Source organism: Chitinivorax sp. B (assembly GCF_005503445.1).
Classification (GTDB): domain Bacteria; phylum Pseudomonadota; class Gammaproteobacteria; order Burkholderiales; family SCOH01; genus Chitinivorax.
Window position 1 is genome coordinate 1 of record NZ_SCOH01000027.1, and the last position, 57,671, is coordinate 57,671.

At 53.6% G+C, this 57,671-nt stretch carries 53 protein-coding genes and 2 tRNA genes (1 of these 55 running past the window's edge); 12 read left to right on the plus strand and 43 right to left on the minus strand.

Going from position 1 to position 57,671, the window contains the following annotated elements:
* Window positions 1–850 precede the first annotated feature (850 nt).
* The gene (locus FFS57_RS16050; RefSeq protein ID WP_137938827.1) at window positions 851–2,743 is read left to right on the plus strand and encodes an ATP-binding cassette domain-containing protein; all 1,893 of its coding nucleotides are present in this window, start codon (window positions 851–853) and stop codon (window positions 2,741–2,743) included.
* A 162-nt stretch (window positions 2,744–2,905) separates the two neighbouring features.
* Here FFS57_RS16050 and FFS57_RS16055 read toward each other — a convergent pair whose 3' ends face one another.
* Window positions 2,906–3,811 (minus strand): DMT family transporter, encoded by a 906-nt coding sequence (locus tag FFS57_RS16055; protein WP_137938828.1) that lies wholly within the window; start codon window positions 3,809–3,811, stop codon window positions 2,906–2,908.
* A gap of 153 nt (window positions 3,812–3,964) precedes the next feature.
* Here FFS57_RS16055 and FFS57_RS16060 point away from each other — a divergent pair, with 153 nt between their 5' ends.
* Window positions 3,965–5,209 carry a D-amino acid dehydrogenase gene (locus FFS57_RS16060; RefSeq protein ID WP_137938829.1) on the plus strand — a complete coding sequence of 415 codons (1,245 nt, stop codon included), beginning with the start codon at window positions 3,965–3,967 and terminating at the stop codon, window positions 5,207–5,209.
* Between the two features lie 345 nt (window positions 5,210–5,554).
* Here FFS57_RS16060 and FFS57_RS16065 read toward each other — a convergent pair whose 3' ends face one another.
* The 7 genes from FFS57_RS16065 to FFS57_RS16095 all read right to left on the minus strand — a co-directional run bounded on the left by FFS57_RS16065 (window position 5,555) and on the right by FFS57_RS16095 (window position 12,415).
* Window positions 5,555–6,139: a DJ-1/PfpI family protein gene (locus tag FFS57_RS16065; protein WP_137938830.1), complete on the minus strand. Its 585-nt coding sequence runs from the start codon at window positions 6,137–6,139 to the stop codon at window positions 5,555–5,557.
* Window positions 6,140–6,590: 451 nt separating this feature from the next.
* Window positions 6,591–7,301 (minus strand): 4'-phosphopantetheinyl transferase family protein, encoded by a 711-nt coding sequence (locus FFS57_RS16070; RefSeq protein ID WP_137938831.1) that lies wholly within the window; start codon window positions 7,299–7,301, stop codon window positions 6,591–6,593.
* A 140-nt stretch (window positions 7,302–7,441) separates the two neighbouring features.
* A complete protein-coding gene (locus tag FFS57_RS16075) occupies window positions 7,442–8,146 on the minus strand; it encodes a hypothetical protein (RefSeq protein ID WP_137938832.1) in 705 nt (234 codons plus the stop codon).
* 85 nt (window positions 8,147–8,231) lie between these two features.
* The gene (recN, locus tag FFS57_RS16080) at window positions 8,232–9,887 is read right to left on the minus strand and encodes a DNA repair protein RecN (RefSeq protein WP_137938833.1); all 1,656 of its coding nucleotides are present in this window, start codon (window positions 9,885–9,887) and stop codon (window positions 8,232–8,234) included.
* A gap of 10 nt (window positions 9,888–9,897) precedes the next feature.
* Window positions 9,898–10,773 (minus strand): NAD kinase, encoded by an 876-nt coding sequence (locus FFS57_RS16085; protein WP_137938834.1) that lies wholly within the window; start codon window positions 10,771–10,773, stop codon window positions 9,898–9,900.
* Window positions 10,774–10,789: 16 nt separating this feature from the next.
* A complete protein-coding gene (locus FFS57_RS16090; RefSeq protein ID WP_137938835.1) occupies window positions 10,790–11,560 on the minus strand; it encodes an SDR family NAD(P)-dependent oxidoreductase in 771 nt (256 codons plus the stop codon).
* Window positions 11,561–11,587: 27 nt separating this feature from the next.
* Window positions 11,588–12,415 (minus strand): squalene/phytoene synthase family protein, encoded by an 828-nt coding sequence (locus FFS57_RS16095; RefSeq protein WP_249384020.1) that lies wholly within the window; start codon window positions 12,413–12,415, stop codon window positions 11,588–11,590.
* 177 nt (window positions 12,416–12,592) lie between these two features.
* Here FFS57_RS16095 and FFS57_RS16100 point away from each other — a divergent pair.
* Window positions 12,593–12,668 (plus strand) — tRNA-Ala (locus tag FFS57_RS16100).
* Between the two features lie 50 nt (window positions 12,669–12,718).
* Window positions 12,719–12,794: transfer RNA gene (locus FFS57_RS16105), tRNA-Glu, on the plus strand.
* A 101-nt stretch (window positions 12,795–12,895) separates the two neighbouring features.
* Here the strand turns inward: FFS57_RS16105 and acpA are convergent.
* The 3 genes from acpA to ilvG all read right to left on the minus strand — a co-directional run bounded on the left by acpA (window position 12,896) and on the right by ilvG (window position 16,597).
* Window positions 12,896–14,551 carry an acid phosphatase gene (gene acpA / locus FFS57_RS16110; RefSeq protein WP_137938837.1) on the minus strand — a complete coding sequence of 552 codons (1,656 nt, stop codon included), beginning with the start codon at window positions 14,549–14,551 and terminating at the stop codon, window positions 12,896–12,898.
* 163 nt (window positions 14,552–14,714) lie between these two features.
* Window positions 14,715–14,951: an ACT domain-containing protein gene (locus FFS57_RS16115; RefSeq protein ID WP_137938838.1), complete on the minus strand. Its 237-nt coding sequence runs from the start codon at window positions 14,949–14,951 to the stop codon at window positions 14,715–14,717.
* Window positions 14,936–16,597, minus strand: a complete 1,662-nt coding sequence (gene ilvG, locus FFS57_RS16120; protein WP_137938839.1) for an acetolactate synthase 2 catalytic subunit — start codon at window positions 16,595–16,597, stop codon at window positions 14,936–14,938. Before ilvG ends, FFS57_RS16115 begins: the two co-directional genes overlap by 16 nt.
* 534 nt (window positions 16,598–17,131) lie before the next feature.
* On the opposite strand from ilvG, the gene FFS57_RS16125 reads away from it, so the two are divergent.
* Together FFS57_RS16125 and FFS57_RS16130 are read left to right on the plus strand one after the other, a co-directional pair.
* Window positions 17,132–19,567 (plus strand): DUF1631 family protein, encoded by a 2,436-nt coding sequence (locus FFS57_RS16125; protein ID WP_171013997.1) that lies wholly within the window; start codon window positions 17,132–17,134, stop codon window positions 19,565–19,567.
* A gap of 948 nt (window positions 19,568–20,515) precedes the next feature.
* Window positions 20,516–21,526: a sigma 54-interacting transcriptional regulator gene (locus FFS57_RS16130; RefSeq protein ID WP_137938841.1), complete on the plus strand. Its 1,011-nt coding sequence runs from the start codon at window positions 20,516–20,518 to the stop codon at window positions 21,524–21,526.
* 126 nt (window positions 21,527–21,652) lie between these two features.
* On the opposite strand, the gene sctU is transcribed toward FFS57_RS16130, so the two are convergent.
* From sctU to FFS57_RS16205, 15 genes are all read right to left on the minus strand, one after another.
* The gene (sctU, locus tag FFS57_RS16135) at window positions 21,653–22,780 is read right to left on the minus strand and encodes a type III secretion system export apparatus subunit SctU (RefSeq protein WP_171013998.1); all 1,128 of its coding nucleotides are present in this window, start codon (window positions 22,778–22,780) and stop codon (window positions 21,653–21,655) included.
* Window positions 22,777–23,571 (minus strand): type III secretion system export apparatus subunit SctT, encoded by a 795-nt coding sequence (gene sctT, locus FFS57_RS16140; protein ID WP_137938843.1) that lies wholly within the window; start codon window positions 23,569–23,571, stop codon window positions 22,777–22,779. Before sctT ends, sctU begins: the two co-directional genes overlap by 4 nt.
* Window positions 23,572–23,576: 5 nt before the next feature.
* On the minus strand, window positions 23,577–23,837 hold the full coding sequence (sctS, locus tag FFS57_RS16145) for a type III secretion system export apparatus subunit SctS (protein ID WP_137938844.1): 261 nt from the start codon (window positions 23,835–23,837) through the stop codon (window positions 23,577–23,579).
* 8 nt (window positions 23,838–23,845) lie between these two features.
* Window positions 23,846–24,502, minus strand: a complete 657-nt coding sequence (sctR, locus tag FFS57_RS16150; protein WP_137938845.1) for a type III secretion system export apparatus subunit SctR — start codon at window positions 24,500–24,502, stop codon at window positions 23,846–23,848.
* Window positions 24,499–25,509 carry a FliM/FliN family flagellar motor switch protein gene (locus tag FFS57_RS16155; RefSeq protein WP_137938846.1) on the minus strand — a complete coding sequence of 337 codons (1,011 nt, stop codon included), beginning with the start codon at window positions 25,507–25,509 and terminating at the stop codon, window positions 24,499–24,501. The genes sctR and FFS57_RS16155 overlap by 4 nt, the downstream gene beginning before the upstream one ends.
* Window positions 25,506–25,976, minus strand: a complete 471-nt coding sequence (locus FFS57_RS16160) for a hypothetical protein (RefSeq protein WP_137938847.1) — start codon at window positions 25,974–25,976, stop codon at window positions 25,506–25,508. The genes FFS57_RS16155 and FFS57_RS16160 overlap by 4 nt, the downstream gene beginning before the upstream one ends.
* Window positions 25,976–26,449, minus strand: coding sequence for a hypothetical protein (locus FFS57_RS16165; RefSeq protein WP_137938848.1), 474 nt, complete (start codon window positions 26,447–26,449; stop codon window positions 25,976–25,978). The genes FFS57_RS16160 and FFS57_RS16165 overlap by 1 nt, the downstream gene beginning before the upstream one ends.
* The gene (locus FFS57_RS16170; RefSeq protein WP_137938849.1) at window positions 26,449–27,789 is read right to left on the minus strand and encodes a FliI/YscN family ATPase; all 1,341 of its coding nucleotides are present in this window, start codon (window positions 27,787–27,789) and stop codon (window positions 26,449–26,451) included. The genes FFS57_RS16165 and FFS57_RS16170 overlap by 1 nt, the downstream gene beginning before the upstream one ends.
* Entirely contained in the window at window positions 27,789–28,718 is a 930-nt protein-coding gene (locus tag FFS57_RS16175) for an FHA domain-containing protein (protein WP_171013999.1), read from the minus strand. Before FFS57_RS16175 ends, FFS57_RS16170 begins: the two co-directional genes overlap by 1 nt.
* Before the next feature lie 63 nt (window positions 28,719–28,781).
* On the minus strand, window positions 28,782–29,234 hold the full coding sequence (locus FFS57_RS16180) for a CesT family type III secretion system chaperone (RefSeq protein WP_171014000.1): 453 nt from the start codon (window positions 29,232–29,234) through the stop codon (window positions 28,782–28,784).
* A 324-nt stretch (window positions 29,235–29,558) separates the two neighbouring features.
* The gene (locus FFS57_RS16185; RefSeq protein WP_137938852.1) at window positions 29,559–30,017 is read right to left on the minus strand and encodes a CesT family type III secretion system chaperone; all 459 of its coding nucleotides are present in this window, start codon (window positions 30,015–30,017) and stop codon (window positions 29,559–29,561) included.
* A gap of 39 nt (window positions 30,018–30,056) precedes the next feature.
* Window positions 30,057–32,093 carry a type III secretion system export apparatus subunit SctV gene (gene sctV, locus FFS57_RS16190; RefSeq protein ID WP_137938853.1) on the minus strand — a complete coding sequence of 679 codons (2,037 nt, stop codon included), beginning with the start codon at window positions 32,091–32,093 and terminating at the stop codon, window positions 30,057–30,059.
* A 21-nt stretch (window positions 32,094–32,114) separates the two neighbouring features.
* Complete coding sequence (locus tag FFS57_RS16195) at window positions 32,115–32,450, minus strand: hypothetical protein (protein WP_137938854.1); 336 nt, start codon at window positions 32,448–32,450, stop codon at window positions 32,115–32,117.
* Window positions 32,447–33,550, minus strand: a complete 1,104-nt coding sequence (locus FFS57_RS16200; RefSeq protein WP_137938855.1) for a hypothetical protein — start codon at window positions 33,548–33,550, stop codon at window positions 32,447–32,449. Before FFS57_RS16200 ends, FFS57_RS16195 begins: the two co-directional genes overlap by 4 nt.
* A gap of 2 nt (window positions 33,551–33,552) precedes the next feature.
* Complete coding sequence (locus tag FFS57_RS16205) at window positions 33,553–33,798, minus strand: hypothetical protein (protein WP_137938856.1); 246 nt, start codon at window positions 33,796–33,798, stop codon at window positions 33,553–33,555.
* Between the two features lie 68 nt (window positions 33,799–33,866).
* On the opposite strand from FFS57_RS16205, the gene FFS57_RS16210 reads away from it, so the two are divergent.
* Entirely contained in the window at window positions 33,867–34,391 is a 525-nt protein-coding gene (locus FFS57_RS16210; protein WP_137938857.1) for an RNA polymerase sigma factor, read from the plus strand.
* A 92-nt stretch (window positions 34,392–34,483) separates the two neighbouring features.
* Here FFS57_RS16210 and sctC read toward each other — a convergent pair whose 3' ends face one another.
* The 14 genes from sctC to pheA all read right to left on the minus strand — a co-directional run bounded on the left by sctC (window position 34,484) and on the right by pheA (window position 45,310).
* The gene (gene sctC, locus FFS57_RS16215; protein ID WP_171014001.1) at window positions 34,484–36,085 is read right to left on the minus strand and encodes a type III secretion system outer membrane ring subunit SctC; all 1,602 of its coding nucleotides are present in this window, start codon (window positions 36,083–36,085) and stop codon (window positions 34,484–34,486) included.
* A 108-nt stretch (window positions 36,086–36,193) separates the two neighbouring features.
* The gene (locus FFS57_RS16220) at window positions 36,194–36,568 is read right to left on the minus strand and encodes a hypothetical protein (RefSeq protein ID WP_137938859.1); all 375 of its coding nucleotides are present in this window, start codon (window positions 36,566–36,568) and stop codon (window positions 36,194–36,196) included.
* Window positions 36,568–36,789: a hypothetical protein gene (locus FFS57_RS16225; RefSeq protein WP_171014002.1), complete on the minus strand. Its 222-nt coding sequence runs from the start codon at window positions 36,787–36,789 to the stop codon at window positions 36,568–36,570. Before FFS57_RS16225 ends, FFS57_RS16220 begins: the two co-directional genes overlap by 1 nt.
* Window positions 36,782–37,495, minus strand: coding sequence for an HrpE/YscL family type III secretion apparatus protein (locus FFS57_RS16230; protein WP_171014003.1), 714 nt, complete (start codon window positions 37,493–37,495; stop codon window positions 36,782–36,784). The genes FFS57_RS16225 and FFS57_RS16230 overlap by 8 nt, the downstream gene beginning before the upstream one ends.
* A complete protein-coding gene (locus FFS57_RS16235) occupies window positions 37,482–38,117 on the minus strand; it encodes a hypothetical protein (protein ID WP_137938862.1) in 636 nt (211 codons plus the stop codon). Before FFS57_RS16235 ends, FFS57_RS16230 begins: the two co-directional genes overlap by 14 nt.
* Window positions 38,114–38,920 (minus strand): type III secretion system inner membrane ring lipoprotein SctJ, encoded by an 807-nt coding sequence (sctJ, locus tag FFS57_RS16240; RefSeq protein WP_137938863.1) that lies wholly within the window; start codon window positions 38,918–38,920, stop codon window positions 38,114–38,116. Before sctJ ends, FFS57_RS16235 begins: the two co-directional genes overlap by 4 nt.
* Window positions 38,917–39,273: an EscF/YscF/HrpA family type III secretion system needle major subunit gene (locus FFS57_RS16245; protein ID WP_137938864.1), complete on the minus strand. Its 357-nt coding sequence runs from the start codon at window positions 39,271–39,273 to the stop codon at window positions 38,917–38,919. Before FFS57_RS16245 ends, sctJ begins: the two co-directional genes overlap by 4 nt.
* Window positions 39,274–39,352: 79 nt before the next feature.
* Entirely contained in the window at window positions 39,353–40,150 is a 798-nt protein-coding gene (locus FFS57_RS16250; RefSeq protein ID WP_137938865.1) for a hypothetical protein, read from the minus strand.
* 102 nt (window positions 40,151–40,252) lie between these two features.
* The gene (locus tag FFS57_RS16255; RefSeq protein ID WP_137938866.1) at window positions 40,253–40,486 is read right to left on the minus strand and encodes a hypothetical protein; all 234 of its coding nucleotides are present in this window, start codon (window positions 40,484–40,486) and stop codon (window positions 40,253–40,255) included.
* 83 nt (window positions 40,487–40,569) lie between these two features.
* On the minus strand, window positions 40,570–41,067 hold the full coding sequence (locus FFS57_RS16260; protein ID WP_137938867.1) for a hypothetical protein: 498 nt from the start codon (window positions 41,065–41,067) through the stop codon (window positions 40,570–40,572).
* Window positions 41,046–41,924 (minus strand): prephenate dehydrogenase, encoded by an 879-nt coding sequence (locus FFS57_RS16265; protein WP_249384021.1) that lies wholly within the window; start codon window positions 41,922–41,924, stop codon window positions 41,046–41,048. Before FFS57_RS16265 ends, FFS57_RS16260 begins: the two co-directional genes overlap by 22 nt.
* A gap of 404 nt (window positions 41,925–42,328) precedes the next feature.
* The gene (gene aroF / locus FFS57_RS16270) at window positions 42,329–43,351 is read right to left on the minus strand and encodes a 3-deoxy-7-phosphoheptulonate synthase (protein ID WP_137938868.1); all 1,023 of its coding nucleotides are present in this window, start codon (window positions 43,349–43,351) and stop codon (window positions 42,329–42,331) included.
* Between the two features lie 306 nt (window positions 43,352–43,657).
* The gene (locus tag FFS57_RS16275) at window positions 43,658–44,239 is read right to left on the minus strand and encodes an LOG family protein (protein WP_137938869.1); all 582 of its coding nucleotides are present in this window, start codon (window positions 44,237–44,239) and stop codon (window positions 43,658–43,660) included.
* Window positions 44,240–45,310 carry a prephenate dehydratase gene (pheA, locus tag FFS57_RS16280; protein WP_137938870.1) on the minus strand — a complete coding sequence of 357 codons (1,071 nt, stop codon included), beginning with the start codon at window positions 45,308–45,310 and terminating at the stop codon, window positions 44,240–44,242. It lies immediately after the preceding gene.
* A gap of 179 nt (window positions 45,311–45,489) precedes the next feature.
* Here pheA and guaB point away from each other — a divergent pair, with 179 nt between their 5' ends.
* Window positions 45,490–46,950 carry an IMP dehydrogenase gene (gene guaB / locus FFS57_RS16285; RefSeq protein ID WP_137938871.1) on the plus strand — a complete coding sequence of 487 codons (1,461 nt, stop codon included), beginning with the start codon at window positions 45,490–45,492 and terminating at the stop codon, window positions 46,948–46,950.
* A gap of 111 nt (window positions 46,951–47,061) precedes the next feature.
* Here guaB and FFS57_RS16290 read toward each other — a convergent pair whose 3' ends face one another.
* The 3 genes from FFS57_RS16290 to uvrA form a co-directional block, all read right to left on the minus strand.
* Complete coding sequence (locus FFS57_RS16290; RefSeq protein ID WP_249384022.1) at window positions 47,062–48,828, minus strand: alkaline phosphatase family protein; 1,767 nt, start codon at window positions 48,826–48,828, stop codon at window positions 47,062–47,064.
* A 297-nt stretch (window positions 48,829–49,125) separates the two neighbouring features.
* Window positions 49,126–50,814, minus strand: coding sequence for a tetratricopeptide repeat-containing diguanylate cyclase (locus FFS57_RS16295; protein ID WP_137938872.1), 1,689 nt, complete (start codon window positions 50,812–50,814; stop codon window positions 49,126–49,128).
* A gap of 135 nt (window positions 50,815–50,949) precedes the next feature.
* A complete protein-coding gene (uvrA, locus tag FFS57_RS16300) occupies window positions 50,950–53,778 on the minus strand; it encodes an excinuclease ABC subunit UvrA (RefSeq protein WP_137938873.1) in 2,829 nt (942 codons plus the stop codon).
* Between the two features lie 295 nt (window positions 53,779–54,073).
* On the opposite strand from uvrA, the gene FFS57_RS16305 reads away from it, so the two are divergent.
* From FFS57_RS16305 to FFS57_RS16320, 4 genes are all read left to right on the plus strand, one after another.
* Window positions 54,074–55,408, plus strand: a complete 1,335-nt coding sequence (locus FFS57_RS16305) for an MFS transporter (protein WP_249384023.1) — start codon at window positions 54,074–54,076, stop codon at window positions 55,406–55,408.
* On the plus strand, window positions 55,409–55,918 hold the full coding sequence (locus FFS57_RS16310; protein WP_137938875.1) for a single-stranded DNA-binding protein: 510 nt from the start codon (window positions 55,409–55,411) through the stop codon (window positions 55,916–55,918). It begins immediately after the preceding gene.
* 522 nt (window positions 55,919–56,440) lie between these two features.
* Entirely contained in the window at window positions 56,441–57,148 is a 708-nt protein-coding gene (locus FFS57_RS16315) for an ABC transporter ATP-binding protein (RefSeq protein ID WP_137938876.1), read from the plus strand.
* On the plus strand, window positions 57,145–57,671 hold the 5' end (the start) of the coding sequence (locus tag FFS57_RS16320) for an ABC transporter permease (RefSeq protein WP_137938877.1). It continues 1,846 nt past the right edge of the window; the window shows 527 of its 2,373 coding nt (coding positions 1–527); its start codon is at window positions 57,145–57,147; the stop codon falls past the right edge of the window. The genes FFS57_RS16315 and FFS57_RS16320 overlap by 4 nt, the downstream gene beginning before the upstream one ends.

Consider the following 57,671-nt stretch of genomic DNA (forward strand, 5'->3'; position numbering starts at 1 on the left):
GCGTTCAATCTGAGCCAGGATCAAACTCTTTCGTTCAATCCTAATCTCACGCAAGATTTCAGAATTATCTGATTTCTAAACGTGAGCACTTTATTTCTTTGATTAACCAGACCCGAAGACCTGGCAACCAACCCATAAGCGCCCACGCTTATCGACTGTATTTTTTTGTTAAAGATCATTCAGTTGCGCAGTCAAAACATCTATTCGTTTCGCCGCGTCGCTGCGAGAGAGGCCGAACTATACTCACCCTCCCCCTACTCGTCAACCATTACATGCAACTTTTTTGAAAGCTCTTGGTAAGCCCTTGATTCATCTACACCACACATTTAGCAAAGATTGCAAGCCACTCCTAAATTCGCAAAAATGAAGTCTTGACCTTAGCAGGTTATTGAAGCATCTGAAGTGTCTTTTCGGCACAAACACGCCACCACCAAACATCGGACCACACGCACCCCAGCCTTTATATAGACGCAGCGTACGAGACCTAGGCCATCAGCTCCGCTGGCAATGTCAAAGGAAGTGATTGTTTTCTGCCTTCACCATGAACGCACCACGCCCTAACATCCTTGCACGACTTCTGATAACTCCAGTTCAAGATAATGAGCCAGATTGATCTTTGTAGGATCTGCTTTAAATAGAAGTCGATCAAGCACTCAGTATCAAAAATCGGTATCAAAAATAAGAATGCCGGGATGTTTCACATAATGATTCTTCTATTTATAAACGTTTTGAGACAGTGACAGTGCCTGAGCCAAAATTGGTAAAGGTCAGATTGGATGGTTTACCAGCTACCATGCATCTGCATCAACAGACGTGCGGTCACGCTTTCAACAGAGTAAACTTGCGCCCCATGATTACCTTACGCAACTTGAGTCTGCAACGCGGGCTAAAACCGATTTTTGAACAAGTTAACCTGACGATTCACGCCAGCCAGAAGATTGGCGTGGTGGGTGCCAATGGGGCCGGCAAGTCAACGTTGTTTGGCTTGTTAAGGGATGAACTGCATGCCGATGCCGGTGATGTCAACATACCTCCCCGGCTGACCATTGCCCATGTAGCGCAGGAAACACCAGCCCTGCCAACACCAGCGATTGAATATGTCATTGATGGTGACGCAGAATTACGAACACTACAAAACGCACTTGCCATTGCCGAAACGGCACATGATGGTCATCGTATTGCCGAACTGCACTCGCAGATCGAACACGCCGATGGCTATTCTGCACCTGCACGGGCCGCCAAACTGCTTGCTGGTCTTGGCTTTGATAGCGACCAGATGCAAACACCTGTTTCTGCATTTTCTGGTGGCTGGCGCATGCGCTTGAATCTGGCACAGGCGTTGATGTGTCGTTCCGAACTATTACTACTGGACGAACCAACCAACCATCTGGACTTGGAAACTGTGATGTGGCTGGAAAGCTGGCTGCGAAGCTATCCGGGCACCTTGTTGCTGATTTCTCATGATCGGGACTTTCTGGATGCCACCATCAATACCATTGCCCATGTCGACAACAGACAAATCACTCTTTACACCGGCAACTACGAATCCTTTGAAAAGCAAAAGGCTGAGCGACTAGCTCAACAGCAGTCGGCCCATGCCAAGCAACAGCGTGAAATCGCACACCTGCAGTCCTTTGTAGACCGGTTCAAGGCTAAAGCCACCAAGGCTAAACAGGCGCAAAGCCGGGTGAAGGCGCTGGAGCGGATGGAGCGTATTGCAGCAGCACATGTCGACTCTCCGTTCGAATTCAGTTTCCGAGAACCAGAATCCAGCCCCAACCCGCTCCTACGGATTGAGCAAGCCAAAGCAGGTTATGGCGACAAAGTTGTACTACAAAGCGTGAACTTGACTCTGATGGCAGGTAGCCGTTTGGGCTTGTTGGGCGTCAATGGCGCCGGTAAGTCCACACTGATCAAGCTGCTTTCTGGTGAGGCAGCTCCTTTGTCTGGGCACCGTATTGAAGGCAAGGGGCTGAAGATTGGCTACTTTGCACAACACCAGCTTGAGCAACTACGGCCAGATGAAAGCCCGTTACAGCACATGCAACGGCTTGATCCGCAAGCCAAAGAAAGTGAATTGAGAGCCTATCTTGGCGGCTTTGATTTTCGTGGTGACATGGCCTTGTCCCCCGTTGCACCATTCTCGGGGGGTGAAAAATCGCGCTTGGCTCTAGCCTTGATCATCTGGCAGCGCCCGAATCTGTTGTTGCTGGATGAACCAACCAACCATCTGGATCTGGAAATGCGGCAAGCGCTGACGTTGGCAATGCAGGACTTTGAAGGCACGTTGATTCTGGTTTCACATGATCGCCACTTGTTACGTGCCACCACGGATAGCTTTTTGCTGATCGAAAATGGACAGGTTTCAGTATTCGATGGCGACCTGGACGACTACCGTGATTACCGGCAACAACAGGCAGCAGATGCCACCGGACCTTCGACCAGTGGCCAAGCAGGTGATCGCAGGGCACAAAAGCGGGCAGAAGCAGAAGAACGCAATCGCCTATCTGCCTTGCGCAAACCCATTGAAGCCAAGCTTAAAAAGTTGGACGCCGAAATGGAGAAGTTACAGGCCACCAAAGCGGTAATCGACGAAAAATTGGCCTCTGGAACGCTATATGAAGCAGATCAAAAGGAAGGGCTGAAGGCGGCCTTGTTACAACAGGCAGAATTGATCAGCAAACTGGAACAACTGGAAGAAGCCTGGCTGGAGCTACAAACGGAACTGGAGCAGATCGGCTGACCAGTTTGAAGCAGGTTTATCCAATATCTGCTTGGCAAACCTGCTTCATTTCAATGACATCAAGCCACTGCTTCCTCAATACGGCCATTCGGAATAAAACCGACAGGTATTCGCCCAACATACCACAGAGATAAGAGGCAGCTATCCCTAATAGCATGTGACTCAAACAGACCGAACAGGTCGCAATACTGGTGCAGCTATGGATTTCTGCAACATCAGTACATTACCAGCCAAGCACAGTGCAATACCGATGACTGTACTCGTATGCCAAGTAAACTGCTCAAACCAAGTCGACAGCAACAACGCCACGACTGGGATCACAACCCCCGCGTAACTGGCACGATCTGCCCCTATTTTGCCGATCAGGGTCAAATAGGCACCAAATGCAAGAATTGAACCGAAAACTGCCAGATAGATAAGCGACACGACGTAATTTACTTGCCAGAGCAATATCAGCGGGCGATCCAGTAATATCGCAACCAGGACCACAGCCAACGTACCATAGGCCATACCAAATGCATTGGACTGTACGACCGGAATCCCTGCCCGCACATTACGGCTGGATGCCATATTGCCAAGTGATGCACAAAATGTCGCCAACAACCCCAGACCAATACCTATCAAGCCTGCGATCAAATCATCGAATTGGGTCAGTTCCTGCCAAAACACCAGGCTGATACCCATAATCCCAAGCGCAGCACTGGCAATCACCTTACGTTCAATAGCCTGTTTGAAAAAGATGCGCATGCCCAGTGTATTCATTAACACAACCGTAGAGAACAGTACTGCGGTGGTACCCGAACTGAGAAAACGTTCAGTGTGGTAGATCAGTACATAATTGCCGCCAAACAACAATATGCCTTGCAAGGCAATAAAAGCATGATCGCGACGGGAGAAACGCATGGGCAGTCGACGCCACGCACACCATAGAAACAGAATCAGTGCCGCAAGGCCGAAACGATAGGCGACCGACCATTCGACCGGTACACTTCCCAATTGAAATTTGATGGCGAGCCAAGTAGAACCCCAAATGAGGACTGTCGTCAGATACAGGGAGAGATTATTCATGATGCATAGGGCTCAAGACAAAGGTTGGATCGAACCCTCAGCGTATGCCAGGACGGTCGAACATAACAGATGCAGTCCCCTCGATCTCGGAGGGATACAGTTTTCCAGCCACCTTATCTGGCAATTTACCCACATTCGAATAAGGTCTCTCCAATGCATGTGATGATTTTGGGTGCCGGTGTGGTGGGCACAACCAGTGCATGGTTTTTACGCCAGGCCGGTTTTGAGGTGACTGTCGTGGACCGACAGACAGCAGCCGGGATGGAGACCAGTTTTGCCAATGGTGGACAGATCTCCGTTGGCCAAGCTGAGCCCTGGGCAAATCCAGAAGCACCACGCAAGATTCTGCGGTGGCTAGGCCGTGAAGATGCCCCACTCCTATTCCGATTGAGAGCCGATGCCGCGCAATGGCGCTGGGGATTACGATTTTTGGCCGAATGCAGGATTGGACGTTCACATCTTCATGCCCAGCAATTGGTCAGGCTGGGTCTGGAAAGCCGTACACAATTAGGCTTGTTACGCCAACAGCTAGGCTTGGAATACGATCAGCAAACGCGAGGTATTCTGGCTTTTTTCGAGGATGCCAAGGAGTTTCGGGCTGCCGCCAACACAGTTGACTGGATGACTGAGCAGGGCTGTCCTCGCTACACGGTCAGCGCGCAGCAAGCTATCGACATTGAACCTGCTCTGGCACCCTTTTTACCCAAACTGGTGGGTGGTGTTTACACCGAAGCCGATGAATCGGGCGATGCACATCGGTTTACACAGGTACTGGCACAGCACTGTACCGCCGCCGGTGTGCGCTGGCAATTTGATACCGAGATCAAGCAGATTCACTACCAACATGGCCGCATTACCAGTGTGAGTGGGCTACACGGCAATTGCGCGCAGCAATGGCAGGCAGATGCCTATGTAGTGGCCCTCGGCAGCTACAGTCCACGACTACTGAGACCAATTGGACTAAAGTTGCCCATTTATCCGGTGAAGGGCTACTCAATCACCTTACCTGTTGGGGAGGACAAAAATGCCCCTTTCATCAGTTTGACCGATGAAGCCCGAAAACTGGTATTTTCAAGACTGGGTGGGCGATTGCGTGTAGCAGGCACTGCAGAATTGAATGGCTACAACATGGTGTTGAACCCTACACGCTTGAAAGCCATTGAACAGCGTACCTTTGAGCTTTTCCCTGGTTTACGCAATGTATCAGCCATTACACACTGGACCGGCTTACGTCCTGCCACCCCCAATAACATCCCGCTGATTGGCCGTACCATGTTTGACAATCTTTACTTGAATACCGGCCATGGTACCTTGGGTTGGACCATGAGCTGTGGCTCGGCCCGATTACTGACAGATGTCCTGCTTGGTGAGCGAACTGGCATCAATTCAGCTCGCTGATGAGTGACATACTGAGGTAATCGCTCAAATGCCAGCAATCAGCCTGCCGATGCCTAAATGCTATAAAGCCGGCCATGGAAGGGCGGTCTGGTCCTGCCAAAGGCCACCCGACCGCTCCCGCATTGCACTCGTCAATGGCAACACCAAATAGCAATTGTAGGTGGTACATCAGAATGAGGTGAAATTGAGCGAAGCCTGGAGTTCAGTATCCAAGTACGCGCGCAGCTCGTTTGCTCCCAGTCCAGGCTAGTCGCCATGTGGCGCAAATACAAGATGCGCGTACGGTTCTGATAGAACACTGGGGCTATACTGATAAGCAATTCGCATATCCTGCGTTTCTCCTACCTACGAATGATCAATCCGGGTGCCCAGCACTGCCAGGAACCGGGCAATCCAGGTAGGGTGGGCAGGCCAAGCAGGTGCCGTCACCAAATTCCCATCGGTATAGGCTGCATCAATCGCAATATCGGCGTACCGGCCGCCAGCCAATTCAACATCTGCACGACACGCCGGGTAGGCCGAGCATGTTCGTCCTTCTAGCACATTCGCACCCGCCAACAGTTGTGCACCATGGCAAATAGCAGCAACCGGTTTGTTGGTCACAAAGAAATGACGGACCATCTCTATGACTGCCGGGTTCATACGCAGGTATTCCGGCCCTCGCCCACCCGGGATCACCAATGCGTCGTAATCTGATGTCTTGATGTCAGCAAACGTGGCATTCAGCGTAAAATTGTGCCCTCGCTTTTCCGAATAGGTCTGTTGCCCTTCAAAATCGTGAATAGCGGTCGCAACAAACTCACCGGCACGCTTGTCCGGACACACTGCATGCACCAAATGCCCCACCGCCAATAGAGCCTGGAATGGCACCATGGTTTCGTAGTCTTCGCAATAATCTCCGCAGATCATCAAGATTCTCTTGGTTGCCATCGCTATCTCCACATTGGTTTGAACTTCAAAAAGCGTCAGAACCTGCCAAGTGTTACGCGCAACATGATTGCAAGGATAGTAACCGCCTAATCTGCCGAACAATTCGCTGCGGCAGAGTCATACTATGCCCCCACTCGGCCACGTGACCACCTACATCAGATAACAAGATATGCCAAGCCATTCAACAACACCGAGGTTGCCAGCACACAGCCAAACCAGACAGCCTTTGCCCGGTTTGCCGTCCTCACGTAGACAGGATAGATGGAGAATAGCTTGATTGCGGAAACATGGCTGACAATGGTGGCGTAGTGAATGGCCGGGAGTATGGGCACAACATTCCGTGTCGAATGATTTTTGCACCCGTTGGATCAGACAAAATCATCGCCCCGACGGTGGGCCATCTCTTCAGATTAGCTAGCACACCGGCCCATGCAAGTAACTTTCAACCATATCAGGCAGAAATCAGCACCAGACTGATCACACGAGCGTGTTGAGCAGCATAGTAGCCTGTAACAGTATGGCCAACACGCCAATCGTTCGACAAATCCAACAACAACTTCAACGTCACCGCTGTTTGATTCGCATCCCAACCAACTACCTCAGCATCATGAAAATAGAAGGATTTGCCGACAATGGGATACAACGCTTTATATAAGCTTTCCTTCAATGAAAAAACTGTCGCGATGAAAGCCGCCTGCTGCGCACCAAGCATATCAGCCAGTATGGTCTGCTCAGCAGGGGTCAGCACCGACTCTGCGATATTGTGCAGCGTTTCTGGCTTGAGCAAGGTTTCCACATCTATGCCGACACCACGGTAGTGTTCGGCACGAGCGACTGCCGCCGCCGCCATGCCAGTACCGTGGGTAATTGATCCAACCAGCCCAGCAGGCCATTGTGGTGCGCGGTCCTCTCCAATTGGCGCAATCCAGCCTTCAATACCAATGCTCTGCAAAGCTTGGCTAGCACATAAGCGACCACTGAGATAGTCAGCCTGCCGCTTGGGAGCCGAACGCTGAATACTTGTGGGAATCGATGTCCCCAATGTGTCCAGTAACACAGGTTGAAACGCGCTTAACTGAAATTCAGTTGCATATACTGATAGGTTGGGAAACGATTCTCGCCAAGGCCAGTAAGGCTGTGGCGGTTGGCAAAATGGCATCATGGGATGGTGATATCAACAGCAGACAGGGGCGGAACATAGCACAGATCCCACCCCGTCTGCCAAAGGCAGATCAGCTATTCGTGCCAAGTCCTTTGAAAATATAAGGATCAGCCAGCGCTTCCCCAGGTCAGAAAACCAAGTCAAAACGCCAGCTGATTGTTGCCGTTCATTTGCCCTGGTGCACTGTCATGCTTGATGCCGGCAGCGGGATCTTGCAACCAGAAATAATAGAACTCACGGGCAAGCGATACAAACACCTGCTGCCCTTCCGGTGTAGTGAACAATGGCAACATGGCATCAACAGCAGCACGGTAGACACGTGGGGAGGAAGGATATTCACGCGAGACATACATCAGCAGCCGCAATAGCCGTTCTCGCACATCAATGGCCGCCTTGGCCAAGCCTGTAGCATAAAGTTGCTGTAAGTACCGTTCAATGGCAGCCCAATCAGTACACACCCAGGAACGCGCCCGATCCATTTCAGCCAACAGATCACTCAAACTGCCTGCGGCATGGATATGGATCGGCTCTTCATTGACCAGTGCAGCCTGAGTCAACTTGGCGAGTGATTTGGTATCACAGATCCAGAAATTGTAGAACTCGCGAGCAGCTGTTTTGAAGATTTCCTGCGACGCAGCATCATCCGGAAATTTACGCAATACCTGATCGACCACTTCCCGGTAGAGATCGCCATTCAACGGCAAACCTTCCAGCATGGACACTAAATGCCGCAGGAAATGCTTTCGTAAATTGATTTCCCGTGTCGGGACGCCTTTGGTCTTGATCAACGCCAGATAAGCGTCCAACGGGCCTTCATGAACATCGTTTTCCTGATCTGAAACCATCGCTCTCGGTCTTTAGCTAGCACACTCAGTTTGAGTATAGCGCCTTCTCAACCCGCCACATAACCGAATACAGTAAATTACAAAATCAGCCGGCCAGCATCTCTTCAGCGTGTTTCAAGGTGGTATCGGTAATCGCCACACCACCAAGCATACGGGCAATTTCAGCGATGCGCTCCGAGGTATCCAGCTCACGAATCGATGACAAGGTTGCACCATTGGTCATGTGCTTCGCCACTTGCCATTGTTGATCACCACGAGCTGCGACCTGCGGTAGGTGTGTGATGCATAGCACTTGGTGAGCGCCCCCCAGACGCTTCAGCAGTTGGCCAACAATTTCAGCCACGCGCCCCCCGATACCCACGTCTACCTCATCAAACACCAAGACGGGTACCGAAGCCACGCTGCTGGCCACCACCTGCAAGGCCAAGCTGATGCGCGACAACTCACCACCAGATGCAACCTTGGCAAGTGACCGCGGCGCCATCCCCGCGTTGGCGCTAACCAGAAACTCAATCTGCTCGAGGCCAGTGATCGAGCCTTCGTTCAAGGGCTTCAATACGATCTCGAATCGGCCACTGGCCATGGCCAGATGCTGCATTTCGGTGGTTACACGGGCACCCAGCTCCTTGGCCGCAACCTGTCGTTTTCTGGAAAGCATTGTTGCGAGCTTGCAGTATTGTGCTTCTGCAGCCAGTTCACGTTGCAACAGACCGTCGTCAGCGTCATCGCCCCCCAACTCGTCAAGCCTTTGCTGCTTGGCTTGCTGCAGCTCACCCAAGGCTTCTTCGCTGACACGGTATTTGCGTGCCGTGCTGTGAATCGCATCCAGGCGGCTTTCCACCTCCTTTAGACGTTGCGGATCAAGGTCGGCACGCTGCAGATAATGGCGCAAGCCATATGCAGCCTCACGCAACTGCACATCTGCCGACTCCAGCAGTTCAATTGTTTCGCCCAAAGCCGGGTCAAACTCGACCAAGGGCTGCAGACGCGACAACACGGCTCCGACCACACCAGCAGCACTTGGCTCATTTTCCGAGATCATTTCCAGCCCAAATTGCGCGCCTTCCAACAGACTGGCGGCATTGGATAAGCGAGCATGTTCATTCTGTAGATCACGCCATACCTCTGGCGTCAGCGCCAATGCCCCCAGTTCTTTGACCTGCCACTGCAATTGCTCACGCTCTGCAGCATAGGCAGCAGCGTTTTTTTCCCACTCCAACCTGGTACGCCGCAGTGCCTGCCAGCTTTGCCAAGCGGTACGTACTTCTCCAGCCAATTCCAGCAAGTCGGCATAACCATCAACCATCGCCCGCTGGGCATCCTGCTTCAATAGCGATTGATGCGCATGTTGACCGTGGATGTCCACCAAATGCTCGCCCACTTCCTTCAATTGCTGCAAGGTGGCAGACCGGCCATTGATAAAAGCCCTTGAGCGCCCGCCCACGTCAACGGTACGTCGCAGTAACAGGCAATGCTCATCGCCTTCCAGCGCTTGCTCGGTCAGCCATCGCTGCAGCTCAGCAAGTTGGACAATATCGAATTCTGCTTCGATTTCGGCTTTGTCCGTCCCGGCACGAACCACACCGGGCTCAGCCCGTTCGCCCAGTACCAAGCCCAGCGCATCAATCAGGATTGATTTGCCAGCACCGGTTTCACCAGTCAGAACAGTAAAACCCGGCTTGAAATTGAGTTGTAACTTGTCAACGATGACAAAATCACGGATACGCAGCGTCAGCAACATAGTTGTGGTATCAGAGTAGTTTTTCGCCCCAATGCAGCTTGTGCCGGAGCATGTCGTAATAACTGTAGCCAATTGGGTGCAAAATTCGCAGCGAATTGCGATAACGGCGAATCACTACCCGATCCAGTTCATGCAATTCATTGTGTGACTGGTTGTCGAAGTGTACCCGCGCATCCTGCCCACGCGTGAGCATGAATTCGACCACGCAACCATCATTGATGGCAATTGGCCGGTTGGACAGGGATTGTGGGCAGATTGGCACCAATGTGATGGCCGGTACCGTAGGATGTAAAATGGGCCCGCCAGAAGCCAGTGAATAGGCAGTAGACCCGGTAGGCGTACTGACAATCAGGCCGTCCGAACGTTGGCTGTAGACAAATTGATCATCAACAAAAATCTCGAACTCAATCATTGAGCCAGTCGCACCACGACTGAATACCACATCATTGAAAGCCAGACCTTTGGCAATTTCCTGATCATGGCGGAACAATGTCGCTTCGAGCAGAATACGCTCTTCCGGGATGAATTCTCCTTTCAGGATATCCGCTACTGACTGCTTCATTTCATGTAACGGAATATCCGTCATAAATCCCAACCGCCCCTGATTGATACCCACCAGAGGGATTCGATAAGGTGCAATCAGGCGAGCCACAGACAGCATGGTACCATCGCCCCCCAAGACCACGACCAAGTCAGCCATACGCCCGATCTTGTCTCGCTCGATCAGTTGAAATGGCGCAGCCTGCAATGGGTCGATACTTTGGTCGTCAAACAGTACAACCACCCCATCTTCTGTCAGGAAGCTTGCCAGATCCAGCATGGATGCGACGATCTCAGGCTTGCCATGGCGGGCGACCAGTGCGACCTTTTTGAAAAGTGATGTCATCTGCCGCCCCTAGTCGTCATGCATCTGGTGTGAGCCAATCGGCACACTGGAAGGTCTGTCCTGTCACACCTTTGCTGTCTGCCCCCAACAAATAGAGATAGATTGGCATCAACGCAGCTGGTAGCGGCAACGATTCACGCGCTTCTCCCGGATGGGTTTTAATACGCTGTGGACTGTGAATCGGACCCGGCACCACGATATTGATACGCGGATCAGTTTGAGCATCCCATTCACGGGCAGCAATCTGTGCATAAAACATGGCCGCTGCGCGAGATACCGAGAAACTTCCCCAATATGGGCTAGCCTGCAAACCATGAGACTCACCAACCAACACCACACTTCCGTCCCCACTGGCACGCAGTAATGGCAGGCATGCACGAGTCAGGGCGGCGGGTGCCACCACATTGACACGCAAGTGGGTCATCCAATACTCCATGGGTTCCTGCTCAAGCGGGAACAAGCCAACAAAGGCCGATGCATTGTGCAGGATGCCATCCAACCGACCGAGTTGGCTTTGGATCTGAGTGGCAGCGTTAGTCAACTCGGCCTCGGTAGCCCGTTCAAGATCCAGCGCCACTGCAGCGGGCTTAGCCCCACCATTGGCTTCAATTTCGTCATATACCGCTTCCAGCTTTTTGACATGACGCCCCAGCAGTACTACCGTAGCGCCATGATGGGCCAAGCATAGCGCGGCCTCTTTGCCGACACCCTGTCCCGCCCCGGTAACCATGATCACACGATCCTCCAGGTGATCGGAGCTGGGTTGATAATTACGAAAATCGATCATACTTTTATTCAATCGTGATTGAGTAGATCAGCGTGTTGTCAGCGCGATCCACAGTTTTCGAATTGGTGTCAACGAAACCCGTTGATTCAATATACAAGCCGGCCCCATGGCGATTACTTCGGCCAATGTCGCACGGGCGATGGCGGCCAGAATTCGGCCATATCTGAGGCTACGCTGTTCCTTGGCTGGCAGCAATGGGGTGGCCTCATCCAATTGGCCCAGAGCCCGTTCAATCTGACTGCTGGCAAGACTTGCCAAATTCGGGTGTTCGCGCAAAGCCAGCAGATCAGGGGCCGGCACTTCAAACCGCTGCAAATCTTCCAGCGGCCAATAGACAATGCCTTTTCGAAGATGAGCACCCGCCTCCAGTACTAACTCGCACAAGCTAAGGCCGATACCCAGTTCATGGGCATACTTGATTTGCTGTCGATCCCGACAGCCAAGTATCTGTGCCGCCAACTGCATCAACATGCCACCATGGCGGTAACAATAAAGTCGCAGCCCTTTGAAATCATTGTAGCGAGTATGGCGCAAGTTCATTTCCACACCATCCAGCAATTCCTGCAGCTGCTCACGAGCCAACACGCCAGCGGGTACCGCATCATGTAGTGCCTTGGTCACCGGATGTTCAGGTTTGCCTTCCGCCCAGCGATCCAGCTCGGTGGCCCACCAAGCAAGCTTGGCTTCAGCAATGGCCGCATCCGAACACTCGTCGAGCCCGTCATGCAGCTCTCGTGATAATGCATACAGTGCAATGATCGACTGGCGGTAGTGAGTGGGTACACCACGCAGTGCGTAATAGAAGGCAGAACCAGCCGGTGCGGCTTTCTGCTCACAGTAAAGGTGGTAATCCAACGTGTATCCGATTGGCAAGGCGTCACAATGGTAACCAACAATTGCCAATCTCTCCCGATATTGCCAGCGCGAATTATAGCAGGCGGCTATCAGGGACAAATTTTCGAATTGTGCAAAATTTTTTATTTACCCCCTTTACAAACCGAAACGACCTATCTAGAATGCGCAGCCTGTCTCGGGGGTATAGCTCAGCTGGGAGAGCGCTTGCATGGCATGCAAGAGGTCAGCGGTTCGATCCCGCTTACCTCCACCAAGAATCAGATTGTTGGCAAAACAGGACGCTGCCAATAATTAAAAGGCCAAGTCCCCATCGTCTAGAGGCCTAGGACACCGCCCTTTCACGGCGATAACCGGGGTTCGAATCCCCGTGGGGACGCCACAAAAGAAACCAGAAAATCGTAAAGATTTTCTGGTTTTTCTTTTTTTGGCGCATTTCAATTTCCAAAAAGCCCGGGGCATCCGGGCTTTTACAGCAATGGCTCAGCGCCGCTTCTTCCCACGAGAATTTTTCGCTTTACCACCACTTTTGCCTTGCTTTGCGCCCTTCTTGGGTTTAGCCGCGTCGCCTGTCATCTCGGCCCTGTTACGTCGACCACCATAACCTTGCCGTGTTGCCAGATTTTCCGGGCTCAACGCCGACACCAGATCCCCCATTTCAGGCAGGCCATTCACCTTCAATGCCTGTTGACGCTGCACCATGCCAGGCAATGGCTCCAAATCAAAGCGCCTGGACAAGAACCACAGGATGGATGTCGTATCGTAGGGAGTCGAGTCTACATAGTTGCGGCGCGCGTAAGGAGAAATAATAATCGCCGGAATACGCCCCCCCGGTCCCCAGCGGTCCGCCTTTGGCGGCGACACATGATCCCAGAAGCCCCCACCGCCATCGTAAGTCACCACAATTAACATGTCCTTCCATTGCGGGCCTCGGATCAACTTGGCCACGATATCGGCAATATGTTGATCACCACTCAGCACATCTACATTACCAGGATGCTGAGTCAGCTCACGCTGAGGCTTATAAAAGGACACAACAGGCAACGTGCCTTGCTCAATGTCCTGCAAAAACGCTTCACCATCTTTCAAATGCACAGCACGCGCCGCGGTTCCAGGTGCATAGTTGGCATAATAATTGAATGGCTGATGGTGAGCCTGCAACCTGGGTGGTAGATCACTTTCAATCGCTGTGCCATCTGTATGCGCCCGCTGCCAACCACCCGCATACCATGCCCAACTGATGTTTTTTTGCGATAACCGATCGCCAATGGTGAGTTGAGTTTGTGGCGGCAACGTGCGGCCATCTTGCGAGTCTGTAATTTGCACATTGCCGTCAGCGGTGGACACTGCTGATGACAGCGGATAAGGCGGCTTCAAAGCATTGACCGCAAAGCCATCTGGCGTCAGTGCACCATCGCGCACAAACCTGGGCTTTTCTATAAGTGCAGAACCCAATCCTGACACCACCTGCAACGATTTACCGTCCTCCGCCACGGCAGCAATCCAGTCCTTGGCCGGGCTATTGGCGGCATCGGGATAAGTCGGAGTACAGGCACAAATCAGCCACTGATGATTAAGAAACGAGCTGCCAAATGCCGCCATGTAGAAACGATCTGCCAGGGTAAATTGCTTGGCCCATTCCCACATCGGTAATTTACTGCCATCGTAATAACCCATTGCCAACGCCCCCACGTCGGACCAGGCGGCGAACCCATCATTCTTACCATCATTAAGCTGCATCTGGTGCTGATAAAATTGGTGTTCCTGATCACGTGTCGCCACATTCAATGACTGGTTGAAACCCTTGGGGTCATTGATCTGAAACGGGGCATTGGGCAGATTGACGGCATTGTCCTGAGACACATCGCGTGCCCCCCCCAAAATCGGTGGCAATGTAGCCAACGGCTTACCATCCCGATCCATCTGTCGGGTCGATTCTGGCTTGGCCTGCTTGATGCCATCTGCCCTGGGGAACAGGCCGTACACGTGATCGAAACTCCGTCCCTCACCGTAGATCACCACGACATGCTTGATACGTTCAAGTTGGGCATTCGTCACTGCCGTTGTCACGGTCGGATATGCCAATGCCAGACCTGCCGTCAGCCACCAACCCGCCCCAGGTGCGAATAAGAATTTCATCAGTACGCCCCCTTGCCAGTATAAATGACAAATAAAAGCGGGCAGGATACTTGAATACCAGCATACGCACCAAATCTGGTGGGCAATACACGCTCACCCACCTGCGACATCACGATGAAGTCGTCACCCAGCACTGCAAGGGGTCATCATGTATTGAGATCAGTCAGACCAATGTCTGCCCAATTTGCAACGCCCTGACATCCGGCAGTTTGGCCCATTGGCTTACCAGCAGCATTGGCTGACGATCGCTTTCCACCTCAACCATGATATTCAGCATGCCTTCCGTGCCACGATTAGCCGTCAACTCGTACAACACAAAACCACGGTGACGTGCGACACGCAATAATCGCTCCAGTGCACCAGCACGATCCAGAACAGTCAGATTCAAACGGCTTCGCATTCCAGCTCTCCTTCAAGCATGTAAAGATTCGATTTGCCAGGTGGCACCAGCGGCCAGACATTGGTTTTACGGTCGATTTTGACGTGAAGCAGCATAGGGCCTGGTGTTGTCAGCAACTCCAGCAACGCGCCCCGTTGCTCGTCACGATATTGGATGGCGCGGGATGGAATGCCGAAAGCAGCGGCAACTTGCGTGAAATCCGGGTTGTCCGACAAGTCAGTCTCGCTATACCGCTCTTCAAAAAAGAGCTCCTGCCATTGCTTGACCATCCCCAGCATGGCGTTATCAAGCAATACAATCTTGATCGGCAGTTGGTAACGGCCAACGGTGGCCAGCTCCTGCACATTCATCATGAAGCTGCCATCGCCCGACACATTGATGACAGTCCGGTCCGAATAAGCCAGTTGCGCACCGATTGCTGCCGGCAGGCCAAAGCCCATGGTTCCCAGGCCGCCACTGGTCAGGTGCTGGCGAGGCATGGAAAATCCGACATGTTGTGCCACCCACATTTGGTGCTGCCCGACATCGCAACATACGATCGCATCACACGGCATGAGTTCAGCCATACCCCATAGAAAGGCCGGCGCAAACAGTGCAGGGCCTGGTGCGTCGTAACGGAAGGCATAACGCTGCTTGTCCGCCAAGCAAGTCTCGCGCCACGCTTCGATTGCAAGGGACGATGCCAGCGGCGGCAAGACAGTGTTGAGATCATCAGTGATGGCAACATCCACCCCGCGCAACTTGCCAATCTCTGCCAGATCGATATCCAGGTGAATTACCTTGGCGTGCGGCGCAAATTCATCCAACTTACCCGTCGCCCGGTCATCAAATCGAGCCCCGACGGCGATCAACAAATCGCAGGCCTGAACTGCCCGGTTGGCGGCCTGAGTACCATGCATGCCAAGCATGCCCAGATTCAACGGGTGATCATGTGGCAGGACACCAATTCCCTTGAGCGTAGTCACCACCGGCATACCCGTGATATCAGCAAACGCCCGCAATGCTGTTACCGCGTCAGCCAGCACCACGCCCCCACCCACATACAGCAATGGCCGGTGGGCATCCCGTATCAACTGCCCAGCCTGGATCAATGCCGTGGCATTGGGACAGCTTGCCCGGCAGGATGAACGTGGTTGATAACCGGTCGGTACACGACCCAGCTGTATGTCTTTTGGGATATCAACCAGCACCGGCCCCGGCCGGCCACTTCGAGCCAGCCAGAACGCATCGGCCAATACCTGTGCCAATTCGCCGGGTGATTCAACCAGGAAAGAGTGCTTGACCACCGCCATGGTCATGCCCAGCACATCCACCTCCTGAAATGCATCCGTCCCAATCAACGGGCGTGCTACTTGCCCTGTCAGCGCAACCAGCGGAACCGAATCCAGCATGGCGTCCGCGAGCGCAGTCACGATGTTGGTGGCCCCTGGACCGGATGTTGCCACACATACGCCAACCCTGCCCGACGCCCGTGCGTAGCCGCACGCGGCCAAGGCAGCACCTTGCTCATGTCGGCACAAAACGTGCCTGACCGGCGCACCATATAGCGCATCATAAAATGGCATGATGGCGCCCCCGGGGTAACCGAATATTTCCTTGACGCCCTCTTGCCGGAGCGCTTCTACCATTAGGTCTGCACCACGCATAGTCGTTTCCTTGGGGCTGCAGGAGAACGCCGGCTGCCGGCCTCTCCAACACAACCCATTGATTGAGTCCTAAAACGACGAAGCCCCCGGACCTTTCGGTGCGGGGGCTTCGTCACAATCTGGCTTTATCGGTTAGTGTGTTCTTCCGACCAAGCAGCAACGCGCCCCGTGACGTTTAATCACGGTGCGAATAATAATAATCGTGGTAGCTGCAATAAACGGACGCATAGGGCCGGCGAACAAGATCAATAAGACAAAGAAAGAGGGCTTGAGCTTAACCTGAGACCTTTACACTGTGCAACCGATTCTTGAGCGGCATCATGAATGGCGAATCAGTCGGTCATAGTGCAACCCACGCTGAATTCGTGTAACGGCCAAGTCGTCAATAGCTTCTTAGAAAAATACAATTTGCCCCGCTATGCTTGAGTGTGATGCATACCGGACGCCATGTCGGTTATGTCATTACCGCGTTATGGATCTTAACCGACCAGATCGCTGGCGCTCAAAGTGTTCCAGCGTATGAATAGGGGCCGTATGGATCGAAACGATTTACTGGCAGCCACCCGTGCAGAATTTATGCATGCCTTTGTTGACCCGCTGGAAGCCCTGCTCCAGCGCTGTTCAGAGCATTTGTTTCAAAAGGCGGATGCCCATCCTTCCCCAGTCGAACGACGCAAGCTGATGGATGCGCGCGATATCTTGTCGCGCCAGACATCACTACTGAAGCAAAATCTGAAGTCATCAATGGAGCATTTGATCAATCGCAGCTTTCAAACCGCCTACAGCACCTTCCGTCCGTCATTCTCCAGCATGCAGATCAATAGCCTGTCGCTAGTGGAAACCTCGACAGTGGATGACGAAATCCGCATTGAAACCATTACTAAGCTTTTGCGCAACGAGGCCGAAGAACAATTGCGCGACCTGAACATTCGGATTGCACTGTTGTTTGAGCAGGACAATATCAAGGAGCGGGAAAACCCATTTCGCCCCTATCTGTTTTCACGCTGCATCGCCACCGCCACAGAGCAGCTTGCATTACCTCCTGAGATCGCCGCCGTACTGATCGTACAATTGGCAGAAGAGTTCGGCAGCCGGATCGCTGACATTTACGGGGCGCTGAACAGTTTGCTGGCCAGGCATGGCATTGCTGCCGAGCTGCAACTGAAGATACGCCGCCCGGTTTCGTCAGGTAGCTCAAGCAGCACCGCAGCCACGCCCGCTGCACATGAGACACAGGCAACGACAGACTACGCCCCCCTCCCGGCAGGTGGACCAGCCAACACGGGTGCCACCCATTTACCCTCCAATGAAGATCTATTGATGCAGTGGGTGCAACAGCAGTCAGCCCAATGGGGAACATCTGGACGAAACACAGAGCATCCCGCCCCCCCTGCCACCACATCACCCGCTACAACGCGTGGCAGCTGGCTGCAGACAACACAACAAGTCGGCCATGTATTGCGCAAACTGTTTGTCAGCTCAGACAACGTGTCCGGCTTACGTGCCAGCCCAATCAGCCAGCCACTGGAGCAATCGCTACAACAACTGACCAGCGAGGCCCTATCCGAGCACGACAGTTGGCAACAGGAAGACGGCAGTATCCGCAATGTGATGATGGAACAACGCCCTGCCCTACGCGACGCAACTAGCGACATCAATCAGCAGATGATCATTGATGTGGTGGCGATGCTGTTCGAATTCATCCTGCGCGACAGCCAAGTACCCGCCGAAGTTCGCGCCCAGCTTGGTCGCTTACAAATCCTGGTGCTGAAACATGCCCTGCAGGATCCGGCCCTGTTCAACCAGAAAAACCATCCTGCCCGCATGCTGGTCAATCGTATTGGCTCCATCTCGCTGGGATTGAAGCATATGGACCCCAGCGGTGAGCGGGTCACCACGGAAATCGTCCGGATTGTCGAATCGCTGCTTGCAGACGATCATGAAGGGCTGGCGCTGTTCGAACGCATGCTGGATGAGCTGGATGCCTTCATTGCCCGCGAATTGCGTTCCGGCGATGCCAAAGTGGAGCGAGCCGTGCAGGTCATGGAAAATGCGGCCAGCCGTACTCTGCGTTATGCCCGCATCTCGGCGTCCATGGCGGACGCTCTGTCAAACCTGACCATCGACAACGATCTAAAGGACTTTCTGATCAATCACTGGCCACGTGTCATTGAAAAAGCAGAACGGGAAACGCCGACCAAGGCAGATCGATTTCGATTAATGGTACCGGATTTGATCTGGAGCATTGCCCCCAAGACTACCGAGCAGGATCGCCGGCAACTGGTAGTCTTACTGCAGCCTATGCTGGCCACATTGCGCGAGGGCTTGAAATGGCTGGACTGGCCGCCAGACCGCCAACAAAGCCTGCTAGGCTGGTTGGTGGACAGCCACACCCATGCGTTGCGCGCCGGACAAGTGCAGGCGCAGGTTCCATCACTTTCGCACATTCATGATCAGTTCATGCCCCTGATCAATCCGCTACCTGTCGACATCCCGGAGGATATACCTGTCGAAATCAATCGACATGTGCTGGATGACACGCTGACCGAGCTCGAAAGTGAATTGACCGTCATTGATCACCAATATCAGCAGCTGATGCATGAGGTCACGGCGGTCGACGCCGCGCTGACATCCTCCAGCATCACCAAGCAGAACGACACCCCAGATGAAGAGTTACATCAACTCCTGCAAAGCGGTGTCATGATTGAAATCAATCTGGACGGGCACCCTAGCCGTGCACGTCTGAACTGGATCAGCCAGCACGCAACCAACCTGGTACTCAGCATGGACGGTCGTAGCGAACCCGCCATAATCAGTTTACGGTTGTTCAAACGCCTACTGCAAAATGGTCGGGCCAAATTTCTGGAAGCCGCGCCATTGTTTGAGCGGGCAGTACAATCGCTACTACAGACTGCTGATGGCCTGGTCAATTCCAACCGACCAACTCACCCTTCCCCCACAAACATGTAACGCCACCCCACTACCTCTCTCGATCACGGCAATCCGCCACTTCACGCGGAAGATCACCAGGAGCGATAGCAACACCACCACCCCAACCAGTCCGAACCTGCCAATCACATCGGCTCACCCTGACCAACAGACAGTACACATAACGGCCGCCCCACTATCTCAGTACAAAAGCCAGCATTCAAAAAGATCACTTCTCATTAAATAACAGCAACCCACGAAATAACAACAGCATATTCATTCAAGCAATGCGGCCCAAATTCTCTCAATTAGCATGTCCCTCCTAAAAAATACAATTAATGCATGATCAAACACAATGCCATTCAAATTTTTAGACACGCCAAACACCATGAGAGCAAAGTATTGATCAAATTTACTCAACACCCACCCAACAAATGACCGCCAGTCATACCCATACAACAAGCACCTATAGTATTAACACTCAATCTCATTATCAATTTTGATAACTATTCACCGCTTGCCATCCATAGCAGCAACATGTTGGAGGCTCTTGTTTAATCAAACAGTCGTTTTAAATGATGTAGTTGAAAACACATTCATTCAACCCTGCCGACAGAAACAATATGGCAAAGCTGACACAGAACATCAATAAAGTTAGAAAATAAGAACATATAGAAATTCATAACGTGAAAAGCTTTTCATTTCAATAAAACTTACACAAAAAATGCATTTTCAATTGACAAGTATTATTTGATTGATTTTAGAATACGTACCTTGATGCAAATCAATGTGGCAGTCATAGCACTTACAGTCATGCTCTCACAATGACAATCCAAAAATTACATACATACGGATTATTTAATATTAATTCCAGGAGAGTAGTAGAAATGATTAACAATTCCCCCAGCCTCTGCGTGATGCATCTACAATTCAGCCAATCACCACGCTACCAGTCCGCCAGCAAAGGCCCGTTGCCAGGGAGCACAAAACATGCGCCGAATTGAGGAGAGCGCCCTATTAGCCACCGGATATGATGTCCTGCCCGTCACGGACACCCCCCCAGTAAGCAGTCATGTTGATCACAATTCCGCGCTGTTCCAGCAAGCCGAAGATCTGGCATCATTGCCGATCGACATCCTGATCGAAGGCGAAACAGGTGTTGGCAAAGATACACTGGCACGTCACATTCATACTACATCGGGCCGTACCGGCAGTTTCGTTGCGCTCAACTGTGCCGCCATTCCAGAAACCCTGGCTGAAAGTGAGTTGTTCGGTGTCGAAGCGGGTGCCTATACCGGCGCAACCCGCTCTCGTGGTGGCAAAGTCGAAGCCTCTCACAAAGGTACGTTGTATCTCGATGAAATCGATTCCATGCCTATGTCACTGCAAGCAAAACTGTTACGTGTGCTACAAGAACGTGGTTGTGAACGCGTCGGCTCAACACGTTTCCAGCGTTTTGATCTGCGTGTGCTAGCCTCGACCAAAGTACCGTTTGATCAATTGGTGACGCAGAATCGCTTCCGGGCAGATTTGTACTACCGGTTAAATGTGGTTTCTCTCCGACTTCCGCCACTTCGCGAACGATCCGATGAAATCTTGCCACTGTTTCGCCGTTTTGTTCTCGACTCAACCAAGCGATTCGAACGGATTGCGCCAGACATCACGCCTCACATTGAAAGCATGCTGCTGGCCCACAATTGGCCCGGCAATGTCAGGGAACTGAAAACCGCTGCGGAGCGATTCTCACTGGGCTTGGCGCCCATCAACTGTCCTTGTCAGAATGGCCGTGCAGACGAAGCTTGCGAGGAGGAAGGCGGATTGCGAAGCCGCATGCGGGATATTGAGCGGGCCTTGATCGTGTCTGCTCTGACCCGCCATGCCGGGTCGGTCAAACTGGCCAGCGAAGATTTGAAGATTCCGATGCATACCTTGTATTACCGGATACGAACGCTGGCTATTCAGAACCGGGCATCGCAAGGAATTGGCCGAATCATCGACTGAAGAGGCAGCCTCACCCACCCTCCAGGCCTGCTTTGGGGGTGCTGTCAACATGATCGCCCCCGCCATCGAGCTGGTGCCAACTTGCGACCAAACACATTGTCCACCAACCAAACTCGACAGCTTGCCTCAACACGCTTTACCAGTATCCATAGACGTCAAACTAGCCAGCCAGGCCTCTGCTGCCACAGGGTCGATTTCCGGCATGTCACTTGGCAGGCCGGCCTCAAGCATCTCAGCGATGGCGCGATAGACCAATGCCACTTGGGCCAGTTGCTGGCGCGGTACATACTGGCCTTCGCGTCCTGTCGCATACAGGGTTCGGGCCAAGGGCACATATCGAATGACGGGAATCTGCTCTTCCCGGGCTACATCGATCATCTGCCGGGCCACATCATCATGTCCGCGTGCCACCACACGCGGCGGTACACCATCGGCTTCGTCGAACCATAACGCCACCGCAAAATGTGTAGGATTGACCACGACCGCATTGGACTTGCGAGTGTTTGCGGGTGGCGAGTTCGCCAATTGCATGGCCAGATGACGCCGATGACCTTTTACATGCGGGTCCCCTTCCGACTCCTTGTGCTCCTGTTTGATGTCGTCATGGCTCATACGCAGGTTGCGGATGTGAAAATAGCGCTGCAAACCAACGTCGATCAACGTCAAGGCGAGAAAGATGCCCAGAACGATTCGCCAGATACCCCGCGACAGCAACAGGGTGCCACTCCATACTTGGTCCAACGTTCCTGTTCCGATCAGCAAGGTCGCATGGAAATTGTCACGAATCATGATCCACACAACCGTCAGTACAAGTACTGCTTTGATCAAGCTAAAACCAAAATCGGCAAGATGCTTGGCCGAAAACAGCTGGATGAAATTGTTGAATGGATTGAATTTATCAAACTTGGGCGTCAATGCCTCCGGCGCAATCAGAAAGCCAATCTGCGCCCAGGTTCCAATCAGCACAGCCAGCAAGGCGATCATCAGCGCTGGCAATACAATCATCGCGCCATTTGCAAGCGATACACTGGCAATCTCCTGCACGGCGCGATAAAACGGCATATCAAGCCGTGATAACGCCAGCAGCATGGGTGCTTCCAATATCTCACGACAGCGGCTGCCCATACTCTGCCCTATTTCAAGCAACACGGTACAGGTCAACAACCGCCCCAGATCCTTGCTTTGTGCCACCTGCCCTTTCTTGCGCGCATCATCCAGCTTCTTTTCCGTGGGCTGTTCCGTCTTCTCGCTCATCGAACGCCCCTCCATAACGTGTCGGACAACGTCAAGGTTTGCGCAATCGACTGCCCACCAAACTCCCATAGCGATGCAAGATACACCGCCAGCACCAGCAATGCCGCCAGGCTCTTGATCGGCATCGCAGCAAAATAGATCTGCAGTTGTGGCGCCACCAAGCCCAGCAATGCAAAACCCAAATCGATCAACATCATCAATATCATGGGTGGGGCAACATACAGCAACGTGGCAACCAGCATGTCGTTGAACGCCTCCACCCAGATATCGATATGCCGGTCACTGAACGCCGGCAAGCCTTGCCAGGCAGGCCAGGCCAGGTAGCTTTGATCAATGAAGGCAAGCATTGCCAGAAACGCACCGGTATCCATTGCCAATACCACCAGGGCCTGATTAAGCAACCCGCCCAACGCTGATGCGTCGGCACCGACCGATGGGTTGGAAATCTGCATGGCGTTGGCCCCCCGCTGATTGTCGATATACACCCCTATCGACTGAAACAACCAGAACGGCATGGCCAGCAGGATGCCGAGCATGGCGCCCAGTGCGACCTCCTTGGTCGCCAGTAGACAGAACACCCACCCTTGCGGCGGGTTGGCAGGCCAGTTGACGTAAAGCCCGCCAGCCGTTGGCAGTGCCAATGCCAAAGCAATCACGTTGCGCAGCGTGCCACGCAATACCGTCGGAATCATGGCTGGCAGGATCATCATGCATCCCAGCCAGCGTGGTAACGCCAACGTCAACGCCATCAACGGCTGGTATAAGGTATTGGGATCAAGGTGAGACAGCATGGCCGTCAGTGACCGATGTCAGGGATGATATCGAAAGCCCGCAAGGCAAAGCGGAAGATCTCCCCGCCAATCCAGCCCCCGGTCAACGCCAGCGTCACGCCAACGGCCAGCAACTTGATGACAAACGGCAAGGTTTGATCCTGTAACTGCAACAGCCCCTGCAACAGGGATACCAATACACCGACCAGCGTTGCCACAATCAGGGGTGGGGCAGACAAAGCCACGACCAACAGCAAGCCTTTCTGGAAAAAAACCAGGGTTTCCATCTGCTACCTCATACGTAAGAAAGGGCCAGGCCATGCAGCAACTTGCTCCATCCGTCCAACATCACAAACAGCAGGATCTTCAACGGTAGCGAGATCGTACTGGGCGACACCATCTGCATCCCCAATGCCATCAACAAATTGGAGATGACAAGGTCGATGACGACAAATGGTAGATACAACAAGAAGCTGATTTCGAAAGCAGTCTGCAGCTCGGACACGACAAAAGCGGGCACCAGAATCAGCAAATCCTGCTTGGAAGCTGCATCCCCTTCTGCCTTGGGCCACAACTTGCGCGCACTGGCCAGAAAATGGGTAGCCTGCTCGGGCCGGACATAGCGTTGCATAAAATCACGCAAGGGCGCTGCGGCCAGTTTGACCCGTTCCAACGTCACTTGACTGGTCATTGCTGCTTGCGGAGAGTCCTGATGGAACTGATTGGCCATTCGCGTCAGCACAGGCGACATCACAAACAAGGTCATGGCCATCGCAATACCGTACAGCGCCAAGGTCGGCGGTGCCTGCTGTACACCCAAGGCATTGCGAACCATCAACAGCACGACCGATATTTTCAGGAAGCAGGTCGTCACCATCAGCAGTAATGGCAGCAATGCCATCATTGCCAATAACACCAGCAAGGAGAACGGATCGGCAGTCAGGCCGCTCATGCTGGCTCCGGGTGGAATAACGTGACCACGCGCACCGCCAGTTTGCCATCGATTTCCACGACATCGCCCGTACCGATGGCGTGACCCTGGGCGCGAATGGTGACCTGGGGTGGCAACGCTTCTTCCAGCGCCAGGATGGCCCCCGGCGCCAATGTCGCCAGCGTACCGAAACTGGTCGTCAACCTTCCCAATTCGAAATCCAGCCGCACGGGTAGCGCATCAATCGTTGCTAACGTAGTAATCGACTCCGGCAAGGTGTCGTTGACATCCAGGCCTTCTTGTACTTGTTCATTCATTCCGTCTTGCCTCCATCCCAAGACCTTCAGCGATGCAACTGCCGAATCACGTAACTGCACATTCAGCCATCGTGCACCCACTCGCAGTCGACCCAAGCCTTCCTGATCAAAAAAAGCCTTTGTCAGTACTATGACATCGCCCTTGCGCAACTGTCGCAAGGCACCTCGATCAACCATGGCATAGCCAAGGCTACAAGCCAAATTAGCGGGCAAGTAGACCGGCGCCGGCAACACATGACGACCCGGCTGCCAGCCCGGTATATCGCGTACCACGCTCCAGCGCGCGGCAGGTGCCAATGCCGTACAATCGAAACTTGCCCCTGTGGTATCCACCAACCGAATGGTCATCGCCAGACAGCCATCTGGGACCATTTCTATCTTGCCTGGCCGTCCCAACTGCAATGCACGCCGCAACGACATCGGCAGCAGTGCGACCGCGACCTCCCGCAATACATCGGCCAAGGCATCGCCGCCACACACGTCGATGCCGCTGGCAACAGCCAACCAACGATCACCCTCCACCAACCAAATCGGACCGGCCTCGCCCTCCATCCGCAAAGCTGGCTGATTCGACCCCGTCCGCGCGCTGAACAATTCCATGTGGGCAAATGGGGCATCCAGGACCCATTGTCTGCCGCCCCGCAACCAATCTGACCAGGCGGCCGACGTGGCACTCAGTTGCCGCCAAGAAACCGGCCGGGCGATGGTCATGGTGTCACCTCCAAATCAACAGCTTGTGCGAAGAAATTCGCCAGATTTGCACCCAATCCAGCCTGACGCGTCGACAGCCATCGGCGCATTGCCAAGTCACGTACCCCAAGACAAATCCGTATCCCGTCAGAACCGGGGATCATGTTCACCCGAACCTCCGTCATACCGGGCAACAGCAGGCTGAATTGCTGCGGTTCATTACCTAATGGTGCTGCTTTCAAGGCGGCCAGCAATTGCTGTTCAGCCTGATCTGCCGCGGGTGGCATGACCGCAGCGACAGAATGGGACGTTGTTTCATCCTGTTGAAACAGGCCAGCAGGCATCAGCAGACTGATCGGAGAGAGTGCGGCCGATAGACTTTGCCATTCATTCAGTACACTGCGTGGCAACTGATTTGCCATAGCGGGTATGCCGACTGTCGTTCTTGATCCAGTCACGGCATGCCGTTGCTCAAAACCGGTTCTCACTATTCTTCCTCCATTGGTTTGAGCTGGACTGCCAGCTCGGCTAATTTCTCGACTGCGACATAAGCAGCCTGCCGTTGCTTGACGGCCATTACCCATTGCTCATTGGCCTGGGCCAATCGCAATGTGGCCTCAGCTATCGCCTGATCGGCCTCTTCAAGCTGCAGTGATAACCCCGATTCCCAATCACGCCAGATACACAAGGCGGGTGCCGGCAGCGGCTGATGGCGTAGCCGTCTATTGGCGTATTCACGCTTCAGGCTCGACAGAATCAACGTGCCACGGTACCTGCCGATAGCCTGCTCGACCTCACGCTGTGTCTCCTCACATCGTCCCCTGGCTCGTGCCAACGCCGCCTCTTCGGTTTGCAGGCGATGCGCGCGCAAACCCTGCATCGTCGCGATCAATACCCTGGTACCAGCAGCAGGTGCAGGTGGTACCTCACTGTCATCCAATCGCCATTTGGGCCGTTGCATTACGTACCGTTACCCGACGATAAGGACGCCAGTTGCGTGCAAGTTTTCTCGAAGGGTGAGGTATCGCGCGTATCCTGTTGCAACCAGGACTTCAATGCCGGCTGCATCTGAACGGCCTGATCCGATGCCGCATCCTGCCCGGCACGGTATTCACCCAGCCTGATCAATAGCTCCAGTTCTCGATATTGGGCCAGCCACTGTCGTAACTTGCGGGCTGCGCTCACCTGTTGTTTCGGGACGATGTTGTCCATGATCCGGCTAAGGCTGGCCAGCACGTCAATCGCGGGATAGTGCCCTTGCTCAGCCAGTTTGCGGGGCAGCACAATATGTCCGTCCAGTAACGATTTGGCCTCCTCCCCGAGTGGATCAGCCGGCCCCTCCGATTCGGCCAGAACCGTATAGATGGCGGTAATTGAACCTTGCTGGGTATTGCCGGCCCGCTCGATCAAGCGGGGCAACAAGGTATAGACTGATGGGGGGAACCCGCCACGAGTCGGCGGCTCACCGGCCGCCAAGCCGATTTCGCGCTGTGCCCGACCGAATCGGGTGAGCGAATCAATCAGCAACAACACGCGGTAACCCTGATCACGCAAGCCTTCGGCAACCGCCGTCGCAGTGAATGCCGCGCGAGCACGCTCCATCGATGTTCTGTCAGATGTAGCGCAGACCAACACAGATTTCGCGACCAGCGTTTCATCCATCTCATGTTCCAGAAATTCACGCAGTTCACGCCCCCGTTCGCCAATCAGCCCAAATACAACCGCGTCCACTGCGGCCCCACGGGCAATGGCTGCCAACAAGGTCGTCTTGCCACAGCCCGGCCCTGCAAACACCCCAACACGCTGGCCATAACCCAGGGTAATCAAGCCATCAATGGCCCGAACGCCCGTTGCAAAAGGCTGCGTAATGCGAGGGCGTTCGGTCGGGGGCGGTGCATCACGAATCGCCGGTACCACCTGCTGAATCGGCGGTAGCGGTTTGCCATCCAGTGGCCGACCGAAACCATCCAGTACCCGCCCAAACAGTTCCGGCCCAACCGGTATGCTGTGACGGGTTCCCAAGGGCCTGATTTCGGTTGCGGGAGAGACCCCTTCCAGTGCCTCCAATGCCGATAGCAACACATTCGAGCCGTTGAATCCGACCACTTCAGCCAGCATGCAGTCTGTCGGCTCATCCGACAGACGCAGTTCGCATAGCTCCCCCACGCAAGCCCCCGCAGCCTGGCCTTCGATCAGTGTGCCCAGCACCTGCTTGACCCGCCCACGTAGTACTGGGGCCGGCAATTGCAGTACCGTGCGCTTTAGTCTGGCAGTGACGGCATCCAGGTGAACCGTATCCATCACCACACGATCTCCAATGCCCGCTTCCCATCAAAGCGCAACTTGCCGCCGTTGATCTCCACCAGCCGGTAGCCGGCCAACATATCGCCTGGGTAAAGTCGGTCCCCGTTCGCCGTCACCACGCTGGCATGTGGCCCACCATTCACCTGTACGATTCGAAACGGCAGGAGTTTCGCTGCCGGCGTCACCAACGCCTTGATTTCAATTGCAGGCTTGAATGACTCATCAAACTTCACCAACAAACGCTCCAGGCTGGCCGCCTCGTCCCGATTCAGATCGCCACTCATCAGCAGCCCATTGGGTTGCCGTTCTATGGCTACTTTGCTGTCCAGATCGCGTGCGCGCAGGGCGGCATGCAATTCACGGGATAGCTGTTCAACATCAGTATGTTTGGCGGGTGCCGGCGACACAGCCGTTGGTAGCATGGGTTGATCCGGCTGCGGGGGGAGCATCGCCGACGGTACTGGCGCAGATTCCGTTTCAGTCAGCGCCCATTTGGCGGCTGCCCCCCAGGCTGCCGCCGCGAAACAGCCCACCGCCACCACTAGCCAAGTCATGTAACGACGAGGACGCCTTGCGTTCTGACGCACCGGTTGCGAATCCGGTATGGCCACCACTGGCAGCGCATCCGGCCACGCTTGATCAGGGGCATCAAATGCAAGCCACAGGCCACTGATCTCATATCGCATACCTGCCAACAACAATTCATCCGTTGTTACGCGCGTACCGTTCTGGCGATGTATCTGACCATCCTGTGGACGCAGCACCCAACCATCGGGTACGGGAACCAGCTGCAAGTGTTGCTCGGTCACACCAGGATCCAGCAACATGATGTCTGCGGACCGACCGCTTCCCAGCACCAGCGCGGTATCTCCCAAGACGAGCGCAGCCCCGCGATGCAGCCCATTCAAAATACGTAATTCCAGCATGGTGCAACCTTTCAATCCTTCAGAAACAACTTGGCAGGCCGTGTTCATCCATCTACGCGTCGTCTATACCGGCGGACCCGACATACTGGCGCCGTCGGCCGCAGCAATCTCGGCACGCCATTGCCTGGCCTGTCTGGCCTGGCCGTGCAACACACGGGCGAGACCGGGACCGTCAATATTTGACCCGTTCAACCGTGTCATCATGACCACATGGCGGGTAGAAGGCAGAATGCCAAAGCAGGACTCCACTTCCCGTCCGGCCAACAACAAGATGTTGCGTACCAGCAGATCACGATAGACAGTCACGCTCAGCGCTGGGCAGACAGGTCCGAAATCACACAGAATGATCCATTGCGGCATGGGCGGCGGCGTATCGGTAACACTGAACAGCACACCTTCAATCCACCACTGTGTTGCATTCTCAACCTGCATGATCGCGCCTAGTTGCTGGATCAATACGGCCGTCAATTTCTCGCTGCATCCACCTGCCACATCCAGCTCCTTCACCCTATCCAACGCCCAGTCAGGCGCTCATGGCGCACTGCTTATCCGTTAAGTGACAAAAACAGGATTTCGGTTCATTCCGGCATGAAATTGTTCAGCACCACATTGATTTATCCACACAACGCCATGCCTGGCCAAACAAAGGAAGTGAGACGTCAGAAGCGTGTGCGACAGTATTGGTCACGCTCAAGAAAGAAAACGGCCAGGTCAGCCATACGAACCGGCGCCCAAGAAGATCAGGCATGGCGGCTGATGGCCATCAACCATGCAATTGAGTGTAAGGCGCCCCTGTAGATGGACACGGGCAACAACCCTACATTGCCCGTGGCATGGCTGTCACATCAGATGCACCTGGCACGATAGTGACGACCCGGACATGTCCGTCGACTTTGTAGTGGGTTGTTCAGCGCGCCATAAGCTGGACATTTCCGCCATTTGGCGAGACCGGATGAATAATCCCGCAACGCTGAAGTCATGCAACTCAATGGACAGACACAGCACGATGCGTGTCGTCCCGGGTATCAGGCAATATGCCCCCTCGCCTTCCCCGAAGAGAAATACATTGCTGGTCAGGAAAAATGCATATGCAGCCTGTGTAGCACGATCCGGCAACACACCGAAATCACAATACAGGAGCACTTTGGGCCGAATGCCATCCTGTTGATCCAGATTGCATTGGAAGCGAATACCATCCATGAACCAGGCTTCAGTCTGAACAAGCAAACTGTCTTCGAGCAAATTGGCCAGTTCGCGCAAAACCTTGCAATAGATATCGTCAGCCTTCATGGCCGGCATGATTCACCTCTTGAATTAGGTTCTGTTGATCGAGACCCATTACAAACGACATAACGGTTGCACCGTCACCGAGTTACTGATCTCGGAAAATGACAGGACTGGCAGGTCAAAAAACTGCTCCTCGATCAACTTGCGCAAGCACCTTCGCAGATCCTGGGCAACCAACAGCACCACGCGCTCCTGTGAGTCCCGTGTTGCCAGCCTGATACGCTGGATCTGCTCAAGCAGTGCCTGTGTTTGTGCTGGCGTCAATGCGAAAAAAACACCGTGGACAGTCTGCCGGATCGTATCGCGCAATTGAGTCTCGGTTTCCTGTTCCAGCAAAATGGCTTGCAATTGACCGTTTGGCGCATATTCATGTGACAGCTGGTTACGCAATGCAATGCGCACAAAATCAGTCAGCAATCCGACATCCCGCTCTCGCTGCCCCCAATCGATCAGTGTTTCCATGATCAGTCGCATATTCCGGATCGATACCACATCAGCAGCCAGGCGTTGGAAGATGTCTGTGATCCGTCCCAACGGCAACACACGGGTCGACTCTTTCACCAGTTCGGGATGTTTGAATTCCAGCCAGCTCAAGTAACGCTGGGTTTCCTGCATGCCAATGAAGCTACTGAGGTGGCGTTGCATGGCCAAGTCGATTCGGTCAGCAGCGGCATGAATGAACAATTGGAAAGACACACCCGCTGTCGATAGCGCATCGGCCTGCGTATACGCAACCCAACATCCATCCGCTTCCTCGGCTTCCGGCTCACAGCCGAGGGCTTGCAGCTCGACTGCACTGCGACGAACCCACAAGGCATCCCAGCGCAGTACCAGATACAACACAGGTATTTCATGCACCGCGAATCGCAATGAAGCCGGCGCCAACGTTGTATCAGGCTCATATTCAAGGGAGGGCACCACCATCCCATAATCTTCAATCAGGACGTTTTGACGCAAGCGGAGCTCGTCGATCAGCCGATACATGCGTGGATCAGCATAGCTATCCAGACTGCACGCCAGCCAGAGTGGCCTCACCGCCGAGAATGCATTGGCCTCCGGGACCAGATAGGGCCCCTGGGATACCTCAGCACCATCGCGTTTCGCATGACGCAACTTGTAGTACCCCGCCCCTGCCGACAATGCAGCCAGGATCAAAAAGACCAAACTGGGCATGCCGGGTACCAGTGCAAAGATCACCATGACACCTGCAGCAATGATCAATGCCCGCGGTTCGGCAAATAGTTGGCGGGCAATTTCCTGACCAACGTTCTCGGTAGTGCTGTCACCACTGGAAACACGGGTAATGATCAAGCCGGCACAGAGCGAAATCAGTAGTGCTGGAATCTGTGCAATCAAGCCATCACCTATGGTCAGTACCGAATAGGTCCGCATCGCCTCACCAGCAGGCATGCCCCGCTGTAGTACGCCGATTGAAATCCCGCCGATCAGGTTGACCGCTACCACCATCAGACCGGCAATGGCATCACCTTTGACAAATTTCATGGCGCCATCCATCGCCCCGAACAGCTGGCTCTCTTTCCCAAGGTCCTCACGCTTGGCTCTTGCCTGGGCGGCATCCAGAAGGCCAGCACGAAGATCGCTGTCGATCGACATCTGCTTGCCCGGCATGGCATCCAGCGTAAAACGTGCTGACACCTCAGCAACCCGCTCCGATCCTTTGGTGATCACCAGAAACTGTACTACCGTCAGAATCAGGAAAATCACCATCCCAACCACCAGATTGCCACCCACCACGAATTGCCCAAAGGCTTCGACAATATGCCCGGCATCGGCTTCCAGCAGAATCAGACGGCTGGTGGAAACCTCCAACGCCAGACGGAATAAGGTCGTGACCAGCAGTACGGCCGGAAAAGTGGAAAATGCGAGCGGGCCTGGCACATACAATGCAATTACCACCAACAGGCATGAAATGCAGATGTTGAGCGCAATCAACATGTCCACCAGCCAGATCGGCAGTGGTAAAACCAGCATGAAGACAATCGAGATGACCACACCCACCGCAACCACTTCAGAGCGGGCCGCAGCCAGACGTGCCAATGCCATCAACCTGGACTGAATTTGATTCATGTCACACCAGACTAAAAAGACTCAAGCGATCAAACGCTGCATGATCTGCAATTGATCCTGCAGGTGTGGTATCAACAGCTGGGTCAACGGCAATCGACAAATCAGTAGTAGATCATCGTTGCGGCCGACACCCGGCAGTATCGAATGAAAGTGTTCGGGAGCCTGCCACCGACGGGTCAGGATAGTAGAGAGCAGATCATGCTGACGATTGCCGCCCAATATCAGTAATGCAAACAGCCAGCAGGTGTCGGCCTGCGCCAACCGAAGTTCGAACTGGTTCGACAGGTTGACAGCTGCCGATCGGTTATACATTGCCGCCTCCAGCAAGCCGGGAAGCGAGGTCTGCCATTCGTTCATGTCCATCCCCTGCTGGCATGCTCACTGACCGAATCACTGGCGGACAATGACACCAACCGGTGATCAAGTATGGTCAGCGCCTTTCCTCGGTTGTCCTCGCCTCCGGTCCAGATTGCAAGTGGGCTGTCTGCCAGATAGGCACGAAATGCGCTGAGCAGACTGACTTGGTTCGCAGGGGGGCTATCGGGCAAGCCATTGATCAGATCAAACAACGCCTGGGCAAATATCGGCCCCCCAGCCAACCCCAGCACGGCTTTGGCTATTGTCGATTCACTTTTGCCAGACGGCATTCGCCGCTGAACCAGCGATTGTCGCAGATTCCCTGCCTGCCCAAGTAAGGTCCGCAGGGTGCCCAACTGGTGCAGATCTCTCAAAATCTGCCCACTGCCCGCGGCACCAAGCGAATGACTCGATACCGACAATTCAGTAGCTAATGTTTTGCGCAGCTTTTCAATGGCAACAGATAAATCCTGATCGCCGATTTGTTGTTGAAGCAGTTTCAACCAGGAGTGGGGCTGATTGGCCCGCCCCAAGATATTCTGGAAATAAAGCTGTCTTTCCGCCTGCTGTGTCGTCTGCGCCACGTGCGTAGCAAGCTGTGCACAGATCAAAGCCCCCTCTGACCGCCACAATGCGCCACAAGCGTGCTCCGCCAGCTCACCGGCCACATGGTCACCAGCCTGCCTGGCGTCATCCAGAGCAAGCTCGAGCACCAATGCCCGCAGTGCGACGTCCGGCTGTCGTCCTTCAAGCCAACTGGCAGCCTTTTCCGGATCACGCCCAAGGCGCTCTCGAAACTCACGGGCTGTTGCGCCCAGACGATCCCGCTGAACTTGATTGTTCAGCAATTCGCGCAAGGCCTCCAGTCGCGCCACCTTATTCCACTGATTCGGCGTTGTGGTTTTGCTGAGCTGCTTCTCCAGCTGATGCTTCTGACGTTCGATCGATTCGCTCAAGCGAAAGGAAGCTTCTTCTGCACCTGCCCCCAGCGGGTCCATCGCCTTCGAATCAAACATGTTGGTAGCGGCAGGTGGTGTCGTATTGTTGGCCTGCGTCAATGGCATCTCCATCCGCAGGTTGGCAATCCCTAAATCAGCCACAGTCATTCTCCTAAAACATCGCTATCCGTTGAGTGACCGTTCGCAACAGCTGGTTCCATGGGGCTGGTGATTTTAAGTTTTGTTGACAATCCACCTAGCGTTTTTTGAAAAACAAAAAAACACCTCTCGCCCAAACAAAAAACAAACAAAAAAATCAACCAATTAAAAAAATCAAGTACTGGCATCGAAGCTGCAAATGCATCGACACGGCCACCAACAGCCTCGTTCCAAATGTCGGCATACCACATCAATGATGTGCCCTTAACGGAACGGTGCCAGGCCGAACTCGATAACACACTCAGTTCGGAGCTCTTTCATGAATACGCCAGTCAATCCAACCGATACCACCATTCTCAACCTGGAAGTCCTCGCCAAGCAGCACGGCCGACGCCTGTATCACTTTTTGAGAAAACACGTTGGAAACCACGATGCGGAAGATCTGATGCAATCAACCTATGTGGAAGCGCTACGTTGTGCCGATCACTTTCAAGGTGAGTCCAAGCCGGAAACATGGCTGTTTGGTATTGCCATGAATCTGGTTCGTCACCATTTGGCCCGCTCGCCGGAAAAGCGTTATGAATTTGTTGATGAAGGTGTGCAGGAAGAGCACCTGATCAGTACCGTTGATCCGGCCCAGAATGTCGAGGAGTGGCAACTGGTCAATCGAACAGTCCATGCGCTGGAACAGCTACCGGACGATATGCGAGAGACATTGCTACTTGTTGTGGAAGAGGAATTGCCTTATGAGCAGGCTGCAGCCCAATTACAGATCCCGATCGGCACAGTCAGATCCCGCATCTCGCGAGCGCGAACACAACTGAAGCAAGCTGTTTACGCCTGACGATGACCAATAGGTTGACAGCCACTGCGCCAATCAGATCATTGGCGCAGTGGCTGTCATTCCCGTTACGGGCCATGGTAGAGGCAAACGATCTACATGGGGGCCATGGCTGCTTGCGGCGAGAGTTGTTCAGCCCTCGCAGCGAGGGCACCTGGAAGATCGCGCGCAATTTTGCGCGGCATAATGATGAACAGACGTTCACGTGTTGATCGAGTCTGCTGACGGTTCGAGAACAACTTACCGATCAATGGCAATTCACCCAATACTGGAATACGCCGTTCGCGACTGCTTTCATTTTGTGAACGGTAACCACCAATCACCAGCGATTGGCCATGTGACACGATGGCTTGTGTGCTGATTGTACTTCGCGTCACCTCCGGCGCGTCGACCGGGCCATGCACATCACCATCCTCAATATCCACCGACAGTTGAATTGCCGGCGCTTCACCTGGTGTCTCAATCAATCTGGGCGTGACTCGCAGCAGGGTTCCTGCCGTGATGGTTTTGGCATCGACCGCCCGTTCGCCCACCAGACGCAGGTAACGGGTTTTGCTCAGATCGAGCACGGCGGCAAAATTATCCAGTGTCATGACACCCGGTCTTGCCAACACCTGGGCCTCACCTTGTTCTTCCAGCGCCCGCAATCGTACATAAAATCGGTCGAATCCTGCCATCAATACTGCAGATCCGCCACTGGCCAGGGCTTCGCCAAAGTCAAAGCGACCATGCTTGCCCGATACCGAAAAATCTGTACCCAGCTCATGTAACCGGTCCCGATCGACATCCACAATCATGGCTTCGATTTCTACCATCGATTGCGCCACATCCAGTTGCTCGATCAAACGTTGGTAATAACTGTATCGATTGGGTTCATCACGAATAATCAGTGCATTCAACCTTGGATCGGCAGCAATCTTCGTACCACGAGTTGCCACACCAGTTGGTGCAGTCGACCCGTTGGCAACGGGCCCGGCATCCCTGCTGGCGGGTAATCGAGGGTTGCCGGGTTTACTCTCGCGAGCGTGATCGCCCAAAATGCTGCGCAAAATACTGGCAACCCCAGGCACCACAATATGCTGGTCTCGAAATGTTAAGTCCCGGTCCTCGACCGAGGCATGACGCAAACGAAACACCATTGCATCGCCTTGATTCCGTTCTTGTCGCAAACCATCAACGGCCTCGCGCACCAACTGAACATATTCCTTTGGCCCGGATAGGATGACCGCCCCCTCTTCCTGAACCTCCCCCCAGCCAAAGCGACTATCCAGCAAGCCCAGGCCCGTCAATGCCTCTTTGATGGAGGACACCGTGTCGATTCCCACCGACAACGTTGTGGTACGCTGGTCTGTACCATTTCCAATGTACAACTTACCACCATAAACGAACCAGGTGAGCCGGTATTGTGCGGCAAGGCGGTCCAGGAAATCCTTGCCATTCTCGGATTGCCACCGCCCCCTGGCCGGCACCTTGGCTACAGATGGCGCGATGTGCAGTGCCAGACCATAGGTTCCGGCCACATTCCCCATGACCTTTTCCAATGACTCGCCCGCCGCCTGATATGCAAAACTACCAGCTTTAAAGGATTCCGGTACTGCGGCTTTGACTACCGATGTCACCGTATTCAGACAGATCAATCCGATAGGAAGTGTCCGCAGTAACGACCAGGGCCGTATTGAGTGATGACGATTTGGCAAAGTATCCCCAGTTTCCATTATGAATTTTTTACCGAAAGATCCAGCAGCAGGAGTAAACAACTTCATACTTACCCGATTCCGGCCAGGCAGGCCGATGACCCGCATGGCTTAGCCACGTGACGTAGGCTGATCCAACCAGACTGCCCGCTGTTCCACAAGATTCAGCCAGGCATCGACCAATGCTGGTTCGCCAGCATCCAACTCCACCGAGCGAGTGAGCCAGACACCACCATCTTCCGGATTCACCGCCAGCCCCCCTTGATAGTGGGCAACGCTGGCTACTGCCATCTCCAGCCATTCAACGGGTATCCGGTTGTTAATCGGCATCTGGACAGGCAACAGGGCGCGCAGATGACAGTGCCTGTCGCCACGCCAAACGTCGATGACGCCAGCGGTCAGTGACCATGAATAGGCTGGCATGGCACCAAGCCAGAGCTGGCTCAGCAATTGCCTGACTTCATCCAGCATCATGGTTGCATGCATCAGTTGATTCCTCGAATGACACTCTGGATCACATCATGCCGGGTCGACACCAGCAGGTTTTGCGCCCAAGTAGCGTATTGAATCTGTCGCATCAGTTCGGTTACTTCCTGCATGTCTTCTGCCGACATGGGGTTTGCAGATGCCAATTGATCATCCATCAATTGATTCAATTGCCCCAGGCGAACCTGCAGTTGCTGGGTCAGTGGATCAATTTTACTCATTGTTGTGCTCCTGGTTTTTGATATCAGCCACGCTCCCGTCATTGGCCACTGATAAGCAGACCGCCTCAGCTGAATGACCCAATCCTGTACCAGCGTTTTCAACCAGCATGGCTTTCAACGCTGCCACCCGTCCACTGAAACAGGCCCGTACCACGCCATCGGCACATTCGAGTCTGCATTCATCATCAGACAAGGTTGTGTCGACCTGACACGGCCATGGCAATGCACTGACATCGCCCAGCATCGTCATACCTTGAGCGGGCAGGAACAATGTCGCATCACCCCGCTGTCCGTAGTACGTAACCATCGCACGCACAATCGCCTGTACACGCGAAGTTCCAGGTATTGCCACGTGTAGTTGTGTCAGCATGTCACCAGCAAGGTCGAACAGATCCTGTTCAATCCTGGCAAGCAACGGGGAGCGTATTGCGAGCCATGACCGTTCTTGTTCGCGCAGACTGGCCCAATATGCCGCCTCTTGCTGTACGCGCCACGTTTGTACGGATCGCTCCGCTTGATGCATGGCCTCAATACCGATCTGCATCGATTGTTGACGAGCGTGGGTAATCAGCGCTTCTGCTTCCGCTTTTGCCTGGGCCAGTATGTCTTGCGCTTCACCGATTGCGCCAACGAGCTTCGCAGGGACGATGCCATGCGATGGCAGCTCGACAGGTAACGGGCTTTTGATCTGCTCACGAATCCACATTGTGCTCTCCTGCATGTCGTTGCACCGCAACAACATGCCGTAAGGCGGCGGCAGCCAATGCGCGCAATGCAGCCCCCTCCACCTCAGATGATGCCAATCCATCCTCGACGTCCGGTTTGGGCAGACGCAATGCAACCCGTCCCCAGGGCACTGTCACCTCCATGTTTGCCATGACCGTCAGGGCGCTTGAAACACGACTGCTTGGCAGCCCTTGCCCCTGCAAACTTCGGTATCCATAAGCCCATCGAAGATCCTGAATATTTTGTGACGTGGGTACCTGCCCAACCGCCCTCAGATCCTGGGGTAAGATAGGCTGTAGCCTACCCGCCCAATTCGGCGCGATATTCAGCACTAAATCCATCAATACCGCAGCACGTTGCAAGTCTTCGATATCCGCACCGAAAAAAGACAACCACAATCCGTCTGGGGCTGCGGGTGGCAGCACGGCCCATGACCATCGATGGCACCAGGCTGCATAACTCAAGCGAGACGCGATCACACTTGGCGCGAATTTAACCTGCCATTGCAGACCCCATGTATCCGCCAACCAGCTTTCGTCCGTCAATCGCCATGGCTCAAACCATTGTTGCAACCGATCAGGTGTCCAGGCAACATGGGTCATGCAGCGGCTTCCTCACCATTTGCCACCTGCCGGTTTCGCTGTTTCATCCAGTTCAGGGTCAATAAGGCACCACTGACAATCAACAGTACCAGGGTAAAACCCGCCATACCAACCAGCCAACGCAGTGCTGGCAATGACGCGACAGTCACGTCAAATGGGCCAAAACGCACCCACTGAACGGAGGGTGGTACAACATCGGCCGGCATGAATACAACGGAGACGTTGTTTGACGATGATTTCGACAAGCCCGGGATGCTCGATGACACCAATTGATATACACGTGGCCTGACCAGATCCGGATCCAATCCGGTACGGTGTTTGATGAAAACGGCGGCGGAGGACGGCAACAATGGCTCGCCCGGCGCAACGCGTTCGGGTAACACGACATGTACGCGGGCTACCACGACCTGATCTATTTCCCCCAGTGTCACTTCCAGTTCTTGCGACAAGGCATACAGATAACGGGCACGTTCCTCCAGCGGTGTTGAGATCAGTCCTTCTTTCTTGAAAACGTCACCCATCCGATCAGCCGGCCGACGGGGCAAGCCATTTGCCTGCATCAATGCAACGGCACCGGCAATGTCGTTTTCGCTGACCGATACCGCGTAACCGACTTTCAAGGCCCGTTTGCGAACATGTACCCCACCGTTTGATAACACAGCAACTATTTCGTTGGCTTCCTTGTCGGCCAGGCCGCTTTGCAAATCCACTTCATCGCTACACCCCGTCAGGGATAGCAGCAGTACCATCAATAGTACCCTCGGCAGGTATTGGAACAACGGGTGACGCTGCCAATCATTCATTGCAACTTACTCAACTGATCAAGCGATTGGGTTGCCTTGCTGATCACTTTTACCGACAACGCCATTTCGTTGTTGTAATTGGATAAGACCTGTGCAGCCCGCATGATGTCCTGGGGGTCCATACTTCGTTCAGCACGGCGAACTTCTCTGGTCAATGCTTGCTGATCGCGGCCAAATTGACCCGCTGCCTTGGTCAAACCATTGACTACCTTGGCAGAAAGATCACCCTGCCCCAAATCGGCATTCAACATTGAACGAAACAAAGCCATATCCGCCGCAGATGGTATAGATACCGGTGTATCCATCAACGATGACCCATCGATCGTCACGGGGCTATTCAAGATCAGCTTCATATTCACGCCTCGCTTTTCTTGCTCAGACTCAATTCACCAGCCAGGCGGGATACACCCGCCCAAGCCTGATCACCATAGATTAAACGGGCTGCTGCTCTCGGCTAGTTTGCTGCAGCAATTGCCATGCAAACTTCTTCATACTGTCGTTTGAGCCATATTCCGAGACGCGATCATAAGGATTACCGCTGGCATTTCGTCCCCCTGTTGCATTGGCACCTTGTTCCAACGCCACATCTTTCAGGCCAGACTTGATATCGGAAATGCCTTGTTCGAATTTCGACAATTCGTTGCTGTCCAGGTAGTTATCTTCATTCAACTCCTGAGCCCAACTGTTGGCCTTATCCGGTTTGCCAAATTTTGTCGGATTGGCATCCATGTATTCAGCAACAGCCTGTAAATCACCTTTACCAGTAGGGGAGAAATGTCCGCCCCCTTTCCCATCCTTTGCAATTGCTCCGTCAAGGCGGGACTCGGCGTCCAGCGCATTTTTCATATCGATGAAACCATGGTTGCCAATCCGCGAAGCGTAGCCCCAATCATCCTTGGGAGCGCTATTCGAACCATTTGTGCCACCATATCCGCTTTGGTTACCACTAACCTGGTTACCAGCACCAGCATGAGCACTGCTGAACATGCTGATGCCTTTTTCGAATGCCTTGGTCTCCGCCTTGTCCAGGAAGTTATCTTCCGATAGTTCTTCAACCCAGCTCCCCTTTTTATCGGGGGTACCGAAAACTTCCGGGTGTTTGTCCATGAACTGGGCAACCTTCATGAGGTCCCGTTTGCCCGATTCGGAAAAGTGGGCATTATCGCCATCTTTAGCCAACGCGCCTTGCAAGCGACTGGTTGAAATGGATGTGGTATTGATTGATGTCATGATTTTTCCTGAAAAAGCCGGTGAGAAAATCTTTACTCACCAAGCCTTGTTAATTATTTCTGACAAGCTTTGCTTATCGACGCAATTCAGCCGAATCAAAAATCAGCGAACTCGACATGTGCCTTCAGACAAAAAGCCAGCACTCTGATGTGGCTTCCCTTCAACAAGGGCATGCAGTCTTTTATCAAGCTTTGCCAAGTCGCTCATCATGCCTTCGGCAACATCAAGCGTTTTCTCCATCGGTTTGATTGCTGCCTTTAGGCCTATAGCGGCCATTGTCAATTGAGGAATCATTTTTCGCCTTTCCGACATGAAACCATCACAGAGATTGGTCATTGGCCTTATCGATCAACAAGCACATCTGGATATTCAATACCCAGACTTCCCTGATCAATCTCTCTGAGTGGAAGCTACCCAAATTACTTAATTTGCATTTTACTGGCAGCATTCATATAAGCTTCACCACGCTTTTGCATGCAGTCTTCTTTGGTTTGCAATTGCTGGGTTGCAAAGTTTTCAGCTCGGGCTTGAGCAGCCAGGGCCTGCATGTTTTTCATGTAATCGCCCATGTCCATACCACCTGCGTTGCCAAAACCACCAGTGCTACCATTGATATTTGCAGAACTAGACATTTGAATCTCCCTATTTGAGTTAATTAACAGAATAGATACAGCGTGTATCTGCCTGTTAAGTGACATCAGATAGCAACCGGTTCCAAAATTATTTTGAAATTGCTTCAGGCAAGCTGAAAAACCCGCAACATAAACCGTGCAGATCAATTTGAGATGAATGGGAATACGCAGGTGGGCATTGGCACATGCAACCAATGCAGTCATTTCTTTTAAGTAAGAAATAAGAATTGAACGGGCTGCCGTGGACAGCAGCCCGGATAAGACTACTTCAGGCCATCCAACCACGCATTGCGCGCGGTACGAGCTACATCAAACATTTTCTGGAGACCTTCGGCATCATGAGCAGCCAGCATCGTTTGTACGCGGGTCAACTGATCCTGGTAGGCAGCTAACGCTTTCAGCAGGGCTTCACGATTCGCCAGACTGATATCGCGCCACATTTCAGGATGACTGGAAGCAATACGAGTGAAATCCCGAAATCCGGACGCGGCATACTTGAAACACTGATCGGCATTGGGTTTATGCACAATATCATCGACCAGCGCAAACGCCAGCAAATGTGGCAAATGACTAACTGCGGCGAAGATCTGGTCATGTTCCGATGGCGACATCAGACTTAGGCGTGCGCCACAGGTCTGCCATAAATCAGACATCATGTCGACTGCCTGTGTTTGCGTTGCTGGCAAGGGCGTCAACACCACGTTCTTGTTCTCGAACAAGCCAAAGCGAGCCGCCTGTGCGCCACTCTGTTCAGCACCAGCTATGGGGTGCGCCGGCACAAATCGTGGTAAATGTTCACCTAGATGTGCCTTTGCCATGGTCACCACATCCTGCTTGGTGCTACCGACATCCGAAATCAGCGCATGCAATGGCAACGCAGGACGGATGGATTGCATCACTTCAGCCATCTGTCCCACCGGCATGGCCAGGATCACCAGATCAGCCCCTTGTACAGCGCTGGCGACATCCGTCGATGCCTCGTCGATCAGACCCAGGTGCAATGCGCGTTCCAGATTGGCTTGACCGCGCCCAACGCCCACCACATGACCGACTCGCTCTGCCTTGCGTAAACCCAGTGCAAAGCTGCCGCCAATCAAGCCGACCCCCACAACAACCAATTTATTGATGAATTGCCTGGACACCTTACTGTCTTTCTACTGTAGGTAGCAGCACGCCGTGCCAATCCATCGCGATCTCGGTTCGGAGATGACGCTACCGCGTTTTTCCAAGGTTAACCTGATATGCCAAGCTCACATGTTCTGCCACATCGGACAATATGTCTGTGCCTTACGGCACAACACAACATGTTCCCCACATGATGTCGGCGGTTCAACCAATGCCGAAAAAATCGCTTAATTACCGGTGTGATAGTGAATGCTGAACGCGACAACCTGATCCACCGCAGGCTGATACGGAGCGCCTCACTTTGCTCGAGATTGTAACCGGTCTCCGGTCTGATGAACCCATCCGCCACCACCTCAACCTGCGTCTCGCCTTCTGTTACGTAGGCGGCAAATCACACCGCATCAACAGCGGCCGGCACAGCTTAGCCATTCAATGAGCGCCCAAGTGCACCTGCAATCGTAGACAAAGTCTGGTTCAGATCTTTCAGTTCTTGCGGTGTCAAGGCTTGATCCGCATCACACCAAGCATCGCAAGGGCTTGGGTGCATTTCTACCAACAGACCATCGGCACCAGCCGCCACGGCGGCACGGGCCAACGCCGGCACCATCCAAGCCTTGCCTCCTGCGTGTGATGGGTCAACGATCACGGGTAAATGTGTCTCCCGCTTCAATACCGGAATGGCCGTCACATCCAGCACGTTGCGATAAGCCGTTTCAAAAGTACGGATACCACGCTCACAGAAGATAATGTTATGGTTACCACCAGCCGCAATGTACTCGGCAGACATCAACCATTCGGAAATGGTCGCGGACATGCCACGCTTGAGAATGACCGGTTTATTGACCTTGCCGACTTCTTTCAACAGATCGAAATTCTGCATATTTCGCGTGCCGATCTGGATCACATCCACATCCCACTCCATGAAGGTATCGAGCATGCGCACGTCCATCAACTCGGTCACAATTGGCAGGTTGTATACACGCGCAGCATTGCGGAAGTATTCCAGGCCTTTCACCCCAAGCCCTTGAAAGGTATAGGGGCTGGTACGGGGCTTGAAAGCACCACCGCGCATCAGCCGGCAACCGGCCTCATGTGTGTAGCGCGCAGCCAGGTGCATCTGCTCCTGTGTTTCAACAGAGCATGGCCCTCCAATGACTTGAACTGCATTGCCACCCAATTTGACACCACCAATATCGATGACCGTATCGTCTGGGTGCCACTCACGAGCAACAATCTTATATTGCTTGACAATATGAATGGCTTGCTCCACACCAGGTAGCAACTCAAACATATCGGCTTCGAGTTTACGCTCGTCACCAATGGCGCCAATGATTGTGCGCTCAACCCCACGCGATACATGTTCTGCCAAGCCGGCGTCGCGGATGCGGTGAATCACCGCATCGATCTGGGCATCCGATGCACCCCGATTCATGATGATTAACATGATTTACTCCATATGCTGTGAATATTATTGAGCTTGTGTAGTGAAAACAGCGGCTTGAGCAGTATATTTTGAATGATCGCGCAACATTATTGCGTATCAATTGAAATTATTTTTCTATTGTTGCACATTTCATGGCGAATCGCACCCTGTGGGCGACCCTAATGACCGACCACTCTTGTCCGATCAATATCGATACAACTCATATCGTTATAGTTCGTATCATTCCGACAGCCCGGCTGGGCAACAAAAAAACCCGCCTGCATTTGCAATCAGACGGGTTCTTTTCCTGCTACCGGACTCAACCAGTTAGCATGTCACGGGCTGATCCCATTTGGGCCCTGGCGCCACAGGCGTGGTTTTCAGGGCGTCCAACATGGCTTCGACCTCATCACGCACAATCAACAGCCCCCGGTTGTCTTCACGCGCAAAATCTTCATCAATAGTGTGTTCCACCATATGAATCAGTGGGTCGAAATAACGCTCGATATTCAACAAACCGATCGGCTTTGCATGGACACCCAACTGACCCCATGTCACGATCTCGAACAATTCGTCAAAGGTACCAAAACCGCCCGGCATGGCCACAAATGCATCTGCCAACTCGGCCATCTTAGCCTTGCGAGTGTGCATGGAGTCCACGACATGCAATTCGGTGCATCCGCCATGACCGACTTCCTTTTTCATCAAAAAGTCAGGAATCACGCCAATCACTTCCCCCCCGGCAGCCAATGCCGCATCGGCAATCTCGCCCATCAAACCGACATTACCACCACCATACACCAAAGCTAAACCACGCTTGGCCATTGCCTCGCCCAAAGCCCGTGCCGCTACACGATACGATGGGGATTTGCCAAACCGCGAACCGCAAAACACACATATTTTTTTCATTCAAAGCACCGCTACAGGATAAGAACCGAGGACACGTAGGATGACCGCACGATCGGCAAGCTCCTTCATTGCCTTCTGCACACTAGCATCGTCACGATGGCCTTCCACATCCACAAAAAACACGTATTCCCACAAACCGTCTCGCGACGGACGGGATTCAAATTTGGTCATGCTCACGCCATTTTCTGCCAACGGCCCCAGCAACTGGAATACCGCACCCGGCTGGTTCTTTGCGGACATCACCAGCGATGTCTTGTCCTTGCCGGAACGGGTCGCGTCCGATTGCCCAAGCACCAGAAAACGAGTGGTGTTGTTGGGTTCGTCCTCAATATTGGATACGACCTTGATCAGTTCGTAACGTTCCGCCGCTGCCTCTCCGCCAATGGCCGCAAAACCTGGATCAGCGGATGCCAGACGAGCCGCTTCTGCATTACTGGCAACGGCAATCCGCTCCGCATGCGGCAAGTGTAGGTTCAACCATTCATGACATTGCGCCAACGACTGTGAATGGGAATAGATGCGGGTGATCCCGACCAGATCCGGCTGCTTGCGCATCAAATGTTGATGGATACGTAGCACCACCTCACCACACACCTTCAACGGTGTTTGTGTCATCAGATCCAATGAGCGCCCCACAGCACCTTCGGTAGAGTTCTCCACTGGCACCACAGCATAATCGGCCAAACCAGCTTCTGCCTGCCGGAAAACCTCATCAATCGACACACAGGGCTGCAGATTGGCAGCATGACCAAAGTGCTTGACCACAGCAGATTCGCTAAACGTACCCAATGGACCGAGAAACGAAATGGTCAGCGGCTTTTCCAGGCTTAGACAGGCAGACATGATCTCGCGGAACAATCGCGCCATGGATTCTGCCGGTAACGGACCCTGATTCAGCTCCTTGATACGTCGCAGCACTTGCGCTTCTCGCTCCGGGCGATAAACCAGCCCGCCCCCTTTCAACACGCCAATTTCATGTGCATGGGAGGCGCGTTCGTTAATCAATTTGAGAATCTGCACATCGATGGCATCAATAGCATCGCGATGCTGGCGGATCTGATCGTCGGACATTGTCGCACTGCAATAAGGGAGGAAATGAACCATCAGCATAACATAGCGACTTGGTCAGCCAAAGCCCTGAAGTACCGCGGGTTTGCCCCAATGAATACGATTTCGCACGGATTTGCATGAATGATTTTGCGATTCATACGCTATTTGCGTATAATGCCTCTTTGCCGCAAGGAGCCACCATGCGAGTGATTCAAAAAGCGCTCACGTTCGATGACGTTCTTCTGATCCCAGCCCATTCCATCGTCTTGCCTAAAGACGTCAGCCTCGCCACGAAACTGACCCGAGATATTACCCTCAACATGCCGTTGGTATCCGCCGCCATGGATACCGTCACTGAATCGCGCTTGGCCATTGCCATTGCACAAGAGGGTGGCTTGGGTATTGTTCACAAGAACATGCTGCCGCAAGCGCAGGCTCAGGAGGTTTCCAAGGTCAAACGCTTCGAATCCGGCGTGGTCAAGGACCCGATTACCATTCCCCCCACAATGACTGTGGCCGACGTACTTGCGCTGACCCGTCAGCACAAGATTTCCGGCCTGCCGGTGGTACAGAATGGCATCGTGGTCGGTATTGTGACCAACCGTGACGTACGTTTCGAATCGAATCTGGCTCAGCCCGTTTCTTCGATCATGACCCCGCGCGAGCGTTTGGTTGTGGTTCGTGAAGGTGCCGCCAACGAGGAAGCCCGTCAGTTGATGCACAAACATCGCCTAGAACGTGTACTGGTTGTGAATGAAGCCTTCGAACTTAAGGGTCTGATCACCGTCAAGGACATCATCAAGACGGTTGAGCACCCGAATGCCTGCAAGGATTCGCTGGGTCGTCTACGTGTAGGCGCTGCAGTTGGTACAGGCGCTGGCACCGAAGAGCGTGTGGAATTGCTGATCGAAGCGGGTGTGGATGTGATTGTGGTAGATACCGCACATGGTCACCACCAAGGTGTACTGGATCGTGTGAACTGGGTCAAGAAGAACTTCCCTCAGGTTCAAGTGATCGGTGGCAACATTGCCACTGCCGCTGCGGCCCGTGCGTTGGTTGACAATGGCGCAGATGCCGTCAAGGTTGGGATTGGCCCCGGCTCAATCTGCACCACCCGAATTGTGGCAGGGGTCGGCGTGCCACAGATCAGTGCCGTATCCAATGTAGCAGATGCACTGGCCGGAACAGGCGTTCCATTGATTGCTGACGGCGGTATCCGTTTTTCAGGTGACATTGCCAAAGCAATTGCAGCTGGCGCCCATGCTGTCATGCTGGGTGGTCTGTTTGCAGGCACCGAAGAATCGCCAGGCGAAACCGAGTTGTATCAAGGTCGTTCGTACAAGAGTTACCGTGGCATGGGTAGCCTGGGGGCAATGCAACAAGGCTCCAGCGATCGTTACTTTCAGGACAGTGCCAAGTCGAATGACAAGTTTGTGCCGGAAGGTATTGAAGGACGTGTCCCCTACAAAGGCCCGATCACTGCGGTCATTCATCAGTTGATGGGTGGTTTACGTTCGTCGATGGGTTATGTGGGCTGCGGCTCAATCGCCGAAATGCACCAACGCGCAGAGTTTGTCGAGATCACGTCGGCAGGTATGCGCGAATCGCACGTACATGACGTGCAGATCACCAAAGAAGCGCCAAATTATCACGTTGATTGAAATGCGATTGCCTGCTTAAATGCAGCCATCAAAAAGCCCGCATGCATTGCGGGCTTTTTGTTTACTGTTGACCACTCCATCCATCGGATATGGGGCTATCTGAATCCGTAATCACTGCAAGCCCAGCCCCGGCCAAGTCTGATTATCCACCATGCGCGGGTAGCCTGCTTCAACCTTATCACTGGGAATGTTGTAACGAATATAGCGGCGACCTGTCAGGAAGAAATAGCCACGACTGTCATCCCATTTCACCGCAGCGGTGATATCACGTGCATAGCGGCCCAGTCCCGGCCAATTGCTGTCATTGACAAATGCGGGATAACCATCATCTGCCGCATCTTTAGCCAAGTCATAACGAATATAGCGGCCGTCATTCAGAAAGAAATATACCCGGTTGCCTCGCCACCGCAATGCAGCCCGAATCTGGGTGGCATAAGCACCGATACCAGGCCAGGTCTGGTCATTGATCGATTTGGGATACCCTGTTTCAACCCGATCCAAGGTTTTGTTGTAACGAATGTAGCGCCCATCGTTCAAGAATAGGTAGGCAATGATCGTGTCCTTACTAAAGCCTGCCACAATTGAATCAGCATAAGCCGCCAAACCAGGCCAAGTCGAATCGTTCACTGCTTTGGGGTAGCCCGACTCCGCTCGGTCAAGTATCTGGTTGTAACGCACATACACACCCCCTTTCAAGAAGTAGTAAGAGCGCCCCACATCCCAATCCAACGTCGCCTGGACCTCACGCCGGCTTAAGCGAATGGATGTCACATTGCCGTTCAGTATGGCACTGTAATCCACTTCACCTTGTACCGGGATCGGATCCTTCCAACTCATTTGCCCAGCGGGCGCAACACCTGCAAACAGGCCATTACGCAACATGGTAACGGTACCCTCATCAGCAGCATACCAGCGCAGATCAACATCTGGATGACGTGCCGGCATCAGCTTGCGCACCCCTGTCTCACCCAACATCGGTACACCATCCAGCAACCATTCGGCCAGTAAAGGAATGCCTAGGTGCCGCAGAATGGTCGGTGCAATCGATGTCTGGGCTGGACGACCATAAATACCATCAAAGTCGCGATTCTCCAGGTTCGGTACAACCTCGTTGAACTCACGATTCAAGGGCTTGTTGCTGGCAATAAACGCGGTTTTTTCATGCTGGGTTTGTGCACCATGACCACAGCCTGCAGCATCACGCCCATGATCCGTAGTGACCATGACCAACCAGTCCTCTCCCTGAGCCTGCCGCATCGCCACCGCATCCAATATCTGGCCCAGTCGACGATCACTGTCTCGCAATGCCTGATCATAAACCGGACCAAAACAGGTACCATGACCCGCATGATCAGGTGCATCCAAATGAACAAAGGTGAAATCGGCAGCGGTAGTATTGATGATCTCGATCACTTTGTCCGCTGCAGCCTGATCGCTCAAACCAGACAAAGTCACATTATTGCCCGTGACATCATTGCGAAAGTAATGCTGATTGATGCTACCCCAATTGGTAATGCTGGCAATATGAGCCTGTGGACGAGCATCACGAATTCGCTTGAACAGACTTGGGAAATCTGGATTCGCCAATACGGGATCGTTGCTGTAAACATGGTGCTTGCTGGCCCATACTCCGGTCAAAATGGTCGACCAACCAGGTCCACTGACCGTTGCCTGCTGCAAACTACTGCCAGTGACCCCACCGGTATAACTTGGAACATGATACAGCCTGGCGAAATTGACCGGCGACACCGCCAGCAGCTTCTGATACTGCACACCATCAATACCAACCAGCAGCGCCTTAGAGCCCGCCTGCGCCAACATGGCCAAGATAGCAAACGAAATACCCAGCCCGATTCCAGCAATACGTCGACGATGCATTATGTCACCCCGCTTTGTTGTGATGTCTCAACGGAGCCCGAGTGTGAAATGAAGGAGTGAATATCGGGTTTTGCCGTAACCTGACCACCCCCATTGCCCAATACCCATCACACGGGCTACACGATGTAATGATTCAAGCAATTGCAATGGCCAGATCAATACACCGTTAATTTTTAGTGCATCGTTATGAAAAAATCAGGAAGGGAATACTGGAAAGCCGGAAACACCGATGTGGCGCGGAATTAGCACGCTGTGAAGGGAATCGTCACTGATGCAACTGCCATAGCAGTGATTACACTACGACAACTGAGTCGCAAGCTCCGCCACCACGCGATTGCGACCTTGGTGCTTAGCCTGATAAAGCAATTGATCCGCTGCGGCCAGTGCGTGTTGAAAGGCATTGCTGACAGGCCATTGCGTCAGGCCAATACTGAGCGTAACAGCCAAATCCGGGTGTAACTCATACCAGGGGTAAGCAGCGACACAATCACGAATCTGCTCGCAGATCGCCACACCGGTACTGAATGGCACATCGAACAGCAACAACGCAAATTCCTCACCACCAAACCGAACGGCAATGTGCTCATTGGCCACCTGGCGGCGTAATACCTGAGCAATCGCTTTCAATACATCGTCGCCCAGCGGATGACCAAACCGATCATTGATCTGCTTGAAATGGTCGACATCGGCAACTGCAATCAATACCAAGTGATCGCCACGACGGGTCAACGCACTTTCATCCGCCACGCGTAGTTCCAGATAACGTCGATTATGCAGACTGGTCAATGAGTCAGTAATGGCGAGTTGGCGAAACTCAGTTACCAGACGCGATTTTTCCTGATCTGCCTGTATCAACTCACGGCTGACCCGCGTCAGCTCCTCGTTAGCCGCGGCCAAATCGGCATGGGAACGAGCGAGCACCTCATTTTGTGCTCGCAGCAATTCCGCCTCTTTACGAGCAATGTCCAGCTCAAAACCAATACGCAAGACAGACAGCCTGCTATCGAATGACTCTTGCTCCAGTTCCCGGTACAACTCGTGGTAACGTTCAAACCAGTTGAAAGCCGATGCAAAATCACCGCGTACTTTGGACAAAGCCGCATAATGCCGATACAGAATCAGTTCCTGTCTCCTGGAGCGGGTTTCAATCGCTACTTCCAGTGCCCAACCCAACTCAGTGTTTGCCTCTTCATAGTGACCACAATCCATCAGTGCTTCCACCAACGAGACTCGTCCGCTAAGCGCACTGGCCAGATCACCACTTTCCTGCAGTGCCAGAATTGCATCACGTAAGGCAGCCAACCCATTGCCACGCAAGCCACGATGCTTGATGCGGAAACAGGCCAGATTCAGGCTTGCTACCGCATCGCGACCGGGTAATTGATGCTGGATTGCCACTTCACCGGAGCGGATGAATGCTGACTCCGCCGCATCCAACTCTCCCAATTGATCCAGGCAAATCCCCAAAGACGACAATGTGATGGAAAGATGGCGCCACCAATGGCGTTGCTCGCATTCGGCAATCAATTCCCGATAGTGCTTCAGTGCCTCGCTGGCTCGGCCAATGGCCAAGTAAGTAGAGGCCATACCGTGCAAGACCGACAGTTTTTCCTCGATCCAGGCCGGTGAGCCATCTAGGCACTGGTAAGCCTGGGCCAGCAACTCCACCGCTGTTTCATAATTGGCACTCTGCTCATGAGCCAGCCCCAATCCCCGCAAAGCCAACCCTTGCTCACGCAAGGCATTCACATAACGGGCCAAGCCCAGTGCATGATCGAAATCAGTCAAGGCTGCCTTCAACGAGCACATGGATAGCTGTGCCATGCCCCGCCAATAAAGGGCTTCGGCACAGGCCTGCAGATCATGGGCCTGCTCTGCCAGCGCGTGTACCTCACTCGCCAACTGACATGCCTGTGCCGGTTCTACGTTGTGCTGGAATTTAAGTTGCTGGAACAGCTCACGATAAGGGGTTGCTGACTTTGACATCGTTTACCTGACATCATGATTGAACAGAAAGGAACAGCAGACACCCACATTGTCTGACAATGCAATCCAGCCATCATACCATTCCTGTCTATTCACCCTGTTACACTCCTGGCTCCCAGACCGAATCCCATCGGCTCATGCGCCTGCCTGCAGCATGCGCTTCAAGTAATGACCGGTGTAACTACCCGGGCTGTCTGCAACCTGCTCAGGTGAGCCCGTTGCAATGATCTGCCCCCCCCCTTCGCCACCTTCCGGTCCCAGATCGATGATCCAATCCGCCGCCTTGATCACATCCAGATTATGTTCGATCACCACCACGGTGTTGCCGTGGCTGGCCAGTCGCTGCAATACCGTCAGCAGCAGATCGATATCATGGAAATGTAACCCGGTAGTCGGCTCATCCAGAATATACAAAGTACGGCCAGTATCGCGCTTGGACAGTTCCAGCGCCAATTTCACACGCTGAGCCTCGCCACCGGAAAGCGTCGTTGCCGACTGCCCAAGTCGGATGTAACCCAAACCCACATCCAGCAAGGTTTGCAGCTTGCGCGCCACCACCGGTACGGCAGAGAAGAACTCGTGGGCGTGCTCTACGGTCATTTCCAGCACTTCGTGAATGTTCCTGCCCTTATATTGCACTTCCAGTGTTTCACGGTTGTAACGCTTACCGTGGCACACATCGCACTGAACATAGATATCCGGCAGGAAGTGCATTTCCACCTTGATCACACCATCGCCCTGGCAAGCTTCACAGCGGCCACCTTTGACGTTGAAACTGAAGCGCCCAGGCCCGTAACCACGTTCACGCGCAGCCGGCACCCCTGCAAACAGCTCACGGATCGGCGTGAACAAGCCAGTATAGGTGGCAGGGTTAGAACGTGGCGTACGGCCAATTGGGCTTTGATCGACATTGATCACTTTGTCGAACAACTCCAGTCCCTCCATCGCGTCATGCGCTGCCGGTTCCAATGATGAACCATACAAATGACGTGCCACGGTGGCATACAAGGTATCGTTGATCAGCGTGGACTTGCCGGAGCCGGACACCCCAGTGATACAAGTCAGCAATCCGGCTGGAATCTCCAGATTCACACCCTTCAGGTTATTACCGGTCGCGTTCAGGACACGCAAATACCGCGCCGGATCCGGTTGGCGGCGTGTCTCCGGAATTTGGATGCGACGCTTGCCAGACAGGAACTGTCCGGTACTGGAAGCCTCATTGGCCATGATTTCTTCCGGCGTACCGACCGCGACGACCATACCACCATGCTCACCAGCACCAGGGCCCATATCGACCACATAATCCGCTGCACGGATCGCATCTTCATCATGCTCTACCACAATCACAGTATTGCTGAGATTTTTCAGATGCTGCAGCGTATCCAGCAAGCGATCGTTGTCACGTTGGTGCAGGCCAATCGAAGGCTCATCAAGCACATACATCACCCCCGTCAGGCCGGAGCCGATCTGGCTGGCCAGACGAATACGCTGCGCCTCGCCCCCCGACAACGTGTCGGCAGAACGATCCAGCGACAGGTAATCCAGTCCGACATTAACCAGAAACTGCAAACGATCGGCGATTTCCTTGACAATCTTTTCCGCTACCGAGGCTTTGGCGCCTTCAAACGTTGTGTCGGCAAAGAACTGACGCGAAGTCCGCAGCGCCATCTGGTTGACTTCATGCAGGCTCTTACCGCCTACCCGGACGTAGCGGGCCTCCTTACGCAGCCGCGAACCGGCACAGGATGGGCACGGCTGACCATTCTGATACTTGGCCAGCTCTTCTCGCACCGCCACGGAATCGGTCTCGCGGTAACGTCGTTCCAGATTGTTGATAATGCCTTCAAAGGTGTGCAGGCGCTCAAACTTGCTACCCCGCTCGTTCATGTAAATGAACGGGATTTCTTCCTTGCCGGAACCGTACAGCACGACTTTCTGGATACGTTCCGGCAGGTCTTCAAATGCAGTATCCGTATCAAACTCATAGTGCTTGGCCAAGCTTTCCAGCATCTGGAAGTAGAATTGGTTACGTTTGTCCCATCCCTTGACTGCGCCAGATGCCAGACTCAAGTGCGGGAATTCAACAACCCGCTTGGGATCGAAGAAACTGATATTGCCCAGGCCATCACATTTCGGGCAGGCGCCCATCGGGTTGTTGAACGAGAACAGACGGGGTTCCAGCTCTGGCAGGCTGTAGCTGCATACTGGGCAGGCAAATTTCGCAGAGAACCAGTATTCCTTGCTGGTATCCATCTCGACTGCAATGGCTCGGCCATCTGCATGGCGCAGCGCGGTTTCAAAGGATTCTGCCAGACGTTGCTTCATGTCCGGCCGTACCTTCAAGCGGTCGACCACAGCCTCGATCGTGTGCTTTTTGTTCTTGTCCAGCTTAGGTACGCTGTCTATTTCATACACCTCGCCATCCACACGCAGACGTACAAACCCTTGCGCACGCAGCTCATCGAACAGGTCCAGATTTTCACCCTTGCGTCCCATCACCAACGGTGACAGGATCATCAGCTTGGTGTCTTCCGGCAGGGCCAGCACATGGTCGACCATCTGGCTGACCGTTTGCGACTCAAGCGGTTGCTCATGGTCCGGACAATAAGGTGTACCCACCCGTGCAAACAACAGACGCAGGTAATCGTGAATTTCAGTGACGGTGCCCACGGTGGAACGTGGATTATGGCTGGTGGCCTTCTGCTCGATGGAAATCGCCGGCGACAAACCCTCGATCAGGTCGACATCGGGCTTTTCCATCAATTGCAGGAACTGCCGGGCATAGGCCGACAGCGATTCAACATAACGGCGCTGCCCTTCGGCATATAAGGTATCAAACGCGAGTGATGACTTACCGGAGCCCGAAAGCCCAGTAACCACGATCAGCTTCAATCGCGGCAAGTCCAGATTGATATTTTTCAGGTTGTGGGTGCGAGCACCCCGAATACGGATCAGATCGTTCATACAAGGCTGGGTCAACGGTTTGGGGCCTTGAAAACCACATCTTGCTGCAAGATGATCACGCTGACGTAAAATGTTGCTTGTACCATGACAGCCAATGACTGCGGCAGTATTTTCCGTTCACACTGAATCTTGCTTTGAAGCTGAAGTTTGCCGAGACACCCGGTTGGGCGGCGCCTGCATTAGAAGCGTGCAGGCCAATCTGCTAATATACCGGACTTCGTTTCCCCATTCCATTCAGTACTTTTCGCTTTTAATGAAATCCTCACCTTTATCCGCATTCGAATTACGCGCCAGCATGAGCCTTGCCGGAATCTACAGCTTGCGGATGTTCGGCATGTTTCTGATTCTGCCGATTTTCGCGTTGTACGCGCCACAGCTGCAAGGCGGCGACAACCATACACTGGTTGGCGTGGCATTGGGTGCCTACGGCCTGACACAAGCCATCCTGCAACTACCATTTGGGATGCTGTCAGACCGTATTGGCCGCAAGAGGGTGATCTACATTGGTTTGATGCTGATGGCCCTGGGCAGTCTGGTCTGCGCTTCCGCCACCGACATCTATACGATGATCATCGGACGCTCCATTCAGGGAGCTGGCGCCATCTCTGCCGCCATCACGGCATTGTTGGCCGATCTGACACGTGAAGAACACCGAACCCAGGCCATGGCCATGATCGGCATGAGTATCGGCCTGACCTTCGCAGCATCATTGGCAGCCGGCCCGACCATGTACCATTGGCTTGGCATGCCGGGTATTTTCATGTTGATTGGTGCGCTATCGATTGCGGCCCTGATCGGGGTCTGGAAGATCGTGCCACAGCCAACCTTGTCACGTTTCCATTCCGACGCGGAAGCCAGCCCGACCAAACTGCGCGATGTATTGCGCGACCCACAGTTGTTACGGCTCAACTATGGCATTTTTGCGTTGCACGCCGCACAAATGGCCATGTTCACCGTGATGCCATTGGTCTTGAAAAACACCGGCCATCTCAGTGCAGACCAGCATTGGCAGGTCTATTTGCCAATCATGGCCGGCGCATTCATTTTCATGGTACCCGCCATCATCTATGGTGAGAAGAAGGGTCGGCTCAAGCAGATATTTGTCGGTGCCATCGGATTGATGCTGTTGGCGCAATCCGGCATGGCACTGGCGTTGAACTCATTCTGGGAGATTGTCACGCTGCTGGCCCTGTACTTCCTCGCCTTCAATGTACTGGAAGCCACCCTGCCCTCGCTGATCTCAAAAATTGCCCCGGCTGCAGCAAAAGGCACCGCCATCGGCGTGTATAATGCAACCCAATCCTTCGGCACTTTTCTCGGTGGCGCATTGGGTGGCTGGCTATACACACACTACGGTACCCCGGCGGTATTTGGCGTCTGCAGCCTGATGATGCTGGGCTGGCTGTTGATTGCCAGCTCGATGACCCCACCACTGCCCGTCAAGACGCAGATGTTCCACATCGGCGACGACTGGCAAGGCGATGTGCGCGACTTGTCGCGCCGCCTGGGCAACCTGCGCGGTGTAAAAGAAGCTGTCGTGATTGCCGAAGAACGCGTGGCCTATCTGAAAGTCCTGCAGCAGGACTGGGATGAAGCCGGCGTAATGAAACTGATTCAGGAGACGAATTGAATGGCCTCTCTCAACAAAGTGATGCTGATTGGCAACCTGGGCCGCGACCCGGAAGTCCGCTATATGCCCAATGGCGATGCTGTCGCCAACCTCGCGATCGCCACGACCGATAACTGGAAAGACAAGAGCGGCGAAAAGCAGGAACGGACCGAATGGCACCGCGTCGTCATGTACGGCCGCCAGGCTGAAATTGCTGGCGAATACCTGAAAAAAGGCCGCCCAGTTTATATCGAAGGCCGCCTGCAAACGCGTAAATGGCAAGATCAGCAAGGTAACGAACGCTACACTACCGAAATCATCGCCGACCGTATGCAGATGCTGGGTGGTCGTGAGGGTGGTAGCAGCGGAGGCAGCTTCGATGACGGTGGCTATGGCGAACCAATGGGTGGCAGCATGCCATCCAGTAACAGCGCCCCACGCCAGACAGCCCCTCGTCAAGCCCCGCCCAAGCCGGCAGCCGCGCAAAAACCAGCCAGTTTTGACGATTTCGAAGACGATATTCCGTTCTAAGAACCTGTTCCAAATCTGTGAGAACGGCCACCAGTAGGGTGGAGCGCAGCACAAAAACCGGCGTGTAAGTGTGATACATGAGGATGTTGAGCAGTGCATGAGCCCCGATTGTGGTCGCGCAAGAAGACATTGAACTGGTTCCAAGCGTCATTCATTCGTGCAGTCAGCAAAGCCCGCGCTACAGCGGGCTTTGTTTTTTCTTTCGCCATCATCTACAAACTCAATGGCCTGGGAGATTGTGCTGCGACTGAACATTGATTTGCAAACCTGTCCAACATCGTGTTGCTGTGTCAGGTTCTGTTGACAAGGTTTCATGGTCCGCGCCGAACCGTTTAAAGTCTTGTCCATGTTTCGGCAGTATGTATCAGGCAATGCAGGGTAACGGTGAAGTGGCTCACCGCGTCATCAGGACGTTGATCTGCTGTCCCAAGCGATCTTGCTGGCCCCACATCGGTCACTGGCCTTGATCTTCGGGAACGACATATCTCAATGCGATCATTTTCAACAACACAGTTGGTGAACATGGGCACATCGTTGTTTCATATCCACACGCTGACCAAAACCTATGGTGAAGGACCTGGGGCAGTGCATGCATTGCGTGGGATCGATTTGACACTTTATGAAGGTGAAGTGGTGGTATTGCTGGGGCCATCCGGGTCTGGCAAATCCACACTGCTCAACATCATTGGTGGCTTGGACCAAGCCAGTAGTGGCAGCGTATGGTTTCGAGATATCGATCTATCAAAACTGGATGCTACAGCCCTGACAGCGTATCGACGACAGCATGTCGGCTTTGTATTTCAGTTCTACAACTTGATCCCCAGCCTGACTGCACATGAAAACGTCGAACTAGTAACCGATATCGCACCCAACCCGCTTCCTGCTGACGAAGCCTTGACCCTGGTTGGCCTGGGACAACGCGGTGACCACTTTCCGGCGCAATTATCTGGTGGCGAACAGCAGCGTGTGGCGATTGCCCGGGCGCTGGCAAAACGGCCGGGTGTATTGTTGTGTGATGAGCCAACAGGTGCACTGGATTTGAAAACCGGGGTACTGACTTTGGAAGCCCTACTAGATGCCAATCGACACTTCGGCACGACGATGTTGATTGTGACCCACAACGCGGACATTGCACGGGTGGCGGATCGGGTCATCGATTTTGCGGATGGCCAAATTCGATCGATTCATGACAATGCCACCAAAGTACCGCCTTCGGAGTTGCACTGGTGACACGACGGTCACCACTGACCCGCAAACTGGGGCGCGATCTGATGGCGTTGCGGTCACAGGCTTTGGCAGTCGCCTTAGTACTGGCTTGCGGTATCGGTATTCTGGTCATGGGGCTTGGGATGCGCACCTCGCTGCAGGGTGCACGCGATCAGTATTATCAGCGACAGGCAATGGCAGATCTACAGGTACAGGCCGTTCGTGCACCTAAGCGCCTACATGAGTCACTATCCCGATTGCCCGGTGTTCAGGCAATCGAATTGCGGGTCGTGGCCACGGCGATATTGGAGTTACCCACCATGGTGGAGCCTGCCGCCAGTCGCTTGATTTCACTCCCCACGCTGAATCAGGCAAATGTCAATCGCCCTTTGCTGGTGGCTGGGCGCTGGCCAGATGCCAATCGGCATGACGAGGTGTTGTTGAACGAGGCCTTTGCAGAAGCCAATCAATTGCACGCAGGTGATGTATTGCCGGCCACCGTTCGGGGACGGCGGGAAACATTACGTATCGTCGGCATTGCCAATTC

Excerpts from the sequence above, each read along its gene's own strand:
- FFS57_RS16050 (WP_137938827.1), top strand. The coding sequence starts at position 851 with ATGATTACCTTACGCAACTTGAGTCTGCAACGCGGGCTAAAACCGATT.
- FFS57_RS16055 (WP_137938828.1), bottom strand. The coding sequence starts at position 3,811 with ATGAATAATCTCTCCCTGTATCTGACGACAGTCCTCATTTGGGGTTCT.
- FFS57_RS16060 (WP_137938829.1), top strand. The coding sequence starts at position 3,965 with ATGCATGTGATGATTTTGGGTGCCGGTGTGGTGGGCACAACCAGTGCA.
- FFS57_RS16065 (WP_137938830.1), bottom strand. The coding sequence starts at position 6,139 with ATGGCAACCAAGAGAATCTTGATGATCTGCGGAGATTATTGCGAAGAC.
- FFS57_RS16070 (WP_137938831.1), bottom strand. The coding sequence starts at position 7,301 with ATGATGCCATTTTGCCAACCGCCACAGCCTTACTGGCCTTGGCGAGAA.
- FFS57_RS16075 (WP_137938832.1), bottom strand. The coding sequence starts at position 8,146 with ATGGTTTCAGATCAGGAAAACGATGTTCATGAAGGCCCGTTGGACGCT.
- recN (WP_137938833.1), bottom strand. The coding sequence starts at position 9,887 with ATGTTGCTGACGCTGCGTATCCGTGATTTTGTCATCGTTGACAAGTTA.
- FFS57_RS16085 (WP_137938834.1), bottom strand. The coding sequence starts at position 10,773 with ATGACATCACTTTTCAAAAAGGTCGCACTGGTCGCCCGCCATGGCAAG.
- FFS57_RS16090 (WP_137938835.1), bottom strand. The coding sequence starts at position 11,560 with ATGATCGATTTTCGTAATTATCAACCCAGCTCCGATCACCTGGAGGAT.
- acpA (WP_137938837.1), bottom strand. The coding sequence starts at position 14,551 with ATGAAATTCTTATTCGCACCTGGGGCGGGTTGGTGGCTGACGGCAGGT.
- FFS57_RS16115 (WP_137938838.1), bottom strand. The coding sequence starts at position 14,951 with ATGCGAAGCCGTTTGAATCTGACTGTTCTGGATCGTGCTGGTGCACTG.
- ilvG (WP_137938839.1), bottom strand. The coding sequence starts at position 16,597 with ATGCGTGGTGCAGACCTAATGGTAGAAGCGCTCCGGCAAGAGGGCGTC.
- FFS57_RS16125 (WP_171013997.1), top strand. The coding sequence starts at position 17,132 with ATGGATCGAAACGATTTACTGGCAGCCACCCGTGCAGAATTTATGCAT.
- FFS57_RS16130 (WP_137938841.1), top strand. The coding sequence starts at position 20,516 with ATGCGCCGAATTGAGGAGAGCGCCCTATTAGCCACCGGATATGATGTC.
- sctU (WP_171013998.1), bottom strand. The coding sequence starts at position 22,780 with ATGAGCGAGAAGACGGAACAGCCCACGGAAAAGAAGCTGGATGATGCG.
- sctT (WP_137938843.1), bottom strand. The coding sequence starts at position 23,571 with ATGCTGTCTCACCTTGATCCCAATACCTTATACCAGCCGTTGATGGCG.
- sctS (WP_137938844.1), bottom strand. The coding sequence starts at position 23,837 with ATGGAAACCCTGGTTTTTTTCCAGAAAGGCTTGCTGTTGGTCGTGGCT.
- sctR (WP_137938845.1), bottom strand. The coding sequence starts at position 24,502 with ATGAGCGGCCTGACTGCCGATCCGTTCTCCTTGCTGGTGTTATTGGCA.
- FFS57_RS16155 (WP_137938846.1), bottom strand. The coding sequence starts at position 25,509 with ATGACCATCGCCCGGCCGGTTTCTTGGCGGCAACTGAGTGCCACGTCG.
- FFS57_RS16165 (WP_137938848.1), bottom strand. The coding sequence starts at position 26,449 with ATGCAACGGCCCAAATGGCGATTGGATGACAGTGAGGTACCACCTGCA.
- FFS57_RS16170 (WP_137938849.1), bottom strand. The coding sequence starts at position 27,789 with ATGGATACGGTTCACCTGGATGCCGTCACTGCCAGACTAAAGCGCACG.
- FFS57_RS16175 (WP_171013999.1), bottom strand. The coding sequence starts at position 28,718 with ATGCTGGAATTACGTATTTTGAATGGGCTGCATCGCGGGGCTGCGCTC.
- FFS57_RS16185 (WP_137938852.1), bottom strand. The coding sequence starts at position 30,017 with ATGCCGGCCATGAAGGCTGACGATATCTATTGCAAGGTTTTGCGCGAA.
- sctV (WP_137938853.1), bottom strand. The coding sequence starts at position 32,093 with ATGAATCAAATTCAGTCCAGGTTGATGGCATTGGCACGTCTGGCTGCG.
- FFS57_RS16195 (WP_137938854.1), bottom strand. The coding sequence starts at position 32,450 with ATGAACGAATGGCAGACCTCGCTTCCCGGCTTGCTGGAGGCGGCAATG.
- FFS57_RS16205 (WP_137938856.1), bottom strand. The coding sequence starts at position 33,798 with ATGTGGTATGCCGACATTTGGAACGAGGCTGTTGGTGGCCGTGTCGAT.
- FFS57_RS16210 (WP_137938857.1), top strand. The coding sequence starts at position 33,867 with ATGAATACGCCAGTCAATCCAACCGATACCACCATTCTCAACCTGGAA.
- FFS57_RS16220 (WP_137938859.1), bottom strand. The coding sequence starts at position 36,568 with ATGCATGCAACCATGATGCTGGATGAAGTCAGGCAATTGCTGAGCCAG.
- FFS57_RS16225 (WP_171014002.1), bottom strand. The coding sequence starts at position 36,789 with ATGAGTAAAATTGATCCACTGACCCAGCAACTGCAGGTTCGCCTGGGG.
- FFS57_RS16230 (WP_171014003.1), bottom strand. The coding sequence starts at position 37,495 with ATGTGGATTCGTGAGCAGATCAAAAGCCCGTTACCTGTCGAGCTGCCA.
- FFS57_RS16235 (WP_137938862.1), bottom strand. The coding sequence starts at position 38,117 with ATGACCCATGTTGCCTGGACACCTGATCGGTTGCAACAATGGTTTGAG.
- sctJ (WP_137938863.1), bottom strand. The coding sequence starts at position 38,920 with ATGAATGATTGGCAGCGTCACCCGTTGTTCCAATACCTGCCGAGGGTA.
- FFS57_RS16245 (WP_137938864.1), bottom strand. The coding sequence starts at position 39,273 with ATGAAGCTGATCTTGAATAGCCCCGTGACGATCGATGGGTCATCGTTG.
- FFS57_RS16250 (WP_137938865.1), bottom strand. The coding sequence starts at position 40,150 with ATGACATCAATCAATACCACATCCATTTCAACCAGTCGCTTGCAAGGC.
- FFS57_RS16255 (WP_137938866.1), bottom strand. The coding sequence starts at position 40,486 with ATGACCAATCTCTGTGATGGTTTCATGTCGGAAAGGCGAAAAATGATT.
- aroF (WP_137938868.1), bottom strand. The coding sequence starts at position 43,351 with ATGTTAATCATCATGAATCGGGGTGCATCGGATGCCCAGATCGATGCG.
- FFS57_RS16275 (WP_137938869.1), bottom strand. The coding sequence starts at position 44,239 with ATGAAAAAAATATGTGTGTTTTGCGGTTCGCGGTTTGGCAAATCCCCA.
- pheA (WP_137938870.1), bottom strand. The coding sequence starts at position 45,310 with ATGTCCGACGATCAGATCCGCCAGCATCGCGATGCTATTGATGCCATC.
- guaB (WP_137938871.1), top strand. The coding sequence starts at position 45,490 with ATGCGAGTGATTCAAAAAGCGCTCACGTTCGATGACGTTCTTCTGATC.
- FFS57_RS16290 (WP_249384022.1), bottom strand. The coding sequence starts at position 48,828 with ATGCATCGTCGACGTATTGCTGGAATCGGGCTGGGTATTTCGTTTGCT.
- FFS57_RS16295 (WP_137938872.1), bottom strand. The coding sequence starts at position 50,814 with ATGTCAAAGTCAGCAACCCCTTATCGTGAGCTGTTCCAGCAACTTAAA.
- uvrA (WP_137938873.1), bottom strand. The coding sequence starts at position 53,778 with ATGAACGATCTGATCCGTATTCGGGGTGCTCGCACCCACAACCTGAAA.
- FFS57_RS16305 (WP_249384023.1), top strand. The coding sequence starts at position 54,074 with ATGAGCCTTGCCGGAATCTACAGCTTGCGGATGTTCGGCATGTTTCTG.
- FFS57_RS16310 (WP_137938875.1), top strand. The coding sequence starts at position 55,409 with ATGGCCTCTCTCAACAAAGTGATGCTGATTGGCAACCTGGGCCGCGAC.
- FFS57_RS16315 (WP_137938876.1), top strand. The coding sequence starts at position 56,441 with ATGGGCACATCGTTGTTTCATATCCACACGCTGACCAAAACCTATGGT.